General features: G+C 53.2%; 31 protein-coding genes. 25 read left to right on the forward strand and 6 right to left on the reverse strand.

Features of this window, described 5'->3' with window-relative positions; all coding sequences use genetic code 11:
* The 6 genes from PGL01S_RS27420 to PGL01S_RS27445 all read left to right on the forward strand — a co-directional run.
* Positions 1-1,075, forward strand: a 1,075-nt coding sequence (locus tag PGL01S_RS27420) for an S-layer homology domain-containing protein (protein WP_174806612.1), incomplete at its 5' end; no start/stop codon positions are given.
* 67 nt (positions 1,076-1,142) lie between these two features.
* A complete protein-coding gene (isdE, locus tag PGL01S_RS27425; protein WP_127498375.1) occupies positions 1,143-2,078 on the forward strand; it encodes a heme ABC transporter substrate-binding protein IsdE in 936 nt (311 codons plus the stop codon).
* A gap of 4 nt (positions 2,079-2,082) precedes the next feature.
* Positions 2,083-3,063: a FecCD family ABC transporter permease gene (locus PGL01S_RS27430; RefSeq protein ID WP_127498377.1), complete on the forward strand. Its 981-nt coding sequence runs from the start codon at positions 2,083-2,085 to the stop codon at positions 3,061-3,063.
* Positions 3,053-3,826: an ABC transporter ATP-binding protein gene (locus PGL01S_RS27435; RefSeq protein WP_127498379.1), complete on the forward strand. Its 774-nt coding sequence runs from the start codon at positions 3,053-3,055 to the stop codon at positions 3,824-3,826. Before PGL01S_RS27430 ends, PGL01S_RS27435 begins: the two co-directional genes overlap by 11 nt.
* 175 nt (positions 3,827-4,001) lie before the next feature.
* The gene (locus PGL01S_RS27440; RefSeq protein WP_127498381.1) at positions 4,002-5,252 is read left to right on the forward strand and encodes an FxLYD domain-containing protein; all 1,251 of its coding nucleotides are present in this window, start codon (positions 4,002-4,004) and stop codon (positions 5,250-5,252) included.
* An 11-nt stretch (positions 5,253-5,263) separates the two neighbouring features.
* The gene (locus tag PGL01S_RS27445; RefSeq protein WP_116394079.1) at positions 5,264-6,418 is read left to right on the forward strand and encodes a S1C family serine protease; all 1,155 of its coding nucleotides are present in this window, start codon (positions 5,264-5,266) and stop codon (positions 6,416-6,418) included.
* Positions 6,419-6,859: 441 nt separating this feature from the next.
* Here the strand turns inward: PGL01S_RS27445 and PGL01S_RS31070 are convergent, their stop codons facing one another.
* Both PGL01S_RS31070 and PGL01S_RS27455 read right to left on the reverse strand, forming a co-directional pair.
* Entirely contained in the window at positions 6,860-7,735 is an 876-nt protein-coding gene (locus PGL01S_RS31070) for a hypothetical protein (protein ID WP_176587501.1), read from the reverse strand.
* Between the two features lie 166 nt (positions 7,736-7,901).
* Positions 7,902-8,516, reverse strand: coding sequence for a superoxide dismutase (locus tag PGL01S_RS27455; protein WP_127498383.1), 615 nt, complete (start codon positions 8,514-8,516; stop codon positions 7,902-7,904).
* 355 nt (positions 8,517-8,871) lie between these two features.
* Between PGL01S_RS27455 and PGL01S_RS27460 the strand changes: the two genes are divergently transcribed.
* The 7 genes from PGL01S_RS27460 to folE all read left to right on the forward strand — a co-directional run bounded on the left by PGL01S_RS27460 (position 8,872) and on the right by folE (position 13,383).
* Entirely contained in the window at positions 8,872-9,294 is a 423-nt protein-coding gene (locus tag PGL01S_RS27460; protein ID WP_015842428.1) for a GNAT family N-acetyltransferase, read from the forward strand.
* Between the two features lie 171 nt (positions 9,295-9,465).
* A complete protein-coding gene (locus PGL01S_RS27465; RefSeq protein ID WP_116394082.1) occupies positions 9,466-10,023 on the forward strand; it encodes a DUF402 domain-containing protein in 558 nt (185 codons plus the stop codon).
* 5 nt (positions 10,024-10,028) lie between these two features.
* A complete protein-coding gene (gene lepB / locus PGL01S_RS27470) occupies positions 10,029-10,613 on the forward strand; it encodes a signal peptidase I (protein ID WP_127498385.1) in 585 nt (194 codons plus the stop codon).
* Positions 10,614-10,777: 164 nt separating this feature from the next.
* Positions 10,778-11,212 carry a ribonuclease HI gene (gene rnhA / locus PGL01S_RS27475; RefSeq protein WP_116394084.1) on the forward strand — a complete coding sequence of 145 codons (435 nt, stop codon included), beginning with the start codon at positions 10,778-10,780 and terminating at the stop codon, positions 11,210-11,212.
* 27 nt (positions 11,213-11,239) lie between these two features.
* Complete coding sequence (gene queG, locus PGL01S_RS27480; protein WP_127498387.1) at positions 11,240-12,427, forward strand: tRNA epoxyqueuosine(34) reductase QueG; 1,188 nt, start codon at positions 11,240-11,242, stop codon at positions 12,425-12,427.
* Between the two features lie 110 nt (positions 12,428-12,537).
* Positions 12,538-12,753, forward strand: a complete 216-nt coding sequence (locus PGL01S_RS27485) for a YneF family protein (RefSeq protein WP_127498389.1) — start codon at positions 12,538-12,540, stop codon at positions 12,751-12,753.
* A 39-nt stretch (positions 12,754-12,792) separates the two neighbouring features.
* A complete protein-coding gene (folE, locus tag PGL01S_RS27490) occupies positions 12,793-13,383 on the forward strand; it encodes a GTP cyclohydrolase I FolE (RefSeq protein ID WP_116394087.1) in 591 nt (196 codons plus the stop codon).
* 161 nt (positions 13,384-13,544) lie between these two features.
* Here the strand turns inward: folE and PGL01S_RS27495 are convergent, their stop codons facing one another.
* Positions 13,545-14,639: an alpha/beta hydrolase gene (locus PGL01S_RS27495; RefSeq protein WP_127498391.1), complete on the reverse strand. Its 1,095-nt coding sequence runs from the start codon at positions 14,637-14,639 to the stop codon at positions 13,545-13,547.
* Between the two features lie 236 nt (positions 14,640-14,875).
* Between PGL01S_RS27495 and PGL01S_RS27500 the strand changes: the two genes are divergently transcribed.
* On the forward strand, positions 14,876-15,619 hold the full coding sequence (locus tag PGL01S_RS27500) for an IclR family transcriptional regulator (protein ID WP_127498393.1): 744 nt from the start codon (positions 14,876-14,878) through the stop codon (positions 15,617-15,619).
* 245 nt (positions 15,620-15,864) lie between these two features.
* On the opposite strand, the gene acnA is transcribed toward PGL01S_RS27500, so the two are convergent.
* Positions 15,865-18,567, reverse strand: a complete 2,703-nt coding sequence (acnA, locus tag PGL01S_RS27505; RefSeq protein ID WP_127498395.1) for an aconitate hydratase AcnA — start codon at positions 18,565-18,567, stop codon at positions 15,865-15,867.
* Between the two features lie 268 nt (positions 18,568-18,835).
* Here acnA and PGL01S_RS27510 point away from each other — a divergent pair, with 268 nt between their 5' ends.
* The 7 genes from PGL01S_RS27510 to PGL01S_RS27540 all read left to right on the forward strand — a co-directional run bounded on the left by PGL01S_RS27510 (position 18,836) and on the right by PGL01S_RS27540 (position 29,410).
* Positions 18,836-20,200 (forward strand): amidase domain-containing protein, encoded by a 1,365-nt coding sequence (locus tag PGL01S_RS27510; protein ID WP_127498397.1) that lies wholly within the window; start codon positions 18,836-18,838, stop codon positions 20,198-20,200.
* Positions 20,201-20,225: 25 nt separating this feature from the next.
* Complete coding sequence (locus PGL01S_RS27515) at positions 20,226-21,353, forward strand: D-alanine--D-alanine ligase (RefSeq protein ID WP_127498399.1); 1,128 nt, start codon at positions 20,226-20,228, stop codon at positions 21,351-21,353.
* Positions 21,354-21,393: 40 nt separating this feature from the next.
* Positions 21,394-21,711 (forward strand): hypothetical protein, encoded by a 318-nt coding sequence (locus PGL01S_RS27520; protein WP_015842440.1) that lies wholly within the window; start codon positions 21,394-21,396, stop codon positions 21,709-21,711.
* 6 nt (positions 21,712-21,717) lie between these two features.
* On the forward strand, positions 21,718-22,734 hold the full coding sequence (gene uvsE / locus PGL01S_RS27525) for a UV DNA damage repair endonuclease UvsE (RefSeq protein ID WP_127498409.1): 1,017 nt from the start codon (positions 21,718-21,720) through the stop codon (positions 22,732-22,734).
* Positions 22,735-22,848: 114 nt separating this feature from the next.
* Positions 22,849-23,667 carry a sulfite exporter TauE/SafE family protein gene (locus PGL01S_RS27530; RefSeq protein WP_127498412.1) on the forward strand — a complete coding sequence of 273 codons (819 nt, stop codon included), beginning with the start codon at positions 22,849-22,851 and terminating at the stop codon, positions 23,665-23,667.
* 162 nt (positions 23,668-23,829) lie between these two features.
* On the forward strand, positions 23,830-24,687 hold the full coding sequence (locus PGL01S_RS27535) for an inositol monophosphatase family protein (protein WP_116394095.1): 858 nt from the start codon (positions 23,830-23,832) through the stop codon (positions 24,685-24,687).
* A gap of 265 nt (positions 24,688-24,952) precedes the next feature.
* Complete coding sequence (locus PGL01S_RS27540) at positions 24,953-29,410, forward strand: InlB B-repeat-containing protein (RefSeq protein WP_164775610.1); 4,458 nt, start codon at positions 24,953-24,955, stop codon at positions 29,408-29,410.
* A gap of 62 nt (positions 29,411-29,472) precedes the next feature.
* Here the strand turns inward: PGL01S_RS27540 and PGL01S_RS27545 are convergent, their stop codons facing one another.
* Together PGL01S_RS27545 and PGL01S_RS27550 are read right to left on the reverse strand one after the other, a co-directional pair.
* Entirely contained in the window at positions 29,473-31,098 is a 1,626-nt protein-coding gene (locus PGL01S_RS27545) for a response regulator transcription factor (protein ID WP_127498403.1), read from the reverse strand.
* A 62-nt stretch (positions 31,099-31,160) separates the two neighbouring features.
* Complete coding sequence (locus tag PGL01S_RS27550) at positions 31,161-32,891, reverse strand: sensor histidine kinase (protein ID WP_127498405.1); 1,731 nt, start codon at positions 32,889-32,891, stop codon at positions 31,161-31,163.
* A gap of 213 nt (positions 32,892-33,104) precedes the next feature.
* Between PGL01S_RS27550 and PGL01S_RS27555 the strand changes: the two genes are divergently transcribed.
* From PGL01S_RS27555 to PGL01S_RS27570, 4 genes are all read left to right on the forward strand, one after another.
* On the forward strand, positions 33,105-34,019 hold the full coding sequence (locus tag PGL01S_RS27555) for an ABC transporter permease (RefSeq protein WP_127498414.1): 915 nt from the start codon (positions 33,105-33,107) through the stop codon (positions 34,017-34,019).
* A gap of 18 nt (positions 34,020-34,037) precedes the next feature.
* On the forward strand, positions 34,038-34,916 hold the full coding sequence (locus tag PGL01S_RS27560) for a carbohydrate ABC transporter permease (protein ID WP_015842448.1): 879 nt from the start codon (positions 34,038-34,040) through the stop codon (positions 34,914-34,916).
* Between the two features lie 135 nt (positions 34,917-35,051).
* On the forward strand, positions 35,052-36,833 hold the full coding sequence (locus tag PGL01S_RS27565) for an extracellular solute-binding protein (RefSeq protein WP_116394100.1): 1,782 nt from the start codon (positions 35,052-35,054) through the stop codon (positions 36,831-36,833).
* A gap of 149 nt (positions 36,834-36,982) precedes the next feature.
* Positions 36,983-45,703 carry a hemoblobin-interacting domain-containing protein gene (locus PGL01S_RS27570; protein ID WP_127498407.1) on the forward strand — a complete coding sequence of 2,907 codons (8,721 nt, stop codon included), beginning with the start codon at positions 36,983-36,985 and terminating at the stop codon, positions 45,701-45,703.
* Positions 45,704-45,773: the final 70 nt, after the last annotated feature.

A 45,773-nucleotide genomic window follows, 5' to 3' on the forward strand; every position in this document is an offset into this window, starting at 1 on the left:
GACAACTGCCGTAGCAAACGCGTCGAACGGCGGCGGTACTGCGCCGGTGGATCCCAACCAGATCCCGAACGGCACGTACAGCCTGAACTTCACGATTTTGAAAGAAGGAACGAACCAAGCTTCGGTTATGGATGGTTATACCGTTCATCCGGCTACGCTGGTTGCGAATAACGGCGTCTATTCCGTAACTCTTCGCTTAACGCAAAGCAAAGAGATTACAGGCTTCAAGGTTAACGGCGTGGCGCCAACTACAGTCTCTTCCAATGCCGAGAAAAACACTCGAGACGTGAAATTCACCGTCAGCGACCTGTCTCAGATTGTAAACGGCTGGGTCAAAATCGACTGGGATGCTGTTAGTTATCACGAAGAGTACAACATTCAAATCAAATTCGGCAGTTATTTCACTTACACCGAGCCGGGTTGGACGGGGAATCCGTCAATCCCTTCCACTCCTGATGAGGAAGAGGAAGAAACAACCGATCCTTCAACCGAACAGCCTGGCGCAACCTTCAAGGATGTCGAAAAGCATTGGGCGAACGAGTCGATCAAACGCGCCGTCCAGCTTGGGATCGTAAACGGCTATAGCGACGGTACATTCAAACCGGACGGCGTGATTAACCGCGCCGAGTTTACGGCGATGATCAGCCGTGCCTTGAAGCTTCAAGCTTCGGAAGGCGGAGCATCGTTGAACTTCAGCGACCTGTCCTCCATCCCGGCATGGGCGAAGCCGTTTATCGAACAGGCGGCGGCAGCGGGCATCATCAGCGGTTATGCGGATGATTCGTTCCGTCCGGCGCAAGAGATTTCGCGTACCGAGATTGCCGTAATGGTCGTCAAAGCGCTTGGTTTGCCGCTTGAGCCGGCAGCCTCGCTTGCCTATGCGGATGCAAACAGCGTACCCGAATACGCGAAGGCAGCCGTAGCTACGGCGGTCAAATACGGCCTTCTCCAAGGCAAAGGCAATAACAAGTTTGACCCGCTTGCCCATGCAACTCGCGCCGAGGCTTTGACTTTGATCCTTCGCGCTCTGGATTTCGCGGCGGCACAAGCAGCGCAGCAAACAGCAGCGAAATAAACGCATGCAGGAGGATGTCCGGGAGGCCGGATATCCTCTGCCTTGTTTTTCGGAAAGGAGAGATAAGATGTTTGCCAGATTGGCGAAAATGCTGGTCGTCACTCTATCCATAAGCGCCTTGGCCGCTTGTTCCTCCGGCGGAACAACGGCACGGGAGCCGGAAACCACCGCTGCAAATGCAAGCAAGCCCACGGCAACGGAAGCCGCGAAGGAAGAGCCGCGTATCGTATCCACTACCGTAGCCGTTACTCAAATCATGAATGCGCTTGAGCTTGACCTTGTAGGCATTCCGACCAGCGTGAAGACGCTGCCGGATCGTTATAAGGCGGTGAAGGAGGTCGGAAATCCAATGAGCCCGGATATGGAGCTTGTGAAGTCATTGCGTCCAACCGAGGTGTTGTCCGTCACCACGCTGAAGACGGATTTGGAGCCAGCTTTCGAAGCAGCGAAGATTAACGCGACTTTTCTGGATCTGACGAGCCTTGCGAGCATGGAAGAGGCGATCAAGATTTTGGGGCAGAAGTATGAGCGCACGGAGCAGGCGGCTAAGATCGTGAGTCAAATCGATGAACGGATTGCCGAGATCAGCAAGTCGACGGAAGGCAGATCAAAGCCTGCCGTACTCATTCTGCTTGGCGTACCGGGCAGCTATCTCGTGGCGACGGAAAAATCCTATATCGGCAGCCTTGTGCAGCTGGCCGGCGGCGTGAATATCGCAAGCGGCGCGAAGGTGGAGTATTTGGCTTCCAACACCGAGTATTTGCAAAAGTCCAATCCGGACATTATTTTGCGTGCCGCTCACGGGATGCCGGATGAGGTGATCAAGATGTTTGACGAAGAGTTCAAGAAGAACGATATCTGGAAGCATTTTAACGCGGTGAAGAACGGACGGGTCTACGATCTTCCGGAAGAGCTGTTTGGCACAACGGCTAATCTGGCCGCGGCCGATGCGCTGAAGTCGCTTGTCCCGATGTTGTATCCCGAAGCGAAGGATGCTGCGTAACGCGATGAGAAAAACAATCAGCTTTGCTGTTATCCTCTTGCTGCTGCTTGGCGTTACGTTCTGGTCGATGACAACGGGCAGCATTAAGGTCGGATTTATTGAGCTTATTGACGGATTATTAAACGGAAACAACGAAGAAGCGGCCGTTGTCCGCGATTTGCGGCTGCCCCGTATTATGGTCTCCATGCTCAGCGGGGCAGCGCTTGCGGTGTCGGGCGCGCTTCTTCAGGCTGTCATGCGCAATCCGCTGGCGGACGCGGGGGTCATCGGGATTTCCTCCGGCGCCGGCTTTGTGTCCGTGCTGATGGTGACCATCTTTCCGGCGATGTTTTTCTGGATGCCGATTTTTTCGATTGCCGGCGGCGTTCTAGCTTTCCTGCTCGTGTATTCGTTGTCCTGGAAATCCGGACTTAACCCGATGAGGACCCTGCTGGTGGGTGTCGCGATTAACGCAACCTTCACGGGACTAGGGCAGTCCTTCAACTACCGGGGCAGCTATGCGGTGACGTCGGTAAACCAGGCGATCAGCTCGATTTTTACGATGAAGACATGGACGGATGTTCAGGTGCTAGGCCTTTACGGCTCCATTGGCCTGCTGCTCTCCCTGCTGGTTATTCCATGGTGCAATATGCTGTCGCTCCAGGATAAAACGGCGGGCAGCCTTGGGCTGAACGTGGCCCGCGCGCGGATTGTGATTTCCATCATTGCGGTTTTGCTTGCTTCGGTGGCGACCGCGGTTGGCGGACTAATCCTGTTCGTGGGCCTGCTGATTCCGCATATCTCCAGGCTGCTTATCGGCTCCGACCATAAAGCGCTTATTCCGTTCTCGGCGCTGGCCGGAGCGCTGCTTATTTTATCCGCGGATACGATTGGACGCACCGTCCTGGCGCCTACCGAAATTCCCGCATCGATTATAATGACCGTTATTGGCGGACCGTTCCTTGTCTTTATGCTGAGAAAAGGGGGACGCGAATTTGGAGCTTAATCGGGTGACGTTTGCTTATAAGGAGAAGTCCCATACCCTTCATGAGGTGACCGCCTCGATCGAGCAAGGTAAAATCACAACCATCATCGGTCCAAACGGAAGCGGCAAGTCTACCTTGCTTGGCGTATTGTCGCGTCACTGCTTGCCGCAAAGCGGCGAAGCGGTGCTGGACGGCAAAGCGATTCCGGCGTACAAGCCGCGCGAGCTCGCCCGCAAGCTGGCGGTTGTCCACCAGCAGAATGAAGCCCCGTCCGATATAACGGTGGAGAAGCTTGTTACCTTCGGGAGGCTGCCTCACCGCAAGATGTGGACGCCCGGCGGAGAAGAGGACGACGCTGCCATTGAATGGGCGCTGGAGCTGACGGGATTGTCCGGGAGGCGGAAGCAGCGTCTGACCGAGATGTCGGGAGGAGAGCGGCAGCGCGTATGGATCGCGATGGCGCTGGCGCAGCGGACGCCGATCCTGTTTTTGGATGAACCAACGACCTTTCTGGATATGTTCTACCAATATGAGCTGCTGGAGCTTATCCGCAGGCTGAATGTCGAGCATGGTCTGACGATCGTTATGGTGCTGCATGATCTGAATCAGGCAATCCGCTACAGCGACCGTTTGCTTGTCATGAAGGAAGGGAAGCTGCTGCTGCAAGGCCCTCCCGAATTCGTGGTGACGGAGCATACGATGAAGGAGATTTACGGCATCGAGGTTGCCATCCGCAGCGATGAACGAACGGGTATGTATATGGTGCCGATTGGAGTAAAATAGGGCGATTTAAGATGTGCCGGATCCTGCTGAAGCGGGGTTCGGCTTTTTTGCGCGAAAGTTGGAAAGGGTTGGAGAAACTTTTTTTATTTTCCGTTAAGGAAAAATGGAGATCATTTATTTTTTCATATAGAATAGATAAGAGATATAAAGAGATGAACACTCAAGTTGGAGGAGAATGAAATTGTATTGCCATCATTGCGTTAGGGAGCATGATGCGGATGCCGTATATTGCAGCAGATGCGGCAGGCTGCTGGAGCCAGAGCGGAATTTGCAGCATGGAACAGAGGATAAGGCGGCAGCGTTGGAAGAATGGGATACGGCAAAGGACCAGGCAAGCACAGCATTGGAGACGTCGCAAACGCCGTTAAAGCAGACTGGCAGGGGCAATTTGCTCATTGGATTGATCCCCGTCATTGTACTCGTTGGTATTGCAGCGGTGCTGTTGTCTTATTATTTATATGAAACCAGATTAAATAACCGTGTCCTGGATTGGCAAAATGCAGCCAGACAGGAGGCATTGGCGGGTAAATACGAAGAGGCATTCCGGCAGCTGAACAAAGCGGCGGATGCGCGTCCGGATTTTAAGCCGGTACAGGCGGATTTGAAGGTCGTGGAGGAAGCATTATCCCTTGACCGTACGTTAACGGAAATTCAGCAGCGTCTGGATGACCAGGATTTGGGCGAAGCCTCTATCCAGCTGGAGCAGGTGAAGTCGAAGCTGCGCGGCCGGGAAGAGCCGATTTTCGGCAAAGTAAGGGATCAGGTTGAAGAAATGTCGACGAAGGTAACGGTGCTTCAAGTATCGTCGGAGTATGAGAGCATGACTGGCATTGACGATCTTGCGGGAGAGTATAACCAGGTGAAGGGCTTGTCCGGCGATGAGGCGCTTGCGCTTCGGCAGAAAATTGAAGCGAAGATTGCGGATATCAGCTACGACGAGGCCGACGCGATGCGGAAGAAGAAGAACTTCTCGGCGGCTATTACGGCAGCGCAGAAGGGGCTCATCTACGCGCCCGACAACGATAAGCTGGCTAAGCTGTACGACCGGATTGTTGTAGAGAAGAAAAATTTCGAAGACGCGGAGCAGCAGCGGATTGAGCAGGCGATGCAAAAGGCGGCGGAAGAGGATCTGATCAATCAGACGGCAGCGGTTAAGGTGAAGCATATCGATGCGCAGCTTGATCTTTTCGGCGACTTTAACGTGAAGGGGGAACTGCTCAACGCAGCTACCCGGCCGATTTACTCCGTTGTTATTGAATATACGGTTCATGATTCGGAAGGAAAAGTGATTACAACGGGCAAGGTGGATGCTACCCCTTCTTATATTGAGGCGGGAGAGACGTTCAGCTTCTCCTTTGTTGTTCATCATGTGCAGGATGAGAATGCAACAGTGGCTATCGATCATATGACTTGGTATTTGGATTAGGGGAATTAGTCATGAAAAAAGGAACATGGATTAGTCTCGTCGCGTCTGTGGCGGTGCTCTGCGCGGGAGCGGGCACCGCTGCGTATATACATGCGGAGGTGCCGAAGCAGCTAAGCGGCCTGCCTTTACTCGCTGACGCTAACGCTGGTGCGCCTAAGTCGTTAAAGGATATTATTTACGCAACTCAAAAGCTCGTTGTCATGATCGAAACGGAGGACGGGACGCAAGGCTCGGGTTTCGTCTATAACGATAAAGGCGACCTGATTACCAACGCCCATGTGGTTGCCGGTGCGAGCAAGGTGACGGTAAAAACGGCCGATGCGCGCGAGCTCGAAGGAGATGTTATCGGCATCAGTACGGAGACTGACGTTGCGGTTGTACGCGTTGCCGGACTAGCGGGAGTAGAACCGCTTTCGATGGTGCGCAAGGAGAAGGCGGAGATTGGCGATGAAGTTATCGCGATAGGCAGCCCGCTTGGCTTCCAGAATACAGTTACAACCGGCATTGTAAGCGGCGTAGGCCGGAGCTTCGAGATCAAGCCTTACACGTATAACGACCTGTACCAGATCTCGGCGCCTATTGCTCCGGGCAACAGCGGCGGACCGCTGGTCGACAAGAAGACAGGCGAGGTTCTGGGCATTAACTCCGCCGGGATCGAGCAAAGCTCGATTGGGTTCAGCATACCCATCGTAAACGTGCTGGACATGGCCGAGGCATGGTCGGAGCATCCGATGAAAACCTTGCCGGAAGGGAAGCCGGCCGAGGATGACGGCAACGTGAAGAAGGATGCATCGATTACCGAGTATGCGGAATATTTGGTTACGCACTTTTACGATAGTCTTAATAATGCCGATTACGTTTACGCTTATTCCCTGCTTGGCGGCAATTGGAAGCTTGGCACCAGCTACGAGGTATTCCGCCAAGGTTACATGATGACCCGGAACGTGGTTATCGACAACATCCACGTCACGAAGGAAAGCAACGACGAGGCGATCGTTACGGCAATCATATCGGTTGACGAACGGGTGGACGGCGAATACCGGCTCAGCAAGTATCAGGTAACCTATGACGTTGGTTACGAGAACGATCAGCTTAAGCTGATCAGCGGCAAAGGCAAAGTCATTAAGCAAGGCGAGGAGCAAGATAAGCCTACGAAGGCTAAATGAGGTTGAACGGGCTGGAGGAAAGGTCGCGGGCATAGGCTCGCGGCCTTTTTGCATGCGCTATAAGGGAGCGCTTGCTCGAGTGCGCTGTTGTCGATCGTAAACGGCAATCTGCGGCTAACCCTCTCTGCGTAGAGGATTAAATAGCCCGTACAACGTTGCACGAAATACATCATAATGGTGCAGTTGGGTGCTGTAACGCCAAATATCCTGCACAGATTGCAGGATATATGGCATGGGGTTAGCTATATTGCCTTAGTGCGGCGAATTATAATGCACTATGTTCAATATATTTCGCACAACCCTGTCCGAATGGCCGATTATGCTGTATTTCGTGCAACGTGCATGTATATGTATATGGAGCTGGAAGGCTGAAAACAGCCTATCAGAGGGAAAACAAGAAAGCTGCAAGGCCGAATACGGCCTTGCAGCTCGGATCAATCTTTATACCTCTTCCGGATCATAGGTGGCAAAGTGTTCGGCAACGTTCAGATGGGCAATATCCGTCAGCTCCTGCGGTAGTTCATCCTCTTCGTCAGATCTTCCGGTTGCCGTGAAGAACAACTCGATTGCGACCGTATCAAAGCGTTGTACCGGGAAGGTCAGCAGCGTTTGCGGTATGACGCGGCCATTCAAGCGGAGAATACACTGAATTGGTCCGCCGATAGGGATCCCGCTAACCGAAGCAATCTGACCGTTAAACGAGAAGCGTACAACGCCGGTTTGAGCAAGCGAATCGCGAATGCTCATGCCAGGCCAGAACGAAACGCGGTAAGCGTTCGTTACGTTAGGGAAGAAACGTCCGCCGTTAATGACAACAGTGACATATGCCGGTCCGGGCTGAGGAGGGAACGGCGGAAAGAACGGCGGGAAAAACGGCGGAAACGGACCCGGCCCCGGCGGGAATGGACCCGGCCCTGGCGGGAACGGCCCCGGCCCCGGCGGGAATGGCCCTGGTCCTGGCGGGAATGGACCTGGCCCAGGCGGGAACGGACCTGGCCCTGGTGGGAATGGTCCCGGCCCAGGCGGGAATGGCCCCGGCCCAGGCGGGAACGGCCCTGGCCCCGGTGGGAATGGCCCCGGTCCTGGCGGGAATGGCCCCGGTCCTGGCGGGAATGGCCCCGGCCCAGGACCCGGACCTGGCCCCGGCCCTGGACTCGGCCCTGGACTCGGCCCTGGACCTGGCCCCGGACCCGGCCCTGGTCCAGGAGGTGGCGGAGGCGGTCCGGGCATTAACGTCCGCGTGCCCCCGCAGCCGCAGTTGCTAACAACGGTGTTGTTGCCTTTCCCTTCGATATACTTATAAGTATAGCTGTTCATGCGCTTTGTCAGACTCCTTCGTATGACAGATTAGGCAATCATCCTGATCCATCTTATGCGGCGGATGCCTATCCGTGTGCACGAAGCAGCAGCTGCGGGACCTTTTGCGATAAAAATAAACAAGGCTGCCCCAAAGGGACAGCCTTGTTTGTATTCAAGCAACTGCTTATTTAACAGCTGCTTCGTAACGTTTGCCAACTTCAGCCCAGTTTACAACGTTCCAGAACGCTGCAATGTAGTCAGGGCGTTTGTTTTGGTAGTTCAGGTAGTAAGCATGCTCCCAAACGTCCAGACCAAGGATAGGCGTTTCGCCTTCGAAGATCGGGCTGTCTTGGTTAGGCAGGCTCGAAACTTTCAGCTTGCCGTCTTTAACGGAGAGCCAAGCCCAGCCGCTGCCGAAGCGAGTTGTAGCTGCTTTCGCGAATTCAGCTTTGAACGCGTCGAAGCCGCCCAGTTCGCTGTCGATTGCCCCAGCCAGTGCGCCAGTTGGAGCGCCGCCGCCGTTAGGGCCGATAACTTCCCAGAACAGGGAGTGGTTTGCATGGCCGCCGCCGTTGTTGCGTACAGCCGTTTTAATTGCGTCCGGAACGATTGCCAGGTTGTTAGCCAGCAGTTCTTCCAGGGACTTGTCTTGCAGCTCAGGAGCTTGTTCCAGAGCAGCGTTCAGGTTAGTCACGTAAGTGTTGTGGTGACGGCCGTGGTGGATTTCCATTGTCAGCGCGTCGATATGCGGTTCAAGAGCGTCTTTCGCGTAAGGCAAAGCAGGTAATTGATGAGCCATGATTAACAGCCTCCCATAAATAGGTTATGTAAAACTCTTCTCATATTATCCCTTATCCGAGTGCATAAATCAACATTAATGTTGCAAAAGTCGAATGGTGACGGACAAAGTCGTACGAGTTGTAGAATGTCACGGGAGCCACGGAAATATGCAAAAACATTAGAAAACGAGGCAAATCCAGAGTAAACGGGCAATAAATACATGTAAGCGCTTAAAATAAAGCGTTTTCAACGTAATTTAGCAAATTTCTTTAAAATTTTTAAGTATTTTTTAAGACAAAAAGAGGATTTCGTTATAAAATGTCGTAAAATATATAAATGCAGCACTATGACAAGGTATAGAAGGTGTATAATTAATGAACGTTCGTTCCTTCCAGTTGTCTGACTACAGACCTGTCACTACACTCCTTGAGGAAGTATTGTCTGAAGAGTGTTACGAACAAACGATGGAAGCTTTTGCGCGTCAATTGTCATGGGACAGTGAGCTTGTACTTGTCGCTGTCGAAGAGTCGGAAATTGTAGGTATGATCATCGGCACGATTGATAATAACAAGGGTTATTACTATCGTATCGCTGTTCATACGGAGTATCGTCGCCAAGGAATTGGCAAGGCGCTTATACAAGCTTTACGGCAGCGCTTCGAGCAGCGCAACGTTTCCAAAATATTAATTACCGCCGACGAGCATAATGAACCGGTGTTGCCGTTATATGAAGCGATGGGTTATGCTTCGAACGACTTTTTCCGTTCATTCCAGAAATTAAGTATTGTAGCAGGCTAAACGGCTTCCGAATTCAGCCTAATAGCCATATTGTGCAGGGCATATCTGCATCGCCATTGCTTTTGGCGGTCAGATATGCTTTTCTATTTAAAAGGACTATTGTTTGGAACATACGAACGGGGCGCTTGATGCCGCCCTTGGCCCGTTTCACAATAAGTAAGGAGAGGCGTCATGGACATTTATCGGCACTGTGTTATCAAAAGCTTCAAGCACGACGGTCATATTCACCGAACATGGCAGCGCAACTACCTTGTGCCGGCAGAACGGCTTGCGCCAGTGCACAGGGATAACCAAATCATTGTGCTTATAAATCGTCAGACGCCTATAGTGGAATCCGACGGCAAGCAGTGGATCAGCCGCGTGCCGGCGGTATCGTTCTTTATTCCGGGTGAATGGTTTAACGTCGTAGCGCTGCTGGAAGACAGCGGCATCCGTTACTATTGCAATATCGCATCTCCGCCTTATTTGCAGGGGGACGTGCTTACTTATATCGATTATGATCTGGATGTGATCCGCACGACCGAAGGCAACCGCTATGTCGTGGATCAGGACGAGTACCAGATGCACAAGCTGGCTTATCATTATCCGCAGATGGTGGAGGACAAGGTTCAGCAAGGACTGGCAGCGCTGCTCAAGCGGATGGACGAGGGAGCGGTTCCTTTCCAGGATGACATTGTCCAAAGCTACTATGCAGACTGGCATAGCACCTGTGGGGAAAGCGAGGGGTAGGCTACATGAGTGTATCCCCTTCCGATCTGAATGAAACCGCCCCGCGGGAGGCTCATGAAAAGCCTCATTGGTTTAAGGAAGGCCTGGAGTGGGCGAAAACCATAACGATTTCTTTTCTGATCGTGATGGTGCTGCATCTGTTTGTCTTTAATCTCTCGACAGTCGAAGGGCATTCCATGGAGCCGACGCTTCAGGACCGGGAGTGGCTGTTCGTGAATAAGGCCGCTTATCTGATTGGCAATCCTAAGCTGGGAGATGTCGTTATTCTCGAGGACCCTTCGGCATACGGCACCGAAAAAGACTTTCTGGTGAAGCGCGTCGTTGGCGTAGCGGGCGACCGCATCGAAATTTACAATAAACAGCTCTACCGTAACGGAGAAAAGGTATCGGAAGCCTATACCGATGTCGAAATCGAGGATTTGGATTTTATGCCGGTCATTGTTCCGAAGGGGCAATATTTCGTTATGGGGGACAACCGCCATGCGAGAGCCAGCAAGGACAGCCGGATTTTTGGCACCGTACCGCGTTCCATGATCCACGGCAGAGCGGATATTATTCTGTGGCCGTTCAAGCAGGTGAAGGTGTTATAGCCTTATAGAATTGGTCCGCAATTTTCTAAGCCTATGCTTATGAAGCAAGAATTGCTTCTCAATTCTTTAGGCGTATGCTTTCGAAGTAAGAATTGCTTCGCAATTCTTTAGGCCTATGCTTACGAAGTAAGAATTGCTTCTCAATTCTTTTAGGAGATGGAAGAATGAAAGAAGTGACAATCTATACGGACGGCGCCTGCTCGGGGAATCCGGGGCCGGGCGGCTGGGGAGCCGTTTTATTCTACGGTGCGCACCGGAAAGAACTTTCCGGGGGCGAAAAGCATTCGACGAACAACCGGATGGAGATTCAGGCGGTTATTGAAGCGCTGAGTCTTCTGAAGGAACCATGCAAAGCAAAGATATACAGCGATTCCGCTTATGTCGTGAACTGCTTCCAGAAGGGCTGGATTCACGGCTGGCTGCGCAATGGCTGGAAGAACAGCAAGAAGGAGCCGGTGGAGAATCAGGATCTGTGGAAAATGCTATGGGATCTGATGAAGCGCCATCAGGTGGAATACATCAAAGTAAAAGGGCATAGCGACAACGAGTGGAATAACCGCTGCGACGAGCTTGCCCGCGAAGCGATTAAACGGTTGTAACTTTAGGAGGAAGGGAGCCAGGTGCTAATGGACGGCAGCCGCTGGATAACGTTAAAAGAAGAATTGCGCGAAGCGGCGGCAAGCCTTGGCATTGACAAGATTGGCTTTGCTTCCGCCGATCCGTTTACCGAGCTGAAAACAAGGCTGATCCGGCATCGCGAGCTAGGCCGCGAGTCGGGCTTCGAGGAGCCGGATTTGGACAAACGGACCAATCCGGCTTTGCTGTTTGATAATCCGCAATCGATCATCGCGATTGCCGTCGCTTATCCGGCGAAGCTGCCTAATCCGCCAAAGTCGGAACCGGGGGCCAGACGCGGTATTTTATCGCGGTCCGCTTGGGGCGATGATTATCATAAGGTGCTGCGGGACCGGATGGCGAAGCTGGAGGCCTGGCTGAAAGAACGCGTACCCGAAGCGCGGTTCGAGAGCATGGTCGATACGGGCGCCTTGTCAGACCGGGCGGTTGCCGAACGTGCCGGGATCGGCTGGAGCGCGAAGAACTGCTCGATCTTAAGCGAGGACCTGGGCTCTTGGATTTACCTCGGCGAGATGATCACGAATATCCCGTTCGAGCCGGATACACCGGTGACGGAGGGCTGCGGGGAATGCACCAAATGCATTGACGCATGCCCGACGGATGCGCTGGTTGGTCCGGGACAGCTGGATTCGAATAAGTGCATCTCGTTTATTACGCAAACCAAAGGCTTCATCTCCGATGAATACATGCGCAAGATCGGCAACCGGCTGTATGGCTGCGACACGTGCCAGACCGTATGTCCGGTGAACCGGGGCAAGAACTGGACCCACCAGCCGGAGCTTCAGCCGGATCCGGAGCTGGTCAAGCCGCTGCTTGTCCCGCTGCTGACGATCGGCAACCGGGAATTCAAAGATCGTTACGGCCATACCTCTTCCGCCTGGCGCGGCAAGAAACCGATCCAGCGCAACGCGGTTATCGGCCTTGGCAATTTTAAAGACAAAAGCGCCGTGCCGGATTTGATTGGCGTACTGAAGGACGATACGCGTCCGGTGCTGCGCGGAACGGCTGCCTGGGCACTCTCACGCATCGGCGGCGACGAGGCGATGGAAGCCCTGATAGAGGCGCTGCCGAACGAGACGGACGAAGAAGCCAGAGTCTATTTGGAGCGTGCGATCGCCAGTCTGGAGACTGACCTTGGCAGAGCGGAGGAAGGAGCTTCGATCCCGCGTGAAAGCTAGGAAAAATTACTTCCCCGGGACGTTTGCGAATGCCTGCTTTACATGCTATTATAGGGGTCATTATAGACTATAGGCTGGATTAGTAGAAAGGGCCGGGTGAGTTCATCATTATGTGGAACATCATTATTCCGATTGTAACTTTAATCGTAGGGGTTGCAGGCGGATTTTTTATCGGGGTATTCTACCTGCGCAAGCAGCTTGAGAAGATGCAGAACGACCCTGAAATGATTCAAAAAATGGCCAAACAAATGGGCTACAACTTGAACAAACAGCAAATGAATCGTGCACAGCAAATGATGAAAAATCAGAAAATGCCACGAAGATAAAGTGCGGTCAGTTGGTAGTAGCCGGAGAGGTGGTACGAAATGGCGGGGATGAAAGACTACGTCAATTCGGCGGTATCGCGCAACCGGGAGCAAATCGAGCATCATGTAAAAGAAATTTTGAAGCTGGTTGGCGAAGACGTCGAAAGAGAAGGGCTGCTGGAGACACCAGCTCGCGTTACCCGGATGTATGAAGAGATTTTCGCGGGCTACGAGGTAGATCCGCGCGAGGTGCTTGGCGTTACCTTCGACGAGCAGCATGAAGAGCTTGTTATTGTCAAAGACATTGTCTACTACAGCCAATGTGAGCATCATATGGCGCCGTTCTTCGGGAAGGTGCACATCGGATATATTCCAAGCGGCAAAATCGCCGGTCTCAGCAAGCTGGCAAGACTTGTTGAAGCGGTATCGAGAAGACTGCAGGTGCAGGAGCGGATCACGACGCAGATCGCGGACATTATGCAGGAAGTGCTGAAGCCGCAAGGCGTGATGGTTGTCGTGGAAGGCGAGCATCTCTGCATGTGCGCGCGCGGCGTGAAGAAGCCGGGCAGCAAGACGGTTACGTCGGCCGTTCGCGGCGTATTCTCGGATAGTGCGCTGCGTTCGGAGTTTCTGTCTTTGCTCAAGCAATAATAGCTGTAACAAGGTGAAACGGCTTCGCCATCCTTTGGTGGCGGGGAGCGTTTCATTCCGGAGAATTCTTAGAATTAAATAAAAGCCGCCGTGGCATCAAGTTCCGTTTCGAACGCTTGATGCTGCGGTGGCTTTTTTGTTATCCGTATAAGGGCTGTATGCTAAGTGGTTTGCGTATTGTCTTTGGCGGGATGCGATTCCTGGAACTGTTGATCGACCTGGCCGAGGAAAAGGGCTGCGCGCTGGATGTATTCGGTTGGCGAAGCGCGGAAGAGCATTTCGTGCTGGCCGTTTGGTACAATCCAGGAGCGGGACAGCGGGTTCGTCTGATCCGCCGCTATTTGCTCGGCTAACTGGTAAGGTGCTTTGGCATCGCTTGTGCCATGCATAATGTACAGCGGTATATCAAAGGACTTCGATAATATTTGATCAACCGGCACCTGCTTCAGGTTTGTGCCAGACCAGGTAGGGAGCAGCATTTCGATCAACTGCTTGGACGGGAACTTCGGTAGCGGCAAAATTTGCGTCACATTGTGGAACATCGTATCGGCAGTTGCCAGGAAGGTGCTGTCCAAAATCATCGCGTCAATATCCTTCGTCTGCAGCGCGGCTTGGAGAGCCGTGCCTGCTCCCATCGAGAAGCCCCATACGACAATCTCCTGGGCTCCGCGGGACTTGGCGAAATTGATGGCCGCGAGCAGCTGCTGCGATTCTTCAATCCCCGCCGTAGCCGGCGCCTTGTATTTCTGCGAGGCATAGCCGTAGTCAAAAAGCACCACATTATAGTGAAGCCCGTGAAGCAGCTTCGTCAGATCATACATCGGTACCCAGTCTTCCTCGCGGTTGGCGCCATAGCCGTGGCTGAAAATAACGGTGCGTTCCGACTTCGCCGTGGAGCTTGCCAGAACCGCGTCGGAATCATTATCCGAGGCAGGCACATACCAGCCGCTGACGGTTGTTTTTCCGCTGGCGCTTGGGAATAAAATATCTTCATAATCGAGGCCGGCAGCGGCCTTCGGATTGGAAGTTAGCGGTGCTACATAAGGATAGGTCAGCATCCAGGCGACATATCCGTAGAAAACGAGAACAAGCAGCAGGCATAGCGCCGTGAACGAAGCAACCAACGCGATGAAGAAATGCTTGCGCGTCTTAGCCTGCGGTCGCTGCTTTTGCAGCCCGCCATCAAGCGGAAAAGGCTGCAGCGTTTGGGGAAAGCCGGTTTCAAGCGGCATTGGTGTCATTATGGTTGTGCTCATCGCATCGTCCCTCCCTCACTACTAACTATGTAAGCGCTATTACATATCTAGTACTTTTATCGTAGACCCGTAGGGTGAGGCCTGTCAATTGATGTCGATGTAATGTTAAGCATTTGTAATCAGGCTGTAATGAAAGATCTTTTCTTTACCATTATCGCTGAATTAAGGTATACTGGATGATAATAAGTTTCATTGTACGAAACCAAAATTGGAGCGGATCAAGGAGGGCGGACTGGATGGAAGAAGGCAAATCAAATGTACGTGCGGTAGAACGGGCGCTGGATATTTTGCTCTGTTTCACGGAGGGATCGGATCTGGCAATGTCCGAAATCGCGGAAAAGGTAGGCCTGCATAAAAGCACCGTCCACCGCATGCTGGCAACGTTGGAAGACCGCGGCTTCGTAGAGCGGGATCCGTCGTCCGAGCGTTATCACCTCGGAATGCGGATGTGGGAGCTGTCGGCGCATCTGTCCAGCTCGGATGACCAATCCGTCATCTGGCAGCCGGAGATGGAGCGCTTGCGCGACCGGCTCGGAGAGACGGTTAGTATATATGTACGCGACGGATCGGAGCGCGTGCGGATTCAGGCGGTCCAGAGCAATCAGCCGGTTCGCCGGGTAGCGCCGGTTGGCGCAAGGCTGCCGCTGTATGCCGGCGCATCCAGCAAAGTGCTGATCGCTTATTCCGACCGCTTTGTGCAGGAGCAGATATTTGGCGATCCGGCTTGGCTGCTCGCGATCGACCTTGACCAATATAAGCAGCAGCTCGAGGAAATCGCGCAGCAGGGCTACGCGACCAGCTTCGAGGAACGCGAGCCGGGGGTAGCGGCATTGGCAGCGCCAATCTTCAACCGGCATGGCCAGGTGGCCGCGGCGTTATCCGTATCCGGACCATCCAGCCGTCTAACGATGGAGACGATGCGAGAGTATTCGCCGGTTCTAATCGAGTTCGCGAAGCGTATGGGGACCATGATCAAGTGACGGTTAAGTGGCAAACTTCGCATACGTGCAGGTTAAAGTGGCAAACTCCGCATTTGAATGTTCTTCCGATCGCCATTGCTCGAGGATTCCTAGGAATTAGGTTTAATAGTGTAGGAATCCCTTCACAAAAGCGACCACTTCGTTTCTCCAGAATCATTCAAAATGCTCCGTTTGCCATTAACCTTTTTATTAAGAGAAAAGAAAAGCGACTGTGCTGATTATACTTAGCACAGTCGCTTTTGTTTCTACATGATCTGACGGAGCACGGTTTGCAGGATCCCGCCGTTGCGGTAGTAGTCGACGTCGACCATGGAATCGAGACGTACGGTTACGTCGAACTCGGTTACTTTGCCATCCTCGCCGGTCGCTTTGACATGGACCTTCTGGCCGGGCTTCACGTCATTGGAGAGCCCGCTAATATCAATGGTTTCGCGGCCGGTCAGGCCAACGGTCTTCCAGCTTTGGCCTTCAAGGAATTGCAGCGGAAGCACGCCCATGCCAACGAGATTGGAACGGTGAATCCGTTCAAAGCTTTCGGCGATAACCGCTTTGACGCCAAGCAGCAAAGTGCCTTTTGCCGCCCAGTCCCGGGAGCTGCCCGTGCCGTATTCCTTGCCCGCAATAACAACAAGGTTCGTTCCGTCCTTCTGGTACTTCATTGAAGCGTCATAGATGGACATGACTTCGTTTGTCGGCAGATAGGTGGTTACGCCGCCTTCCGTCCCCGGCGCTACTTGGTTGCGGATGCGGATGTTCGCGAACGTGCCGCGCATCATGACCTCATGGTTGCCGCGGCGGGAGCCGTAAGAGTTGAAGTCGACCCGTTCCACATGATGGTCGGTCAAATATTTGCCTGCCGGGCTGTCGGCTTTAATATTGCCTGCCGGAGAGATATGGTCCGTCGTGACGGAATCGCCAAGCAGTGCCAGTATGCGCGATGACGGAATGTTTTGAATGTCGCCGACATCTCCGCTCAGATTCTCGAAGAATGGAGGGTTCTGGATGTAAGTCGAATCCGGATCCCACTCGTAGCTTTCGCCCTTAGCTACTTCAAGTGCGTTCCAGCGTTCATTCTGCGTGAAGACGTTGGCGTATTTATCACGGAACATCTCAGGACGGACTGCCGATTTGATCGCTTCATGCACCTCTTCATTGGTCGGCCAAATATCCTTCAAGAAAATCGGCTTGCCGCCTGCGCCCGTACCGATCGGGTCCTTTGACAGGTCGATATTTACCGTACCCGCCAGCGCATAAGCGACAACAAGAGGCGGGGACGCCAGATAGTTCGCTCTGACCTGGGCATGAATGCGTCCTTCGAAGTTCCGGTTGCCTGACAATACCGCCGCCACCGTCATATCATTGTCGGCGATCGCTTTGCTCACTTCATCAGGGAGCGGTCCGGAGTTGCCGATGCAAGTGCCGCAGCCGTAGCCGGTCAGGTGGAAGCCAAGTGCCTCCAGAGGCTCCATGAGACCCGCGCGCTCGAAATATTCCGTCACGACCAGCGAACCTGGCGTAAGGGAGGTTTTGACATAAGCCGGCACTTTTAATCCAAGCTCAACCGCTTTCTTGGCAACAAGCCCGGCCCCCAGCATAACGCTTGGGTTAGACGTATTGGTACAACTGGTTATGGCTGCAATAACAACGGCTCCGGTGCCCATTTCGCTCTCCCGGCCGTCTTTATGGTGAACCTTTACTCTTTGATTTTTATTTTCTTCGCTTAAGCCATAGCCGCCTTTTTCAACGGGCAGGTTGATAATATCGTTAAAAGCTTCCTTGAGATGGGTGAGTTCAACGCGGTCCTGCGGACGTTTCGGTCCGGCAAGGGATGGCACAACCGTGGACAGATCAAGCTCCAGCGTGTCCGTAAACACCGGATCCGGCGTTTCATCGGTGCGGAACATGTCCTGTGCCTTATAGTAAGCCCGAACCAGCTCAATCTGCTCTTCATCCCGTCCCGTATCCCGCATGTATCGGAGCGTCTCTTCATCCACCGGGAAAAAGCCGATCGTCGCGCCGTATTCAGGCGACATATTCGCCACCGTTGCGCGATCAGCCAGGCTGATGTTAGACAGGCCGGATCCGTAAAACTCGACAAACTTGCCGACAACGCCTTTTTTACGGAGCATCTGAGTAACCGTTAAAGCCAGGTCGGTTGCGGTGGAGCCTTCGGCTAAACTGCCGGTCAGCTTAAAGCCGATAACTTCCGGCATTACAAAATAGAGCGGCTGCCCCAGCATCCCGGCCTCCGCCTCGATCCCGCCTACGCCCCAGCCGACAACGCCAAGACCGTTGATCATCGTGGTATGGGAGTCGGTGCCGACCAGGGAGTCCGGAAAGACGACCGTGTCATCGCCGATTTTTTTGGTTGCGGCAACGGAAGCCAGATACTCCAGGTTCACCTGATGGACGATGCCGGTGTCGGGCGGAACTGCCCGGAAATTATCGAAGGCGGTTTGCGCCCAGCGCAGAAACCGGTAGCGTTCCTCATTGCGCTTGAATTCAAGCTTGATGTTGTATTCGAGCGCTTCCGGAGTACCGAAGGAATCGATCATAACCGAGTGGTCGATGACAAGGTCAACCGGCACGAGCGGATTAATTTTTTTTGGATCGCCGCCGGCACGCTTGACGGTATCGCGCATGGCCGCCAGGTCGACGACAACAGGGACGCCGGTGAAATCCTGCAGGAGGATACGCGCTGGAATAAAAGGGATTTCCTTATCGATCCGGCCGTTGGCCCAGGAAGCAATCTGCTTCACATGCTCCTCGGTTATCGCGCGGCCGTCGAATTGGCGGACGGCGGCCTCCAGCAGCACTTTAATCGAAAAGGGCAGCTTCGATACAGGGCCCAGCCCTTGCTTCTCCAGCTCCGCGATCGGGTAATACGCATAGGTTTTGCCGGCAGCATCCAGCGTGCTGCGCTCGGCAAAAGGGTTGTTCTTGGACATACGTTAGTGACCTCCTAAAAAATTTGCGAAGCAAATTTGACTTCTAAAGCATTCGCTTAAAATTTGCGAAGCATTTACTTCGAAAGCATCTGCTAAAAGTTTTCTAAGCAAACTTACTTCGGAAGCATTCGCTTAAAGTTTACGGTTTGCTTAAACATTCATCCTCTTTACCCCAGATAGTGTTCCCAAGCCCCATGGCGATTGTTACATGAAATCTTACATTTGCTCATATAATGAACCAGCAAATACAGGAATGGGAGGGGTAGCCATGTCTACGCGATCGGATCAAACAAGGAATCGTCCCGACAAGCAGCGGCCAAACAAAGCTTTAGTGCTCCAACCGGCGGCGGTGCGCACAAGTCAGCCGTCCGGGATCATATTGAAGGCGGAGGAGCTCGAAACGCAGCGTCCTTCCGTCGTGACGCCGGAAAATGCCGCCCGCGAGCAGCGGGGCGGTCAATCGCTGCCCGCTGGGCTACCCGTCCAATCCGCACCTACAAAGTCTGCCCAGCCGTCTGCCGGTCATACCGCCGGAAGGGAAGCCGGTGCGAAGCTTTCTTCCTTGCTTCGTTCCACCGAGCCGTCAGGCGCCGGAAAAAGGGAGAAGGCAGGCGAATGGAAGTCCGTTATATCCAAATACGTGAACTTATACAATAAGGCCGAGACGGATCAACATTATGCCGTTCTCGATGATTATATAGAAGATAAAGACCACTGCTTGAGGCTTCGTTACCGGCTTGAACGGTTGCGGGAAAGGGAGCTGTACCGCGGCGTGCTTCCCGCCAGGGGCGAGACCAAGGCTGAGCTTATCAAGGTGAACGAATCCTCTGCCGAAGTATCCGTTCTATTGAAGCTTCATATTAGAAGACAGATGGAGCAATCGGGGCTGCATTATCTGGAGGAGAGGACCGAAATCGAACGGTTATGGCTGAATCAGTCGGGAGGCGCCTGGCGCATCTTCCGGATCGAGCCCGTCATTGCTGAGCGGAGGCCTCGGTTCGGCGTTTCCGAGTACACCGCAGCGATGGAGGAGGACCTGGATCAGACCCGAGAAGCATCGGTCTTCCGGTCGACTCCTTTTTTGAACCTGGATCAATATCCGCAGTTGAAGCAACGGGTAAAAGGCATCCCCTATCGCCGCGAGCTGGCGGCCGCTTACGCCGACCGGTGGTGGAATGAAGGGAATCCGGCATACGAGGAATTCGAGGTAAACTGCACTAACTATATTTCCCAGTGTCTCTTTGCAGGCCACGCGCCTATGAACTATACTGGTAAAAGAGAAAGCGGCTGGTGGTACAAAGGCCGTAGCGGCGGCAAGGAATGGTGGAGCTACAGCTGGGCGGTGTCCAATGCGCTGACCAATTATTTGTCCGGCAAGCGCAATTCCGGCCTGCACGCAACCGTTGTTGAATCCGTGGAAGAGCTTCAGCTTGGCGATGTCATCACCTATGACTGGAACGGCGACAACCGGTACCAGCATAGCACCATTATTACCGCCTTCGATGCGGCAGGCATGCCGCTTGTGAACGCGAATACGGTTCCGAGCCGGCACCGGTTCTGGGACTACCGGGATTCCTATGCTTGGACCGAGCAAACAAGATACCGTTTTTTTCATATTGCGGACCACTTCTAAAAATAACCATACCGGAGGATACCTAATGGGGCAGAAAGTACACTTAGGGTTGATTTACGGAGGGAAGTCGGGAGAGCATGACGTGTCGCTGCAGACGGCATTTGCGGTGATGGGGGAGCTTGATTACGCAAAATATGAAATAACGCCTTTTTATATTACCCGGCTGGGCGAATGGAGAGTGGGATCGATGCTTGGCGGGCAGCCGGGGGACATCGACGAGCTTCGCCTTGAGCCGGTGGACGGGGCACCGGTGCCGGTTGTGCCGGACCTTCCGCTTGCCCCGCTCCTCGATCGCTTGGCCGGAGGAACGCTTGCGGGCGGGGGACAGCCGATCGACGTTGTTTTCCCGCTGCTCCACGGTACCTTCGGAGAGGACGGGACGATTCAGGGGCTGCTCGAAATTGCGGACATCCCTTATGTCGGGGCGGGGGTTCTAGCCTCCGCTGCAGGGATGGACAAGATTACGATGAAGAAAATATTCGCGTACGAGGGTCTTCCGCAATGCGTCTTCCGGTATTTCAACCGGGCGCAGTGGGAGAAGGACGCCTCCTTTTTTATTATGGAATGCGAAGTCGCTTTGGGTTACCCGTGCTTCGTAAAGCCGTCCAACCTCGGATCGAGCGTAGGCATATCCAAAGCAAAGACCCGCGAGGAGCTGATCGCGGCGATCGATTTTGCCTTCCGGTTCGACCGCAGGGTCATCGTGGAGGAGTTCGTCGATGCCAGGGAGATCGAAGTCAGCGTTCTTGGCAACGATGATCCAAAAATATCGGTTCCCGGGGAAATTGCCCCGTCCAACGAGTTTTACGACTACAAGGCGAAGTACGTGGACGGCAAGTCCACCATTCATATTCCGGCGAATATTCCGAACAATACGGCGGAAGCCGTGCGGGATATGGCGCTACGGGCCTTTTTGGCCATTGACGGGGCGGGGCTGTCGCGGGTGGACTTTTTCCTCCGCAAGACGGACGGCCAGCTGTTCGTTAACGAAGTGAATACGATGCCGGGCTTTACGCCAATCAGCATGTACCCGCTTATGTGGAAAGAGTCGGGCCTGCCGTACAAGGACTTGCTGGATAAGCTGATCGACTTGGCTTTCAAGCGTTATGCCGATAGGAAGACGATTGATTTCGGAGGCAGCGGCGGCAACTAATCGAAGCAATAATTCGGACTAAAAGAAAAGAGGGATAGAGATGGGTTTTGCGACAGAGTTTAATTCCGTATGCAAATTCAAATCGGAGCAAGAGCTGTATGAATTGCTTGAATACGGTAGGGGCAAAATGGTGAAGAGCGGGTTCCGCGTCTTCCCGACCGGCCAGAAAGTAATCGCGTATACGCCAAATAACGAAGCGATTGCGATCGTTCGCATTCTCGCCTCCATTGCGGAAATCAATTTCCAGGGGGAAGAAGTGACGGAAGTGGAGATGGAGCTGGTGCGCAAGCTGACGGAAGAGGAGGCGCGCATCCAGACGGCTCTCGCGTACGAGATGTTTTTCGGAGAGAGGGTATAATTGACTATGATCGTCCGGTTCGGATTTGTCGCCATGAGCACGATTCTAGAGAATGCTTCGCCTTCTCGGACAATGACGTTCGCGAACTTTAGCAAGCTGAACGACAGAGAAGCCGGCATAAGGAAGATGGAGCGGATCGCGGAGGAAAATCTGCATAATACGCTTCGGATCATGAAGCATGCCAATGCCCATGATATCCATATGTACCGGTTCTCGTCCAAGCTGATTCCGCTCTCCACGCATGAGGATCTTCTGGAATGGGATCCGTTTCCCGTCCTTCGTCCGTCCATGAAGGAAATTGGCGACTATGCGAAGAAGACGGGGATGAGAACCTCCTTCCATCCCGACCATTTCTGCGTATTCAGCACGAATCGTCCCGATGTCCTGGTCAAATCGGAACGGGATCTCGATTATCATATCCGGATGCTCGAAGCCATGGAGCTGCCGGAAACCGTGAAATGCAATATTCACATGGGCGGAGCCTATGGCGATAAGAAGCTGTCCGGCGAGCGGTTCGTTCAGCAGTTCGGCGCATTGACTGACCGGTACAAGCATCGGGTTACGCTCGAAAACGACGATAAAACGTTTGATGTCAGGGAAACGATTGTAGCTGCGGAAGCCGTTGGCGTTCCGATGGTCCTCGATATCCACCATCATGCGGTGAACAGCGGGGATGTGACGATGGACGAGCTTTCCGCCGGCTTATGGCCGCGGATTGCCCGTACATGGACGCTGGAGGAGCAGCGACTCGGTCTAGAGGAAGGTGGCCTTCCGCCCAAAATCCATGCTTCCAGTCCAAAAAGCTTGTCCGATCCCCGGGGGCATGCCGATAACGTGGAGCCGGAGCCGCTCGTGCAGTTTCTCCGGAGCGTTGCGGCGTCAACGCCGAGGATCGACTGCATGCTGGAGGCGAAGCATAAGGATGCTGCGCTGCTCAAGCTAATGGAGGATCTAAAGGAAATGGCCGCGCTAGGAAACGGAATCCGCATCCTGGATGGCGGAACCGTGGAGATCGACCCTTAAGTGATAACACCGCCAAGGACCGCCAACAGGACGGCGTTGGCGGTGTTATTTTGTGCACGGATGATACATAGATCGTAGAGACATCATGAGCGGGAAAGCGGTGAAGGTAACGTGTTGGAATGGATTCTGCTGGTGCTGCTTGGCGTTGTGGCAGCGATGTTTGGCAGTATAGTAGGCCTTGGCGGCGGCATTATTATCGTACCGGTGCTTATGCTGCTGGGACCGCAGCTGACGGGGGGCGAGATCAGCCATGCAACCGCGGTAGGCACCTCGCTGACGATGCTTATTATAACGGCGCTTGCCTCTACGCTAAGCTACGCGAAGAAAAAGCTGGTCGATTTCAAAAGCGGCTGGCTGTTCTTTATGACGAGCGGACCTGCCGCCATGATCGGATCCGCGCTGACCAGCCGGTTTCAAGGCGCTGCCTTTTCGCTGTCCTTCGGCATTTTTATGCTGCTTATGGCCGGGCTGCTCGTAGCGCGCGATTATTTGAAACCCATCAACCGGGAATGGCCGATCCAGCGTACGATCGTAGATGCGAAGGGGCAGGAGCACACGTACGGTTATGCGATTGTTCCCGCGCTGGTCATCGGGTTTGCGGTAGGTCTCATATCCGGTTTGTTCGGCATAGGCGGCGGCTCTTTGTTCGTACCGCTTATGGTGCTCCTGTTCCGTTTTCCGCCGCATACGGCGACCGCAACGTCCATGTTCGTTATCTTTCTTTCCTCGATACTGGGAAGCGGGATGCACGGCTGGCTGGGGGAAATCAATTATTGGATCGTGCTGGCGCTGGTGCCGGGCGCATGGATTGGCGGCAAGCTTGGCGCCATGATCGCGGGGCGAATGAGCGGAAAAGGGCTGCTCTGGCTGCTTCGGGTAACGCTGCTTTTGCTGGCCGCCCAATTAATCTACGAGGGTTTGACGAAGCTTTAACACTACGGTAATATTTTAAAAATATACGAAGTATACATTCTCTCTATACAACTTGCGCGAAACTTGCGGAGGAAGTTGTTCGTATAAGAAATGAACCTGCCCTTTTTTTATTGTGAAACGTTTATGTTTGGTCAAATTATGATGAGAGTAGAGTGATGGACTGTGACTGTAAGTGATCAGCAGGGCACCGTCGTCGGAGGCAAAAGCTTCGCCGCCGTGGCGATCAACTGCGCGGCTAAAGCTGGAGAATGGATTAAGTCTAAGCTAGGAAACTATGAGAAGCTTGATATAAAGTACTCCGCTCATGATTTGGTGACGGAAGTAGACAAAGGCTCGGAGACGTTGATCAAGCGTCTTGTGCTGACGCATTTCCCTCATCATTCCTTCCTCGGCGAGGAGGGCGTTGAGCCCGGGCCGGAAGCATCCGCACGCGCGCTGGAGGAAGTAAGCGAAGCCGAATATTTGTGGATTGTCGACCCGATTGACGGGACGACCAATTTCGTGCACGGCTTTCCGTTTTTTGTAGTCTCCATCGCGCTTGCCCATAAAGGCGAGGTGATTCTCGGCGTTGTCTACGATCCGATGCGCGACGAATTGTTTATAGCCGAGAAGGGCAAAGGAGCTTACGTGCACGGCAAGCGGATGAGCGTGTCCCAAGAGGACAGCTTGAAGACTAGCCTTATTGCAACGGGCTTCCCGGCAGACTTGGATTATGCGCTGCCGCTTAACATGAAGGGGCTGCAGGCGCTGGCGCCGCAAGTCCGCAATATCCGCTCGGGCGGCTCGGCAGCGCTTCATATGGCGTATGTCGCAGCCGGCCGCTTAAGCGGCTTCTGGGAGATCGGCCTGAATAGCTGGGACCTGGCGGCAGGCGCGCTGCTTATTCAGGAATCCGGCGGTACCGTAACCGATACGCTCGGGCAGCCGTACAGCCTGGGCGTCCGCAACGTCGCAGCGTCCAATGGCAAGATGCATCAGTCCTTCCTTGACGCGCTTGCGGCTGCGGATGCCGTGAAATAACAGGATTTATTAATAAATAGAGTTTTGCAAAACCGGCTATCGGCGATAGCCGGTTTTTTTCGTGCGCGTTGGCAGTGACTATAGTGCTATAAATCATAGAATAGGTCGTAGGTATAATATATTAGTTCGTTAGTATGGTATATGATACTGTGTAGCATTATCGTATTTGTTATATTTGAGGATGGGGATGGGGATGGGTCAGGCGATGAGTAGGAACATCTGGAGAAGAGCAATAAGTCGTCATGCATTTAGCAGGAAAATAGCAATGGTATTAATCTTTGCGGTAGTAGCAGGTCTGCTGCCGGTATATGGCAAGGCCTTCGCAAGCGGGGGAACGGATGCGCTGGAAGGCTTGTCCTGGGTAGCTAAGCCGTCGGGCTCTACCGATGATCCTACGGATTCGTTCCGTACGGCGGCATACGGCAGCGGGAAAATCGTCGCAACGGGAACCCCGCCGATGCCTTTTCCGGACTGTGCTCTTCAAGGGACCTGTGGTAATAGAGAAGTTGATATGCACGCAGGAAGCTTATACCGTACCTCAACAACAGGCGCGGGATGGTCGGCTTTGTCTACGGGAGTCAATCATGAGATTAGAAGCTTGGTATCCGGCGGTCCTGCTGGTTTTGTAGGAGTTGGATACTCACAATCGATCAGGTATGGTCAACAGAGCTATCATGGAAAGATTATGACTTCGGATGACGGGATTGAGTGGGAAGAATCCGAAACGCTTCCCGGCGAATTGGGAACTACGCTGTACGGCGTAACTTACGGAAACGCTGGTTACGTAGCGGTTGGCGCGAGCAACGATATCAATTTTAATCAGACGCAAGTCATTCTGACCTCAAGCAACGGGTCTTCGTGGAGTCAGTATTTGATGACTAGCGGAGCGCTTAATGCGGTAGCATTCGGCGGCGGAACCTATGTCGCGGTTGGCAGCGGAGGGACGATATTAAGTTCAACGAATGGCGTGAACTGGACGCCGCAAAGCTCGGGTGTTACAACGACATTGCGGGGAGTTACATACGGCAATGGACTATTCGTTGCGGTCGGAAACGGCGGCAAAATTCTCACGTCTCCCGACGGAGCGAATTGGACGACGGTTACTCCACCGGTAAGCGGTACGTTCTACGGAGCCGCATTCGGGGATGGCACCTTTGTAGTCGTTGGCGGAAGCGGTACGATTCTAAGCTCGCCGGACGGTCAGAGCTGGCAGCAGCGCGCAAGCGGCACGACAGCTGTCCTGTACGGGGCGGCCTATGTGAACGGTGAGTTTATGGCGCTTGGCTCGAACGGCACCATCCTTATGGCGCAGCATAAGCTCACGTATGCGGCGGACTCGAATGGTACGATTAGCGGCGATGCGCTGCAAGGCGTACGGACGGGTGGAAGCGGGACTGAAGTAACGGCTGTAGGAAATACCGGTTACCATTTCGCCAGTTGGAGCGATAACTATGCGGACGCAGCCCGGACGGATAAAGATGTTACCGGCGATCTCAGCGTAACCGCTAGTTTTGCAATCAACGTTTATGAGCTCACGTATGCGGCAGGTCCGAACGGCAGCCTTACGGGGGATAAATCTCAGTCGGTCACGCATGGCGGGAATGCGACAACCGTAACGGCCGTAGCCGACCCGGGCTATCACTTCGTAGGCTGGAGCGATGGCTATACGAACGCAAGCCGGACGGACAGTAACGTTACGGGTACTCTGAATGTCACCGCGCAATTTGCAATCGATACATACAAGCTTACCTATACGGCAAATCCGGGTGGCAGCATTGATGGACAAGCATCGCATGTGCAGACCGTCGATTTCGGCTCCGATGGTCAAGAAGTAACGGCCACACCGGATCCGGGTTATCATTTCGTTAGCTGGAGTGACGGAATCGAAACTCCCAATCGAGTGGAGCGCGATGTGAGAGCGGACAAGACTGCAGCAGCCAGCTTTGCGCTTAATGAGTATACGCTGACGTATGCGGCGGCGGAAGGCGGGACCCTGGACGGACAGACTTCCCAGAAGGTCACGCATGGCTCGAACGGCAGCGAGGTAACGGCGGTACCGAACCCGGGCTACAGCTTCGTCGGCTGGAGCGATGGCGTTGCGACGGCATCCCGGACAGACCTCGCAGTCGTTTCTAACAAAAGCGTAACGGCGACTTTCACCATTAATCAATATACGTTGACCTATACGGCCGGCACCGGGGGAAGCATCAACCAAGATGCCGCTCAAACCGTCGATTACGGAAAAGACGGCAAGACGGTAACCGCTGTGGCGGACGCGGGCTACCATTTCGCAGGCTGGAGCGATGGCTTGCTCACGCCATCCCGCCAAGAGAAAAATGTCCAAGCCAGCGTTGCGGTAACGGCCGTGTTCGAGATTAACCAATACGATCTGGCTTATACCGCCGGAGCGCATGGGACTCTGACCGGCGTTGCTCATCAGATCATAAACCATGGCTCTAATGGAGCGGAAGTGAAGGCCGTAGCGGACACGGGCTATCATTTTGTCCGTTGGAGTGACGGCGTAACGACGGCCAGTCGCACGGACCTTAACGTTACGGGTAATCTGAGCGCAGCAGCGGAATTCGCGATCGACACGTTTACACTCACCTATTCCGCGGGAACCGGGGGAAGCTTGACCGGAGATACCACGCAGGAAGTCAATTACGAAGCCGATGGTACGGAAGTGCATGCGGTGCCTGCAGGCGGCTATCATTTCACCGGTTGGAGCGACGGTGTTCAAGCGGATACTCGTAAGGATACCGGGATTGTGGCTAACTTGAACGTCACGGCGAATTTCGCGATTAACGAGTACGCGTTAACCTACACGGCGGGGGATCATGGAACGCTGACAGGCAATAAGCTCCAAACTGTAAATCATGGCTCGGATGGAACGGAAGTTACGGCAGCAGCCGATACGGGTTATCATTTTGTCCGTTGGAGTGACGGCGTAACGACGGCCAGCCGTACGGACTTGAACGTAACCGGCGATCTAACCGTCACAGCGGAATTTGCGATCGATACGTTTACGCTTACTTACTCCGCTGGAGCTGGGGGAAGCGTAACAGGGGCGGCAACGCAGCAAATCAACTACCAAGCCAATGGTACGGAAGTAAAAGCGGAACCGGCGGTTGGTTATCATTTCATTGGCTGGAGCGACGGTATTCAGACGGATACGCGTCAGGATACCGGGATTGTGGCTGACCTGAACGTCACGGCTGATTTCGCGATTAACGAATATACGTTGACCTACACGGCTGGCGATCACGGAACGCTCACCGGCGATAAGCTCCAGACGGTTACTCATGGCTCGGACGGAACGGCGGTTACGGCCGTGCCGGATGCCGGATACCGGTTTGCCGGTTGGAGCGACGGAGTGGGAAGCGCAACAAGAACGGATCTTAGCGTAAACGGCAACCTGACGGTTACGGCTTCCTTTGCCGTAATCAGCAGCAACAACGGCGGCGGCAATTCGAATCCGGCGTCCGGCTTCGAGGTTGTCATTGACGGGAAGTCTTACCGCTTAGGCGAGCTCAAGTCTTCCGCGCGGGGAGAGCAAACGGTATCGACTCTCCATCTGAGCGCGGATCAGTTGAAGGAGATTCTGGCTTCATCGGATCAGCAGGTTACGGTTGTGCTTCCAATCAAGACGGGAGCGGATGTCGCCGTTGGCGAGATTCCCGGCGATCTCCTGCAGCTGCTTATCCAGAAGCAGGCCACCTTGCGGATCGAAACGGAATATGCCGTATACGCATTGCCAACCGGGCTTATCGATTTAACGAAGCTGTTTAATGGCAGCGTAAATGCCAAGGATGTCACGGTTAACGTGGAAATCGGGAAACCAACGGCAGCAACTACAGCATTGACGCAGAAGGCTGCCTCACAGAATCAGCTTAATCTGGCAGTATCGCCTGTTCAATTCTCGGTAACGGTTTCTTATGGCGGCAAGAAGGTTGAGCTCTCCGCATTTGCTTCCTATGTAGAACGAATGATTGCTATTCCGGATAACATGGCTCAAAATCCGGAGTTAACGGCCATCGTCGTGGAGCCGGACGGGTCTGTCCGGCCAGTGCCAACGAAGCTGGTCAGCATTGAAGGCAAGCGTTATGCCGTCATCAACAGCCGTACGAACAGCTTGTATGCGCTTGTGAGCAAGAGCGTTTCCTTCTCTGACATAAGCAATCATTGGTCCAAGAACGCGGTGAATGATATGGCGTCCCGCCTCATTGTCGGCGGAGCGGGAGACGGGTTGTTCTACCCGAACAAAGCGATTACACGTGCCGAGTTCGCTGCGATTATCGTTCGTGCGCTGGGGCTTCGCATGGAGAACGGCGCAAGCAGCTTCTCGGATGTAAAAGCATCGGCCTGGTATTCCGATGATGTTCAGACGGCTTATTCGCATCAGCTTATTAACGGGTATCCGGACGGCAGCTTCCATCCGAATGACAGCATTACCCGCGAACAAGCGATGACGATTATAGCCAAAGCGATGACATTGACGGGTATTCAAACCGATCTTCAAGAGAGCAGCGTAAATGCCTTAATCAACGCGTTCTCGGATAAATCGAAAATCTCGGCTTGGGCGACAAGCGGCATTGCGGCTTGCCTGGAGGCCGGCATCGTATCGGGACAAAGTGCCTTGATTCTGGCTCCCGCCTCGAATATTACAAGAGCAGAAGCTGTCGTTATGATTCAAAGGCTTCTATCGAAATCGGATTTGATCTAAAGAAACGAAAAAGACGCTTCCTCTCCATGCGGATAGGAAGCGTCTTTTGCATGCGTATACGGCTAGTTTGTCACCTTATTCCGATATTCCTGAGGCGTGATGCCAAAATGCTTTTTGAACAGCTGGATAAAGTAGCTTGGCTTCTGATAGCCCAGCATAACCGAGATCTCATAGATTTTCTCATCCGTCTGGGCAAGCAGGTCGGCCGATTTCTCCATTCTCGCGCGCAGCAGGTATTCGCTGATCCCTTCGCCCGTCTCCGTCTTGTAAATCTTAGACAGGTAGGAGGGATTGAGATAAACATGCGCCGAGATAGAGTGAAGGGAGGCCTGCTCCAGATGATTGTGAATGTACTCCTGCACCTTGCGGATAATGCTGGAGCGGGAATCCTTATCCTCCGAATTGACCGATTTCCGGTAGGAATCGATTGTCCGGTCCGTCCATGCGCGCAATTCATCAACCGTATGAATCGGGCTGCCGTTCGCAAACGCGTGGAAGTCGTCGCCAATCATGTCGGACAGCCATTTTTTGTTCTTATGCGCCAGGGCGGCTAGCGTTGCGGCGATCGAGAAATAGGCTTCCAGCACATGCTCCTGGGACCCCCGCCATTCCTCCTCAATCTCGCGGAAGATCGCTTCAAGCTTCTCGCCGGCGGCATCCCATTGGCCAAGCTCCAGCATCTGCAGCACGGAAGGCGGGCGGTACAGCTCGCCAAGCAGCTGCGGCGTGCCGCGCGTCGGCTCTTTCGCGAGCGACACGAACAGCTCCTGCTCGCTGCCGATGAACTGGCGGAAGTTCGTAATGGACGTCTGATAGAGAGGGCCGACATCCTGCGGGAATGTACCTCTTTTACTCGTAAGAATAGAGATGCCGACCTTGAGGTACGATTTCACGACATGCTGGAGCTGGAAAGCGTGGCTCTCAATCCATTCGTCCAGCTCGCTTGTTAGGGTTGAACCGGCTTTGGCTTTCAGGAGACAAACGATAAAGCCGTTCGAATCCTTGCCATGCCACATGTCCAGCTGGTCGCCGAATACTTCCTCCGCGATATTGGCCAACGCGTAATCGATTAAAGCCTCGCTCTCGCCGTCATCGTAAAGATGGTCCTCATCATCAATCCGGAGCAGCATCACATGGAAATCGTCGTTTTCCCGGAATGGTACTGTATAGGTGGCAAGCTTTTTGGACAAGCGCTGCGGGGATAAGGACTGCTTGCCGCTCAGCATATCCAGAAGCAGATATTCTCTCAGCTTCGGCAGCTGCTCCCGCAAGGAGTACATCGCGCGCTGCATCGAGCTGATCTCCAGCCACTCCTGTTCAAGCTCCTTGATTGCGCGGCGGACCGAAGTCAGCAGCTCATCGTCCGAGGCCGGCTTCAGCAGATAGTCGCTGGATTTGAGCTTCAAGGCCTGCTTCGTATATTCGAAGTCGGAGTAACCCGACAGCAGAATGCATTTGGTATGCTTCCAGTTCTGCTTGATTTCCTGAATAAGCTCCAGTCCCGTCATGCCCGGCATCCGGATATCCGTAATAACGACATCTATGGCATGCTCATGCAGCAGCCCGATGGCTTCCGGGCCGGAATAGGCTTTATGGACAACGTCAACGCCGGCTTCCTCCCATGGCAGCATATCTGCCAGATCGTCGGCAAGTATCGATTGGTCGTCTACAATTAGAAGTTGGCGCATCTCGAATTCCCCCTAAAAAGAATAGCTCGCAAGCTAGTGCGTCAGCTAATAGAATGGCTTGCTTAAGATTGATTCCCTTCACTTTCATTAGGCCAATACAGCTCGACGGTCAATCCGCCATCATCGCCGCGGATCAGCCGGACTCCGGCTTCCTGTCCATATTGCAGAGTCATGCGCTGGCGTGTATTCCACAGGGCGCAGCCCTTATCCTCCGTTGGCGGCATTGACATTTGCAGCTTTAATTGCGCCAACTGCTCCTCCGTTACGCCAACTCCGTTATCGGTGACGGTGATGACGTTGTACCGGTCATTTTGCGAGCCGGTAATTCGCACCTCGCCGCCGCCGATCGGCTCGAGGCCGTGCAGAACGGCATTTTCGACGATCGGCTGGAGGATTAACCGAGGAATTTCAAGCTCCTCCATCGCTTCCGGGATCGTAATGACGTAGGTCATATCCTGGACGTTCATCGCCTGGATCGCCAGATAACTCTTCACCAGCTCCACCTCCTCGCGCAGGTAGGCCAGCTGTCTTTCGGACCTTGTCGTATACCGGTAATACCGGCTGAGATGCAGCGCAAGCTCCATAACGGATTCTTTTTCCCCAAGTCTCGTAAGACTGCGGATCAGGGAGAAGCAATTATAGAGGAAATGCGGATTAATCTGCGATTGAAGCTGCTTCAGGTTGGCATCCCTTGAACGGATCTGCTCCAAATACACGTTCTGAATGAGCTGCTCGATCTGGGAAGCCATGTCATTAAAGCTGACGAGCAGGAAGTGGAACTCGTTGTTCGGATGGAACACCTTCAGCTTCGGATATTCGCCTTTTTTCAGCTTTTTCACGCCTCTGATCAGCTCGCGGATCGGAACCTGCACATTGGTGTACAGCACGTAAGCCGCAATCGTACTGCCGATAAGGAGAAAGACGATACAGATGTAAAAGAGATTGCTGTTTGCCGTAATCGGCCTGACAACGTCATCGATTGGAAGGTAGTCAAAAAGGTACCAGCCAAGCTCGGGCATGTACACGCTGTTGACGGTATATTCAATGCCGTCCAGCTTAATGCGGGTATATTGCGATTCCGACAGCTTTTCCAAATTCACCTTGGCAAGCAGCTTCTTCTGCAGCTCGGTATCGGAGCCGTTCACCGCGAGAATCTTCCGGTCCGGCGAGCTGAAGAAGACATCTCCCTTGCTTCCCGCCTTGAAGCGCTCCAGCGCCTTCACTAATTCGTCAGCCGCGAAGCTGACCTCAACGATAACTCCCGCGTTAGAGGAGGAGCTGTCATAGGGCTCGCTTAGAAACCTTACAAACCTCGGATTGTTCTGATAATAAGGGGCAACGTTCTCGGTATATTTCCAGACCTTTGAATAGTTTTTCGCTACGAGATCTTTATCGTATTGAAGATGGAAGTCGGTTGAAACGAAGGTGTTGGTAGCCGGCGCATAGATGCTGATCGTTGTATCCCAATCGGAGGAGGCATTGATGAGCCGAAGCTTGTCGGCAATGCGAATCTTCTGATCCGTTTGTTCATATAGGGTGGCTATCTCTAAAAATTCGAGGGTACGGACGTTAATATCTTCGGTTATCATAAGGCCGCTTTTTGCCAGCTGCTCCGCCGTATCATCGGTCTCGGCCGCAAAGTAGGACAAGTCCTTGTGCATGGAAATTTCCACTTCGTTCATCACGACGTCCATGCTTGTCTTATTCGAAAACCAGTAGAGAGCGATGATCGGAATGAGCAGCAAAACGATGATGCCGACTATTTTTGTAAACGTATTCAATCTCAGCGACATGATAGTCCGTCTCCCCGCATCAAAGTGGATGAAAACAAAAAATCCGGGTATCGTTCTAAAATCATTGGCGCAGACTTGGCGATTCCCCGATTGCTATACTTACTATACATCATGATGAAACTCTGTCAATCGACAAATAGAATAGCGGAAAGGACAATGGGGATGGGGACAACAACAAAGGCGATAGCCGGCAATGAGGTCTTGCAGCAGGAGATGGACAAATCAAAATCGAGAGGATTTCTGAAGAGGACCTGGCCGCTTCATATCATGCTGCTTCCGGCGGTAATCCTGCAATTCATATTTGTGTACGTGCCTCTCGGGGGATTGGTTATCGCTTTTCAAGACTACAAACCGTACGATGGCATTTTCCATTCCAAGTGGGTAGGACTTGAGCATTTCAAATTTATGTTCGATTATCCGGACATTAAGCAGGTTATTACGAACACGGCGCTGATCGCCGGATTAAAAATCATATGCGGCATTATCGTGCCGTTCGTGTTTGCGCTTTTGCTGAACGAAGTGAGCTTTAATCCTTTCAAGCGCACGGTGCAGACGCTGGTGTATCTGCCTTATTTCATCTCCTGGGTATTCCTGGGCGGAATTCTGAATGACATGCTTGCGTCGGACGGGATTATCAACTCGGTGCTTCATAACTGGTTTGGCGTGAAGGAGTCCATTCTGTTCCTGGGCGACGGCAACTGGTTCCGGTTTGTCGTTGTGCTTAGCGATGTCTGGCAGCAATTCGGTTACGGCACAATCGTGTATCTCGCGGCGTTGGCGGGCGTGAATCCGGCACTCTACGAAGCGGCGGAAGTAGACGGCGCGACTCGCTGGAAGCAAACCTGGCATGTAACGATTCCATCGCTCCTGCCAATCGTAATCGTAGTGGGGACGCTGGCGCTTGGCAATATTTTGAACGCGGGCTTTGATCAGATCTTCAACTTGTATAATCCGCTTGTCTACAGCAAAGGCGACATTATAGACACGTTCGTTTACCGTACGGGTATCCTGAACGGGCAGTACAGCTTGGCCACGGCCGTTGGCATTTTCAAATCGCTCATCGGTTTCGTGCTCATTATCGTCGGTTACAAGCTCGCTCAAAAATATGCGGATTATAAAATCTTCTAGAAAGGGGTACCTGCGCACATGTATCAAAAGACATTCGGTTACCGGGCTTTCTCGGTATTCAACTATTTAATTCTGGCTCTAGCAGGCCTGTTGTGTATTATACCTATCATTCATATCCTCGCGATCAGCTTTAGTGCCAGTGCTCCTGCAAACGCGCATTTGGTCGGCATGTGGCCGGTGGATTTCAATACCGAATCGTATACGAAAACGATGAACAATCCGAACTTCCTCCGGGCGTTCTGGATCTCGATCGGGCGGACGGCGCTTGGCGCATCCATTACGCTGGCGGTCATCACGCTTGGCGGTTATGCGCTGTCGAAGGATACGACCGCTTTTAAGGCCCGTTCGCGATACGCTTGGTATTTCGTATTTACGATGTGGTTCAGCGGTGGCATCGTACCCCTGTATATCGTCATTCGCAATCTTCATATGATGAATACGATTTGGGCGCTTGTTCTTCCGGGCTCCGTCGCCGTATTCAACATGATTCTCCTGATGAACTTCTTCCGCGCTACGCCAAAGGAATTGGAGGAAGCGGCTTTTATCGACGGAGCGGGACATTTCTCGATTCTGTTCCGGGTTTATCTGCCTCTGGCTATGCCGGCGATTGCAACCATGTCGCTCTTTACGATCGTAGGCAACTGGAATGCATGGTTTGACGCTTTGCTCTATATTAACGACTACCGCAACTATCCGCTCGCAACCTTCCTGCAGACGATAATCGTACAGCAGGACTTCAGCAAGCTGAATCCGGACGTGAACGAGCTGAAGAACATTTCCCAGCGTACGGTGAAGGCGGCTCAGATCTTTATCGGGATGCTTCCGGTTCTGGTCGTGTATCCGTTCCTGCAGCGGTTTTTCGTCAAAGGGATTGTCCTTGGCGCGGTAAAAGAGTAGAAATTAAGAAGATAACAAAATGGCATGTTACTCAAAATTATGGTATTTCTATCAGTAATAACCAAGACTATAGTATTACTTGAGAGTAAATAAAGCGCTCTCATGCTATAATAATCATTTTACGGGGGGAAAAAAATGCATAATTCAATGAAAAAGCTTATGCTCGTTTCGTTGACTGGCGTGCTTGCGGCAAGCCTTGCGGCATGCGGATCAAACAACAATACTAACGGCAACAAGCCATCTAACGACCCTGCGGCAACCAGCTCCGGCAATGCGGCTGCGACGAATAATGCTGGCACGGACAACGCGGGAAGCGGTGCGGACGAGACGGGCTGGGACGGCAAGAAATACGTAGAGCCGATCACTCTGACAACGGTTAAAGGCGTAGGTACGAACTACTTCTTCAAAACGGGCGAAACGATGGAAAACAACGTTTTGCAAAAGTATATGAAAGACAACCTGGGCATCGACGTGAAATACGACTGGGTGGTAACGGATACAAACGACGCTTACAAAACAAAGCTTCGCCTGATGCTTTCCTCCGGCGAGAAAATGCCTGACGTTATTACGTACCGCGGCGATATGGAGACCGTTAACATGCTGATTGACTCCGGTCAATTCATGTCGGTTAACGAGCTGTTCGACAAGTATGCCGGCGACGAGTACAAAAAAGCGGCGGCGCTGAACCCGGATACCTTCCTTCCGGTAACGCGGGATGGCGAGAAAATGGCGCTTCCGGTTCTTGATTACGCCTACAACGACGATATGGTGCTGTGGCTTCGTCAGGACTGGATGGATAAATTGGGCCTTCAAGCTCCAAAAACGGTTGCCGACCTTGAAGCCATCATGGATGCATTCACCAACAAAGATCCGGACGGCAACGGCAAGCCGGATACATTCGGTATGGCTCTTGGCTTCAAAAACGGCTTCCTGAACTGGATGACGGACGTGAGCTGGCTGTTCGGCGCTTACGGCACAATGCCTGGCCAATGGAATAAAGCGGCTGACGGCACGTTGTCCTTCGGCTCCGTGGATCCGGCCGCGAAGCAGGCTCTCAGCACGTTGAAAACCTGGATGGATAAAGGCTGGATCTCGAAAGACTCCGGTCTGAAAGACGATACTTCCGGCTCGGAGTTCTTCACGAAAGGTCAAGCGGGCGCAATCGTAGGCCGTAACTGGCTGCCGGACTGGCCGTTTGGCGATCTGATCAACAACGTTCCCGGCGCGAAATACAAAGCTTACCCAATCCCTGCAGGTCCAGACGGTAAAATCGGTTCCCAAAGCGGCAACCCTTCCGTTAACGGCTGGATGCTGATCAACAAAAAGGCAGCCCATCCTGAAGCGCTGCTCCGTTACTATAACTTCTTCTTCGATAATTGGGCGAACCCGCAAAAAGGCAGCGAGTTCGAAAACGGCTTCGCGGAAGGCTACGACTGGGCGAAATTGCCGGATGGCACGATCACGAAGGATCCGCAAAAATATCCGGACCTGTTCCCGAACTATGCGGACCGCACGCATCTCGTAGAGCCGATCTACTACTCGCTGACATTCGAAGGCGCTCGTCAACCGGCCCTGTATGCGGACACGATGATCAAGCTGTATAACGGCGAAGCTCCAACAACGCCATACGAAGAGCAGACAAAAGCCGTTCGTAAACCGGAAAACCTGGAAGCGATGAAGATCGTTATGGATCAAAAAGATATTCGCATGAAGAACTACTTCCAAGGTCCTCTGACGGAAACGATGAAGTCCAAAAACGAATTGCTGAACAAACTGGTTAACGAATCGTATTCCAAAATCATCTACGGTCAAGCACCGCTTGATTCGTTCGATACCATGGTTGAGAACTGGAAGAAATCCGGCGGCGACCAAGTAACGAAGGAAGTTAACGATTGGTACGCTTCGGCTTCGAAGTAATCTAGCAATAACGGCTTGCAACAGGATAAGGAACGCCATATTTACGCCAGGCGTTCCTTTTCTTTTGCCGGTTATCCTTTTTTGAAAATTCTGAAAACGTTTACAACTAGAACAGTCACCCTGGTCATCTTGCTTGAGAGGGGAAAACAGTGTTGACTAGAAAAAGAACAAAAAGGTTATTGTCGTTCGTGATGTCAGTCGTTATCGCCGTAAGTTACGTGCCGGCAGCCGTATTTGCGGCTTCGGATACGACAGCGGCAGCCACAAGCGCTGCGGCGCCGGATGTTGCGGGGCATTGGGCTTCGCAGCAGGTAACGGATTGGACATCCAAGGGCCTCGTTAACAGTTATCCGGACGGAACGTTCAAGCCGGAGCAAGGCATTACGCGCGCGGAATTTACGAAGCTGATTAACAGCTTGTTTGGTTTTACGGCAAAAGGAGAGAACGGCTTCTCGGATGTAGGGGCAGAAGCGTGGTATGCCGATTCGGTGTCGATCGGAAAGCAAGCAGGCTTTATTAACGGTTATCCGGATGGAACCTTTAAACCAAATACGGCAATTACAAGACAAGAGGCGGCAAAAATAGCTGCAGGACTGTTCAGATTGCCGGCAGTAACAGGCGCTGATCCGCTTGGAGCGTTTAATGATAAAGCGCAAGTTGGCGCATTTGCGGTAGAGCCGCTGGGCCAATTGGTAAGCGGGGGTTATTTGAAGGGCTTCCCGGACGGGACGGTTCAGCCGCTTAAGTCGATTACGCGTGCGGAAGCGGTTGTTCTATTAAGCCGTCTAGCAGGCGAAGTTTACGTGAAAGCGCAGACGTACAAGGATCAAAAGCTGGCGGGCAATGGGCTGGTGAACTTTGACGGCGTAACGATCGAGAATTCGGCAATCGGCGGGAATCTTTACTTGACCGCGGGGATTGGCGAAGGCGATTTTACGCTGAAAAATACGGAAGTAAAAGGAACCATCTTTATCAGCGGCGGCGGTGTGCATAGTATTCACCTGAATAATGTTCAGACGCCGAATATCGTTGTTGATAAGAAGGAAGGGCCGGTGCGCGTCGTTGTTGACGGCTCGGAGGTCGGAACGATGGAGCTCAATTCCGATACGGTACTGGAAACAAGTAATTCGGATATCGACCATGTGAACAGCAATAAATCGGATTCCAGCCTGAACGGCAAAAATCTGGACAAAGATAAATCTTATGTCGTAGACAGCGGGACAACTCCAGGCACCGGTGGAGGAAGCAGCAGCGGTGGCGGCGGAACGCCAACACCTGCGCCGACTGCAACGCCGACGCCAACCCCGACGCCGACGCCGACCCCAACGCCAACTCCGACATCTACGCCAACCCCAACCGATGAGTGGCAGATGGTCTGGAATGACGAGTTTGACGGAACCGGCAGCAATCTCGATACGAATGGCGTAAACCTCGACAAGTGGGGGTATCAGCTTGGTACGGGTTCGCAATACGGCCTTGACGGCTGGGGCAATAACGAACAGCAAAGCTATGAAGCGGACAATATGAAGGTAGAAGACGGCAAGCTTGTCATTACGGCGAAAAAGGAAGCAAACAGTAATAATAAGCCTTATACTTCCGGCCGGATTTTCACTCAGAATACATTCAGCAAAGCCTATGGCAAGTTCGAAGCGAAGCTGAAGCTGCCGAAGGGGCAAGGCTTCTGGCCAGCGTTCTGGATGATGCCGGCAACAAGCGAATACGGCACATGGGCGTCCTCCGGCGAGATCGATATTATGGAAGCGGTCGGCCGACTGCCGGGCGAAGTTTCCGGAACGATCCATTACGGCAAAGCTGCACCGGGCAACCGCTACACGGGCAATAAATACAACTTCCCGAGCGGAACGGATTTCAGCGGCGAGCATGTCTATGCCGTTGAATGGGAGCCGGGCGAAATCCGCTGGCTGGTAGACGGCGAAGTCTATCAAACGCAAAACAACTGGAATAGCTGGGGAATAGACCAGCCGGCGAAATACGCTTATCCGGCACCGTTTGATAAACCGTTTTACATGATTTTGAACCTGGCGGTTGGCGGTAACTTCGACGGCGGCAAGATGCCGCTCGACGACAATGCCCGTACGATGGAAGTCGATTATGTCCGCGTCTACGATAAGAAGGGCGGATATACTACGGAAGGACTTGAAGAGCCAAAGGTTGATCAAGAGGCTCTGCCTGACAATCATAAACCGGCCATTGACGGCAACTATGTGCATGATGTGAATTTCGCGAACGGCTTTAAGACCGTAGCGACAGATTCGGATACCTTGGATCCGGAAAAATGGAACTTCGTGCATGTCCCTACCTATAACGGCAACGGCTCCATCGGAACCGACGTTATTGGCGGCAAAACGTATGCCAAAGCGGATATTACGGCCGGAGGCTCGCAGGACTATTCCGTGCAGCTCATCCAGAACGTTACCGTAGGCAAAGGCAGATACTACAAGCTTTCCTTTGATGCCAAATCCACAACGAACCGGACCATGTCAGCCAAGATCGGCGGCGGTGCCGACCGCGGCTGGGCAACGTATTCCGATGTTCTGTCGGCAAGCCTGACCGATGAATTCAAAACCTACAGCATGACGTTCCAGATGGCTGCCGATACGGATGTCCTGGCACGCCTAGAGCTAAATATCGGGCTGAACACCAATCCGGTCTGGATCGGCAACGTGAAGCTGGAGGAAGTGGACGCACCGGATCCGTATAACGAGGATGCGGCGAAAGAGCCGATTAACGGCAATCATGTATACAACGGCAATTTTGACCTTGGAAGATTGGATCGTCTGACTTATTGGCATTTCAATACGGCGGACGGTGCGGCGGCAACGGCCTCCGTTGATCCGGAAGAACGCGAATTCAAGGCGAATATTACGAATGGCGGAGCGGGTGTTTCTTCCGTTACCCTGCTTCAAAAAGGCGTCAACCTGATTCCGAACAACGATTATCAAGTGAAGTTCAAGGCAAGCGCAGCGTCTGAACGTACGATCAAGGTTGGCATCCAGAAGCAGGACGGCACGAATGTGGTCGACCCTGTTGAGGTAAACCTGACCAGCGCATCCGCCGTACAAACAGTGAACTTCAACTCCGCGGCAGCAGCCGACGACAAGGCGATTCTCGTCTTTATGCTTGGCGGCAGCGATGCGGACGTCACTATCGATAATGTGGTCATGACCCGTCTGACGAACAATGGCATCGGCGATTTGCCTCTCTCCGAGCAGTTCCCGCTGAAGAACGGCGACTTCTCGAATGGTAAAGCATCGTGGAGCCTGCATGTGCAAGGCTCTTACGACGGCTGGGACAAAGTGACCGGCTATAACGAAGACGCTGGAAGCATGAAGGTCAACGTAAGCAGCGTTGGCAATAATCCATGGGATGTCATGCTGATGCAGAACGATTTTACTCTCCGCAAGGACAATACCTATGTCGTATCCGTAGATCTCAAATCAACCGCGGAGCGCGACGTGGAGATTGTAGTGGACAATGCCGGCGGGCGCCTGCTTTCGAAGCTGGAGCATCTGACGGCGGACTACCAGACCTTTACGTATGAGCTTCCCGTTACGGCAGATACGTTAGCCTCCTTTAAAGTACTGCTCGGCAAGCAGGCAACAAATCCGGCTGGCGCGCATGATGTGTACGCGGACAATGTACGCGTGGAAATCAAAGGCGCCCGCGAGAAAGCCTTCCTATTAAAGAACGGCTACTTCACGGACGGAGAAGCGAACTGGTCGAAGCATATCCAAGGCGTGTACGACGGTACTTCGAAGGCAACGTTTGATTTTACAAGCGGTAGAGCAAGGATCAATATCGAAAATGTAGGCGCGAATCCTTGGGATGTGATGCTCTTCCAAGAGCCGCTTCCGGTGAAGAAGGATAATACCTATATCGCAACCTTTGACGCAAGATCAACCGTAGCCAAAACCATTGAGGTTATTGCGGAAAATGGCACTTATACCCGTTATCTGAATCAAAAATTAACGCTAGGCGAAACAACGAAGAGCTACTCCTTCGAGTTTACGATGCCTAAGGATGATACGGTTGGCTTGAAGTTCCTCCTAGGCAAGAACGGCGATGCATTGGCCGCTCATGATGTCTTGATCGACAACGTCCGCTTCGAGCGGAAAGGCGCCAAGGAAGCATTGGGAGAAAAGGTATCGCTCGCGAACGATATACGCCTTACTTCAGCTCCAATCGTTACGCCTGACGTGACGGATAACAGCCTAGGCAAAGACATTACGCTGACCTTCGCTTTCCAGCCGGGCTGGAGCAGCTCGATTAACGCGATCACCGTGGACGGAACAGCGCTTGAGGCGGAGGATTACACGGTGGGAACAAACAGCATTACGATCAAAGCGAGCGTATTTGCAGCAGCGGGCGATCACGTTATCGTTATTGCGGCAACCGGTTACGAGCTGGGTCAAGTCACGCAAACGATCGAAGCGCAGCAAATGTGGAGCCTAGTCTGGTCCGACGAGTTTAACGGCGATGCCGTCACTCCCGATACAAACGGCGTCGACTTGACGAAGTGGGGCTACCAGGAAGGCAATGGCTCCGAATACGGCGTTGCGGACTGGGGCAATAACGAGCAGCAATACTATCGCAAGCAAAATATCGCGGTTGATCCGGCAACCGGCAACCTGGTCATTACCGCGAAAAAAGAGACGTTTAACGGCAAGCCGTATACGTCCGGCCGTCTCTGGACCAGCAATACGTTTACGAAGGCCTACGGCAAATTCGAAGCCAGGATGAAGCTGCCGGAAGGCACGGGCATTTGGCCGGCCTTCTGGATGATGCCTGCCGATAGCGAATACGGCGGCTGGGCCGCTTCCGGCGAGCTCGATATTATGGAAGCGAGAGGCCGTCTGCCGCATGAAGTCGGCGGAACGATCCATTACGGCAAGAACGCTCCGAACAATAAAGCAACGGGCGCGGCTTACACCTTCCCCGAAGGCGAATCCATCTCCGGGTACCATACCTACTCGGTAGAGTGGGAGCCGGGCGAGATCCGCTGGTATGTGGACGGCAATCTCTATCAGACGGTTAACAACTGGAACAGCTGGGGAGCCGATCAGCCGGATAAATACGCATATCCCGCGCCGTTTGACAAACCGTTCTATATAATTCTGAACCTGGCCGTTGGCGGTCAATTTGACGGTAACCGTCTTCCGGCCGACAGCGATCTGCCAGCCAAAATGGAAGTGGACTATGTTCGTGCTTACGAACTGACGGGCCGTCCTTACCGTACGCCGGTAGAGCCGGATTCGAAGGACGAGATTCCGGCTAACGCGAAAGCGATCGTCGATCAGGACTTCGAGCATGGCCTTACCGATATTACGGATTCCACGCAGGCGCTTGACGCGAACTATTGGAACTTCCTGCATACGCCGGACTTTGGCGGGGCAGGCTCTGCGGTCGTAGACACCATCGGCGACGATAAGTTCGCCAAAGTGTCGATTACGAGCGGGGGCAACCAGAATTACGCTCTGCAATTGATTCAGTATGTAACGATTACGAAAGGCCATGCTTACAAAATCAGCTTTGACGCCAAAGCAGCGGCAGCAAGAAATATAAGCCTGAAGGTAGGCGGCGATGCGGATAACGGCTGGGGCGCTTATTCGGATAACTTCGATGCCGCGCTGACAACCAATCTGAAGCATTACGAGTACCGTTTCCTGATGAATAACGATACTGACCTTGCCGCACGGCTAGAGCTTAATCTTGGTCTCAATACCAATACGATATGGATCGGCAATATCAAGATCGAAGAGGTTGATGTGGTATCCGAGCAAAACGGGGCAAAAGCGCCGCTTGGCAACGGTCAGCATGTGTACAACGGCAATTTCGATCTTGGCTCCATGGACCGTATGACGTACTGGAACTTTGAAACCTCGGGAGACGCAGCTGCTACTGGTTCGGTTGACCCTGAGGCAAGACAGCTTGAAGCAGCCATCGCAAACGGCGGAGACAGTCCATCGGACATTACGCTTACGCAGAAGGGCATCAATCTGCTTCAAAACGATTCCTATAAGCTGAACTTCAAGGCTTCGGCGGATTCGGAGCGTTCCATTAAGGTTTCATTCGTAAGCAAAGACGGCCATACGTTGTATGCTTCGAAGGACTTTACCATCGGCACGGCAATGGGCAATCAGGAGTTTACGTTTACGATGCCGGTTGGCGTAACGGATGAGGAAGGGCAGCTTGTCTTTGGACTAGGCGGCAATGACGCGGATGTTGCGATCGACAATGTCTCTCTGATCCGCACGACGAATAACAACTTCGACTTCACGGGCGTGGACCTGTTCCCGCTGAAGAACGGCGATTTCTTCGCCGGTCTGCTGAATTGGGAGCAAAATACGCAGGATGGCGGGGCTGCACAGTTCTCCACGGAGAATGGCGCCGCGAAGCTTATGATTACAAGCCTGGGCAACCAGCCTTACAGCAATATGCTGATTCAAGGAGGCATGAGCTTCAAGAAGGGCTTAACCTATACGCTGGAGTTTGACGTAAAAGCCTCCGTGGCACGCGACCTGCAGGCAACGTTGGAAAACGCCTCGTACGTCCGGAGATTTGATTCCGGCGTGCAAGCAGTTGGCACGGATTGGACGCATATGAAGTTTACGGTTCGTCCTACGGCCGACGAGCTGCTTGCGCTTAAGATCATGCTCGGCAAAACGCCGGGTGGAGCAGTGGGTACCGTCTGGATCGACAACGTTGTGCTTGAGGTGGAAAATGCGCCGGTGAAGCGTCCGCCAACGATGGTAGCGGACAGCACGGATAATCTCGCCGGCCAAGAGATCACGATTCCTTTTGCGGATGACGCTGCCTGGAGAGGCGCTATTACATCGGTATCCGTAAACGGTGCGGCTCTGAACGCAACGCAATACACGGTAGCAGCAGGGCTGCTGACGCTTCATTCGGATGTTTTCTCCGTTGACGGCAACTATCCGGTGAAGGTAGCAGCGACCGGGTATGGCGATGCTGTCCTGACGCAGCAAGTTTTCTCCGGCGATGGCAACCTTGTATTAAACGGCAGCTTTACGAACGGTACGGCTAACTGGGAATCGTGGAAAGGAGCCGACGATTACTCTTCGATTTCGGTAGAGGACGAGAAGGCTGCAATCCAAATCAACTATAACGGCGGTTTGGACCCTCAATGGAGCGTTCCGTATACGTGGTCCACGCAGTTCATGCAATCCGGCATCAAGCTGAAAGCCGGCAAAACGTATGAGCTGAGCTTTAAAGCCTGGTCAACCGTTAACCGTCCGATTCTCGTCGAGCTGACCGGTTATAGCGGCAATCAGCAGGTGCTGTTCAATCTTACGGGAGACTCTTCTACGGTCTACACGAAAGTATTGAAGCCAACCGCCGACATGACGCTGACGGTGAAATACTTGCTTGGTAACGTTATAAGCGGAGACATCACGACCCCATCCGGCGAGCATACGATTTATATCGATGAAGTAGCCGTCCGCGAGAAGGTGTCGCCGCCAACGGTGGCAGCGGATTCGACGGATAATAAGCTGACTTATCCAATTGAACTGACCTTTACGGACAATGCCGCTTGGAGAAGCGCCATTACGGGCATTACGATTGACGGGGCGGCCGTCAATGCAGGCCAGTATGCGGTTGGGGCTGGCAAAGTCACGCTTGATGCCTCCCTGTTCTCATCGATCAAGACGTATTCCATAGCCATTCTGGCTAATGGCTATGCGGCAGCGGAAGTATCGCAGGAAGTGAAGACCAACGCGAAGAACATCGCGCTTGGCAGCACGGCAACCGCATCGACGAACAATCAGCCTGTGTCTAACGCGATTGACGGCAAGGCCGGAACAAGATGGGAGAGCGCCGCACAGGATCCGCAGTGGATCTCGCTTGACCTGAAGAAGCTCTATAAGCTGGAGAGCATGACGCTGAGCTGGGAAGGGGCTTACGGCAAGACGTATACGGTTCAAGTCTCTTCGGCGGAAACGCCGGGCGATAACGACTGGACCACCATCTTTACCGAGCCTTCCGGCAACGGCGGTATCGACAACATTACGCTGCACGGCGAAGAAGCACGCCATGTCCGGATCTATGGTACGGCAAGAGGCACGCAATGGGGCTACTCGTTATGGGAGGTTGAAGTATACGGCAATCCGTCGAATCCCGATCCGGTATTGCCGCTTGGCCCAGTCCTGACAGCGGATTCGACCGATAATAAGGTTGGCAGTAGCATTGATCTTGCCTTTGCCAGCGATTCTGCATGGGAAAGCGCGATTACGGCCGTTAAAGTCAACAATGCCGCTCTTGCAGCCAGCCAGTATACGGTTGCGGCAGGCAAAATCACATTGAAATCGGGCGTATTCGCCGCAGCAGGCAGCTACGCGATTACGGTTGCCGCATCGGGTTATGCCGATAACGAAGTGACGCAAGTTATCGCAGCGGATGTGAACCTTGCGCTTGGCAAGGCAGCCGTGGCTTCCTCCGTGCAAGGCGCATTCCTGGCGGCAGAGGCTACTGACGGCGATCCCGGCTCGAGATGGGGCGCGGATTGGACAACAAATACGGATAACCATCCGGAGTGGATTTATGTGGATCTTGGTGCCGTAGAATCCCTCAGCAAGCTTGTTCTGAACTGGGAAGGGGCTTACGGGAAGTCGTTCGACATTCAAGTGGCTCAGCCGGGTGCCGATCTGACCGATAACGCCAGCTGGACGACTGTCCATTCCGTGTCGGGACAATCGCTTAGCGCAGACGGATTGAAGCAGATCATTAATCTGGATGCTCCAACGCAAGGTCAATACGTACGAATCTATGTAACGGAGAAGGGCTTTGCTCCATACGGTCCTTCGTTGTACGAGATTGAAATCTATCAATAAGTTGCTAGAGATAAGCCCCCGCAATTTGCGGGGGCTTATCTTGTTAATGCGGCGTTGCCGGGTGAGTGGA

This window comes from Paenibacillus glycanilyticus NBRC 16618, from assembly GCF_004000805.1.
Classification (GTDB): Bacteria; Bacillota; Bacilli; order Paenibacillales; family Paenibacillaceae; genus Pristimantibacillus; species Pristimantibacillus glycanilyticus.

Excerpts from the sequence above, each read along its gene's own strand:
- isdE (WP_127498375.1), top strand. The coding sequence starts at position 1,143 with ATGTTTGCCAGATTGGCGAAAATGCTGGTCGTCACTCTATCCATAAGC.
- PGL01S_RS27430 (WP_127498377.1), top strand. The coding sequence starts at position 2,083 with ATGAGAAAAACAATCAGCTTTGCTGTTATCCTCTTGCTGCTGCTTGGC.
- PGL01S_RS27440 (WP_127498381.1), top strand. The coding sequence starts at position 4,002 with ATGAAATTGTATTGCCATCATTGCGTTAGGGAGCATGATGCGGATGCC.
- PGL01S_RS27445 (WP_116394079.1), top strand. The coding sequence starts at position 5,264 with ATGAAAAAAGGAACATGGATTAGTCTCGTCGCGTCTGTGGCGGTGCTC.
- PGL01S_RS31070 (WP_176587501.1), bottom strand. The coding sequence starts at position 7,735 with ATGAACAGCTATACTTATAAGTATATCGAAGGGAAAGGCAACAACACC.
- PGL01S_RS27455 (WP_127498383.1), bottom strand. The coding sequence starts at position 8,516 with ATGGCTCATCAATTACCTGCTTTGCCTTACGCGAAAGACGCTCTTGAA.
- PGL01S_RS27460 (WP_015842428.1), top strand. The coding sequence starts at position 8,872 with ATGAACGTTCGTTCCTTCCAGTTGTCTGACTACAGACCTGTCACTACA.
- PGL01S_RS27465 (WP_116394082.1), top strand. The coding sequence starts at position 9,466 with ATGGACATTTATCGGCACTGTGTTATCAAAAGCTTCAAGCACGACGGT.
- lepB (WP_127498385.1), top strand. The coding sequence starts at position 10,029 with ATGAGTGTATCCCCTTCCGATCTGAATGAAACCGCCCCGCGGGAGGCT.
- rnhA (WP_116394084.1), top strand. The coding sequence starts at position 10,778 with ATGAAAGAAGTGACAATCTATACGGACGGCGCCTGCTCGGGGAATCCG.
- queG (WP_127498387.1), top strand. The coding sequence starts at position 11,240 with ATGGACGGCAGCCGCTGGATAACGTTAAAAGAAGAATTGCGCGAAGCG.
- PGL01S_RS27485 (WP_127498389.1), top strand. The coding sequence starts at position 12,538 with ATGTGGAACATCATTATTCCGATTGTAACTTTAATCGTAGGGGTTGCA.
- folE (WP_116394087.1), top strand. The coding sequence starts at position 12,793 with ATGGCGGGGATGAAAGACTACGTCAATTCGGCGGTATCGCGCAACCGG.
- PGL01S_RS27495 (WP_127498391.1), bottom strand. The coding sequence starts at position 14,639 with ATGAGCACAACCATAATGACACCAATGCCGCTTGAAACCGGCTTTCCC.
- PGL01S_RS27500 (WP_127498393.1), top strand. The coding sequence starts at position 14,876 with ATGGAAGAAGGCAAATCAAATGTACGTGCGGTAGAACGGGCGCTGGAT.
- acnA (WP_127498395.1), bottom strand. The coding sequence starts at position 18,567 with ATGTCCAAGAACAACCCTTTTGCCGAGCGCAGCACGCTGGATGCTGCC.
- PGL01S_RS27510 (WP_127498397.1), top strand. The coding sequence starts at position 18,836 with ATGTCTACGCGATCGGATCAAACAAGGAATCGTCCCGACAAGCAGCGG.
- PGL01S_RS27515 (WP_127498399.1), top strand. The coding sequence starts at position 20,226 with ATGGGGCAGAAAGTACACTTAGGGTTGATTTACGGAGGGAAGTCGGGA.
- PGL01S_RS27520 (WP_015842440.1), top strand. The coding sequence starts at position 21,394 with ATGGGTTTTGCGACAGAGTTTAATTCCGTATGCAAATTCAAATCGGAG.
- uvsE (WP_127498409.1), top strand. The coding sequence starts at position 21,718 with ATGATCGTCCGGTTCGGATTTGTCGCCATGAGCACGATTCTAGAGAAT.
- PGL01S_RS27540 (WP_164775610.1), top strand. The coding sequence starts at position 24,953 with ATGGTATTAATCTTTGCGGTAGTAGCAGGTCTGCTGCCGGTATATGGC.
- PGL01S_RS27545 (WP_127498403.1), bottom strand. The coding sequence starts at position 31,098 with ATGCGCCAACTTCTAATTGTAGACGACCAATCGATACTTGCCGACGAT.
- PGL01S_RS27550 (WP_127498405.1), bottom strand. The coding sequence starts at position 32,891 with ATGTCGCTGAGATTGAATACGTTTACAAAAATAGTCGGCATCATCGTT.
- PGL01S_RS27555 (WP_127498414.1), top strand. The coding sequence starts at position 33,105 with ATGGACAAATCAAAATCGAGAGGATTTCTGAAGAGGACCTGGCCGCTT.
- PGL01S_RS27560 (WP_015842448.1), top strand. The coding sequence starts at position 34,038 with ATGTATCAAAAGACATTCGGTTACCGGGCTTTCTCGGTATTCAACTAT.
- PGL01S_RS27565 (WP_116394100.1), top strand. The coding sequence starts at position 35,052 with ATGCATAATTCAATGAAAAAGCTTATGCTCGTTTCGTTGACTGGCGTG.